General features: G+C 36.8%; 60 protein-coding genes and 1 other annotated feature (2 of these 61 cut by a window edge). Of the genes, 47 read left to right on the forward strand and 13 right to left on the reverse strand.

Annotation, left to right across the window (positions count from 1 at the left end; all coding sequences use genetic code 11):
• On the forward strand, positions 1-1,046 hold the 3' portion of the coding sequence (locus ACFX4N_RS00310; RefSeq protein ID WP_013057521.1) for a Na+/H+ antiporter. The gene continues 988 nt to the left of window position 1, outside the view; 1,046 of the gene's 2,034 nt are visible here — the last part of the coding sequence; the start codon falls outside the window, past its left edge; it ends in the stop codon at positions 1,044-1,046.
• Positions 1,047-1,106: 60 nt separating this feature from the next.
• On the opposite strand, the gene ACFX4N_RS00315 is transcribed toward ACFX4N_RS00310, so the two are convergent.
• Positions 1,107-1,643, reverse strand: coding sequence for a histidine phosphatase family protein (locus ACFX4N_RS00315; protein ID WP_013057520.1), 537 nt, complete (start codon positions 1,641-1,643; stop codon positions 1,107-1,109).
• Positions 1,644-1,909: 266 nt separating this feature from the next.
• Here ACFX4N_RS00315 and ACFX4N_RS00320 point away from each other — a divergent pair, with 266 nt between their 5' ends.
• Complete coding sequence (locus tag ACFX4N_RS00320; protein ID WP_377260611.1) at positions 1,910-2,788, forward strand: M23 family metallopeptidase; 879 nt, start codon at positions 1,910-1,912, stop codon at positions 2,786-2,788.
• A 30-nt stretch (positions 2,789-2,818) separates the two neighbouring features.
• Here the strand turns inward: ACFX4N_RS00320 and ACFX4N_RS00325 are convergent, their stop codons facing one another.
• Positions 2,819-3,277, reverse strand: a complete 459-nt coding sequence (locus tag ACFX4N_RS00325; protein ID WP_013057518.1) for a hypothetical protein — start codon at positions 3,275-3,277, stop codon at positions 2,819-2,821.
• Between the two features lie 199 nt (positions 3,278-3,476).
• Between ACFX4N_RS00325 and ACFX4N_RS00330 the strand changes: the two genes are divergently transcribed.
• From ACFX4N_RS00330 to ACFX4N_RS00345, 4 genes are all read left to right on the forward strand, one after another.
• Entirely contained in the window at positions 3,477-4,121 is a 645-nt protein-coding gene (locus tag ACFX4N_RS00330; protein ID WP_274589450.1) for a GntR family transcriptional regulator, read from the forward strand.
• Between the two features lie 78 nt (positions 4,122-4,199).
• A complete protein-coding gene (locus tag ACFX4N_RS00335; RefSeq protein WP_301264438.1) occupies positions 4,200-5,231 on the forward strand; it encodes a zinc-dependent alcohol dehydrogenase in 1,032 nt (343 codons plus the stop codon).
• The gene (locus tag ACFX4N_RS00340) at positions 5,228-5,989 is read left to right on the forward strand and encodes a glucose 1-dehydrogenase (protein ID WP_013057515.1); all 762 of its coding nucleotides are present in this window, start codon (positions 5,228-5,230) and stop codon (positions 5,987-5,989) included. The genes ACFX4N_RS00335 and ACFX4N_RS00340 overlap by 4 nt, the downstream gene beginning before the upstream one ends.
• A gap of 62 nt (positions 5,990-6,051) precedes the next feature.
• Positions 6,052-6,411 carry a hypothetical protein gene (locus tag ACFX4N_RS00345; RefSeq protein ID WP_057273390.1) on the forward strand — a complete coding sequence of 120 codons (360 nt, stop codon included), beginning with the start codon at positions 6,052-6,054 and terminating at the stop codon, positions 6,409-6,411.
• Between the two features lie 44 nt (positions 6,412-6,455).
• On the opposite strand, the gene ACFX4N_RS00350 is transcribed toward ACFX4N_RS00345, so the two are convergent.
• Positions 6,456-6,686: a hypothetical protein gene (locus tag ACFX4N_RS00350; RefSeq protein ID WP_013057513.1), complete on the reverse strand. Its 231-nt coding sequence runs from the start codon at positions 6,684-6,686 to the stop codon at positions 6,456-6,458.
• A gap of 264 nt (positions 6,687-6,950) precedes the next feature.
• On the opposite strand from ACFX4N_RS00350, the gene ACFX4N_RS00355 reads away from it, so the two are divergent.
• A complete protein-coding gene (locus ACFX4N_RS00355; RefSeq protein ID WP_029322402.1) occupies positions 6,951-7,463 on the forward strand; it encodes a P-loop NTPase family protein in 513 nt (170 codons plus the stop codon).
• A 78-nt stretch (positions 7,464-7,541) separates the two neighbouring features.
• Here ACFX4N_RS00355 and ACFX4N_RS00360 read toward each other — a convergent pair whose 3' ends face one another.
• Together ACFX4N_RS00360 and ACFX4N_RS00365 are read right to left on the reverse strand one after the other, a co-directional pair.
• Positions 7,542-8,213 (reverse strand): glyoxalase, encoded by a 672-nt coding sequence (locus tag ACFX4N_RS00360; protein WP_098196636.1) that lies wholly within the window; start codon positions 8,211-8,213, stop codon positions 7,542-7,544.
• Between the two features lie 39 nt (positions 8,214-8,252).
• On the reverse strand, positions 8,253-8,654 hold the full coding sequence (locus tag ACFX4N_RS00365; protein ID WP_057273389.1) for a hypothetical protein: 402 nt from the start codon (positions 8,652-8,654) through the stop codon (positions 8,253-8,255).
• A gap of 99 nt (positions 8,655-8,753) precedes the next feature.
• Between ACFX4N_RS00365 and ACFX4N_RS00370 the strand changes: the two genes are divergently transcribed.
• Positions 8,754-10,016, forward strand: a complete 1,263-nt coding sequence (locus tag ACFX4N_RS00370; RefSeq protein ID WP_377260615.1) for an MFS transporter — start codon at positions 8,754-8,756, stop codon at positions 10,014-10,016.
• A complete protein-coding gene (locus ACFX4N_RS00375; RefSeq protein ID WP_057273387.1) occupies positions 10,013-10,465 on the forward strand; it encodes a GNAT family N-acetyltransferase in 453 nt (150 codons plus the stop codon). Before ACFX4N_RS00370 ends, ACFX4N_RS00375 begins: the two co-directional genes overlap by 4 nt.
• 109 nt (positions 10,466-10,574) lie before the next feature.
• Here the strand turns inward: ACFX4N_RS00375 and ACFX4N_RS00380 are convergent, their stop codons facing one another.
• Together ACFX4N_RS00380 and ACFX4N_RS00385 are read right to left on the reverse strand one after the other, a co-directional pair.
• Positions 10,575-11,486, reverse strand: a complete 912-nt coding sequence (locus ACFX4N_RS00380) for a DMT family transporter (protein ID WP_377260618.1) — start codon at positions 11,484-11,486, stop codon at positions 10,575-10,577.
• A gap of 167 nt (positions 11,487-11,653) precedes the next feature.
• Complete coding sequence (locus tag ACFX4N_RS00385) at positions 11,654-11,800, reverse strand: hypothetical protein (protein ID WP_013057506.1); 147 nt, start codon at positions 11,798-11,800, stop codon at positions 11,654-11,656.
• A 220-nt stretch (positions 11,801-12,020) separates the two neighbouring features.
• On the opposite strand from ACFX4N_RS00385, the gene ACFX4N_RS00390 reads away from it, so the two are divergent.
• Positions 12,021-12,911, forward strand: coding sequence for a LysR family transcriptional regulator (locus tag ACFX4N_RS00390; RefSeq protein WP_053487387.1), 891 nt, complete (start codon positions 12,021-12,023; stop codon positions 12,909-12,911).
• Between the two features lie 84 nt (positions 12,912-12,995).
• Positions 12,996-14,168: an iron-containing alcohol dehydrogenase gene (locus ACFX4N_RS00395; RefSeq protein WP_057273386.1), complete on the forward strand. Its 1,173-nt coding sequence runs from the start codon at positions 12,996-12,998 to the stop codon at positions 14,166-14,168.
• Between the two features lie 37 nt (positions 14,169-14,205).
• Here the strand turns inward: ACFX4N_RS00395 and ACFX4N_RS00400 are convergent, their stop codons facing one another.
• The gene (locus ACFX4N_RS00400) at positions 14,206-14,538 is read right to left on the reverse strand and encodes a hypothetical protein (protein ID WP_013057503.1); all 333 of its coding nucleotides are present in this window, start codon (positions 14,536-14,538) and stop codon (positions 14,206-14,208) included.
• Positions 14,539-14,735: 197 nt separating this feature from the next.
• On the opposite strand from ACFX4N_RS00400, the gene ACFX4N_RS00405 reads away from it, so the two are divergent.
• The 8 genes from ACFX4N_RS00405 to ACFX4N_RS00440 all read left to right on the forward strand — a co-directional run bounded on the left by ACFX4N_RS00405 (position 14,736) and on the right by ACFX4N_RS00440 (position 21,266).
• On the forward strand, positions 14,736-15,014 hold the full coding sequence (locus ACFX4N_RS00405) for a hypothetical protein (RefSeq protein ID WP_241749994.1): 279 nt from the start codon (positions 14,736-14,738) through the stop codon (positions 15,012-15,014).
• 3 nt (positions 15,015-15,017) lie between these two features.
• Positions 15,018-15,773 (forward strand): EAL domain-containing protein, encoded by a 756-nt coding sequence (locus ACFX4N_RS00410; RefSeq protein WP_377260621.1) that lies wholly within the window; start codon positions 15,018-15,020, stop codon positions 15,771-15,773.
• A gap of 172 nt (positions 15,774-15,945) precedes the next feature.
• Positions 15,946-17,190 carry a YeeE/YedE family protein gene (locus ACFX4N_RS00415; protein ID WP_053487386.1) on the forward strand — a complete coding sequence of 415 codons (1,245 nt, stop codon included), beginning with the start codon at positions 15,946-15,948 and terminating at the stop codon, positions 17,188-17,190.
• A gap of 313 nt (positions 17,191-17,503) precedes the next feature.
• The gene (locus ACFX4N_RS00420; protein ID WP_057273382.1) at positions 17,504-18,607 is read left to right on the forward strand and encodes a CapA family protein; all 1,104 of its coding nucleotides are present in this window, start codon (positions 17,504-17,506) and stop codon (positions 18,605-18,607) included.
• A 93-nt stretch (positions 18,608-18,700) separates the two neighbouring features.
• Positions 18,701-18,886, forward strand: a complete 186-nt coding sequence (locus ACFX4N_RS00425) for a DUF4083 family protein (protein ID WP_013057499.1) — start codon at positions 18,701-18,703, stop codon at positions 18,884-18,886.
• A gap of 100 nt (positions 18,887-18,986) precedes the next feature.
• Positions 18,987-19,220, forward strand: a complete 234-nt coding sequence (locus ACFX4N_RS00430) for a hypothetical protein (protein WP_013057498.1) — start codon at positions 18,987-18,989, stop codon at positions 19,218-19,220.
• A gap of 103 nt (positions 19,221-19,323) precedes the next feature.
• Positions 19,324-19,809, forward strand: a complete 486-nt coding sequence (locus ACFX4N_RS00435; protein WP_013057497.1) for a GNAT family N-acetyltransferase — start codon at positions 19,324-19,326, stop codon at positions 19,807-19,809.
• 125 nt (positions 19,810-19,934) lie between these two features.
• Entirely contained in the window at positions 19,935-21,266 is a 1,332-nt protein-coding gene (locus ACFX4N_RS00440) for a TIGR00366 family protein (RefSeq protein ID WP_013057496.1), read from the forward strand.
• Between the two features lie 69 nt (positions 21,267-21,335).
• On the opposite strand, the gene ACFX4N_RS00445 is transcribed toward ACFX4N_RS00440, so the two are convergent.
• Complete coding sequence (locus ACFX4N_RS00445) at positions 21,336-22,175, reverse strand: SDR family oxidoreductase (RefSeq protein ID WP_057273381.1); 840 nt, start codon at positions 22,173-22,175, stop codon at positions 21,336-21,338.
• A 230-nt stretch (positions 22,176-22,405) separates the two neighbouring features.
• Here ACFX4N_RS00445 and ACFX4N_RS00450 point away from each other — a divergent pair, with 230 nt between their 5' ends.
• From ACFX4N_RS00450 to ACFX4N_RS00460, 3 genes are all read left to right on the forward strand, one after another.
• Entirely contained in the window at positions 22,406-23,368 is a 963-nt protein-coding gene (locus tag ACFX4N_RS00450; protein WP_013057494.1) for a carbohydrate ABC transporter permease, read from the forward strand.
• Entirely contained in the window at positions 23,368-24,195 is an 828-nt protein-coding gene (locus tag ACFX4N_RS00455; protein WP_013057493.1) for a carbohydrate ABC transporter permease, read from the forward strand. Before ACFX4N_RS00450 ends, ACFX4N_RS00455 begins: the two co-directional genes overlap by 1 nt.
• A 70-nt stretch (positions 24,196-24,265) precedes the next feature.
• Positions 24,266-25,549 (forward strand): ABC transporter substrate-binding protein, encoded by a 1,284-nt coding sequence (locus ACFX4N_RS00460; protein ID WP_057273380.1) that lies wholly within the window; start codon positions 24,266-24,268, stop codon positions 25,547-25,549.
• Between the two features lie 124 nt (positions 25,550-25,673).
• On the opposite strand, the gene ACFX4N_RS00465 is transcribed toward ACFX4N_RS00460, so the two are convergent.
• On the reverse strand, positions 25,674-25,997 hold the full coding sequence (locus ACFX4N_RS00465) for a YnfA family protein (protein ID WP_014459650.1): 324 nt from the start codon (positions 25,995-25,997) through the stop codon (positions 25,674-25,676).
• 312 nt (positions 25,998-26,309) lie between these two features.
• Between ACFX4N_RS00465 and ACFX4N_RS00470 the strand changes: the two genes are divergently transcribed.
• Positions 26,310-27,296, forward strand: coding sequence for an MBL fold metallo-hydrolase (locus ACFX4N_RS00470; protein ID WP_057273379.1), 987 nt, complete (start codon positions 26,310-26,312; stop codon positions 27,294-27,296).
• A 42-nt stretch (positions 27,297-27,338) separates the two neighbouring features.
• On the opposite strand, the gene htpX is transcribed toward ACFX4N_RS00470, so the two are convergent.
• Complete coding sequence (gene htpX, locus ACFX4N_RS00475; protein ID WP_013057489.1) at positions 27,339-28,211, reverse strand: protease HtpX; 873 nt, start codon at positions 28,209-28,211, stop codon at positions 27,339-27,341.
• Between the two features lie 320 nt (positions 28,212-28,531).
• The gene (gene plsY, locus ACFX4N_RS00480; RefSeq protein WP_116513911.1) at positions 28,532-29,119 is read right to left on the reverse strand and encodes a glycerol-3-phosphate 1-O-acyltransferase PlsY; all 588 of its coding nucleotides are present in this window, start codon (positions 29,117-29,119) and stop codon (positions 28,532-28,534) included.
• Between the two features lie 610 nt (positions 29,120-29,729).
• Here plsY and ACFX4N_RS00485 point away from each other — a divergent pair.
• The 23 genes from ACFX4N_RS00485 to ACFX4N_RS00595 all read left to right on the forward strand — a co-directional run bounded on the left by ACFX4N_RS00485 (position 29,730) and on the right by ACFX4N_RS00595 (position 55,726).
• Positions 29,730-29,918: a hypothetical protein gene (locus ACFX4N_RS00485; protein ID WP_016764545.1), complete on the forward strand. Its 189-nt coding sequence runs from the start codon at positions 29,730-29,732 to the stop codon at positions 29,916-29,918.
• Positions 29,919-30,222: 304 nt separating this feature from the next.
• Positions 30,223-30,534, forward strand: a complete 312-nt coding sequence (locus tag ACFX4N_RS00490) for a hypothetical protein (RefSeq protein WP_029322367.1) — start codon at positions 30,223-30,225, stop codon at positions 30,532-30,534.
• A gap of 129 nt (positions 30,535-30,663) precedes the next feature.
• Complete coding sequence (locus ACFX4N_RS00495) at positions 30,664-31,404, forward strand: glycoside hydrolase family 25 protein (RefSeq protein ID WP_377261246.1); 741 nt, start codon at positions 30,664-30,666, stop codon at positions 31,402-31,404.
• Between the two features lie 34 nt (positions 31,405-31,438).
• Positions 31,439-31,759, forward strand: coding sequence for a pyrophosphohydrolase domain-containing protein (locus ACFX4N_RS00500; RefSeq protein WP_377260626.1), 321 nt, complete (start codon positions 31,439-31,441; stop codon positions 31,757-31,759).
• 370 nt (positions 31,760-32,129) lie between these two features.
• Entirely contained in the window at positions 32,130-33,815 is a 1,686-nt protein-coding gene (locus ACFX4N_RS00505) for a hypothetical protein (RefSeq protein ID WP_377260629.1), read from the forward strand.
• Positions 33,816-33,827: 12 nt separating this feature from the next.
• Positions 33,828-35,405 (forward strand): hypothetical protein, encoded by a 1,578-nt coding sequence (locus ACFX4N_RS00510; RefSeq protein WP_377260632.1) that lies wholly within the window; start codon positions 33,828-33,830, stop codon positions 35,403-35,405.
• Positions 35,402-40,510, forward strand: coding sequence for an FtsK/SpoIIIE domain-containing protein (locus ACFX4N_RS00515; protein ID WP_377260635.1), 5,109 nt, complete (start codon positions 35,402-35,404; stop codon positions 40,508-40,510). The genes ACFX4N_RS00510 and ACFX4N_RS00515 overlap by 4 nt, the downstream gene beginning before the upstream one ends.
• A gap of 97 nt (positions 40,511-40,607) precedes the next feature.
• Positions 40,608-41,486, forward strand: a complete 879-nt coding sequence (locus ACFX4N_RS00520) for a DUF4007 family protein (RefSeq protein ID WP_057235774.1) — start codon at positions 40,608-40,610, stop codon at positions 41,484-41,486.
• On the forward strand, positions 41,483-44,917 hold the full coding sequence (locus ACFX4N_RS00525; RefSeq protein WP_377260638.1) for a hypothetical protein: 3,435 nt from the start codon (positions 41,483-41,485) through the stop codon (positions 44,915-44,917). The genes ACFX4N_RS00520 and ACFX4N_RS00525 overlap by 4 nt, the downstream gene beginning before the upstream one ends.
• 20 nt (positions 44,918-44,937) lie before the next feature.
• Entirely contained in the window at positions 44,938-45,738 is an 801-nt protein-coding gene (locus ACFX4N_RS00530; protein ID WP_231504516.1) for a hypothetical protein, read from the forward strand.
• Between the two features lie 121 nt (positions 45,739-45,859).
• Entirely contained in the window at positions 45,860-46,243 is a 384-nt protein-coding gene (locus ACFX4N_RS00535) for a hypothetical protein (RefSeq protein ID WP_377260642.1), read from the forward strand.
• 207 nt (positions 46,244-46,450) lie between these two features.
• A complete protein-coding gene (locus tag ACFX4N_RS00540) occupies positions 46,451-47,395 on the forward strand; it encodes a DNA-binding transcriptional repressor DeoR (protein WP_026106623.1) in 945 nt (314 codons plus the stop codon).
• A gap of 5 nt (positions 47,396-47,400) precedes the next feature.
• Entirely contained in the window at positions 47,401-47,724 is a 324-nt protein-coding gene (locus tag ACFX4N_RS00545) for a hypothetical protein (protein ID WP_063671870.1), read from the forward strand.
• 182 nt (positions 47,725-47,906) lie between these two features.
• Positions 47,907-49,208, forward strand: coding sequence for a pyrimidine-nucleoside phosphorylase (locus ACFX4N_RS00550; protein WP_013057477.1), 1,302 nt, complete (start codon positions 47,907-47,909; stop codon positions 49,206-49,208).
• Positions 49,209-49,229: 21 nt separating this feature from the next.
• Positions 49,230-49,904: a deoxyribose-phosphate aldolase gene (gene deoC / locus ACFX4N_RS00555; protein WP_377260645.1), complete on the forward strand. Its 675-nt coding sequence runs from the start codon at positions 49,230-49,232 to the stop codon at positions 49,902-49,904.
• Between the two features lie 59 nt (positions 49,905-49,963).
• Entirely contained in the window at positions 49,964-50,362 is a 399-nt protein-coding gene (locus tag ACFX4N_RS00560) for a cytidine deaminase (RefSeq protein WP_013057475.1), read from the forward strand.
• A 19-nt stretch (positions 50,363-50,381) separates the two neighbouring features.
• Positions 50,382-51,563, forward strand: a complete 1,182-nt coding sequence (locus ACFX4N_RS00565) for a NupC/NupG family nucleoside CNT transporter (RefSeq protein WP_013057474.1) — start codon at positions 50,382-50,384, stop codon at positions 51,561-51,563.
• Between the two features lie 148 nt (positions 51,564-51,711).
• Positions 51,712-52,326: an AmiS/UreI family transporter gene (locus ACFX4N_RS00570; protein WP_013057473.1), complete on the forward strand. Its 615-nt coding sequence runs from the start codon at positions 51,712-51,714 to the stop codon at positions 52,324-52,326.
• A 42-nt stretch (positions 52,327-52,368) separates the two neighbouring features.
• Positions 52,369-52,613, forward strand: a binding site (T-box leader).
• Between the two features lie 67 nt (positions 52,614-52,680).
• Positions 52,681-53,910, forward strand: a complete 1,230-nt coding sequence (locus tag ACFX4N_RS00575; RefSeq protein WP_377260648.1) for an MFS transporter — start codon at positions 52,681-52,683, stop codon at positions 53,908-53,910.
• Positions 53,911-53,994: 84 nt separating this feature from the next.
• Positions 53,995-54,411, forward strand: a complete 417-nt coding sequence (locus ACFX4N_RS00580; protein WP_199866453.1) for a DUF4275 family protein — start codon at positions 53,995-53,997, stop codon at positions 54,409-54,411.
• A gap of 272 nt (positions 54,412-54,683) precedes the next feature.
• Positions 54,684-55,031: a DUF805 domain-containing protein gene (locus tag ACFX4N_RS00585; RefSeq protein WP_192100343.1), complete on the forward strand. Its 348-nt coding sequence runs from the start codon at positions 54,684-54,686 to the stop codon at positions 55,029-55,031.
• A gap of 50 nt (positions 55,032-55,081) precedes the next feature.
• Positions 55,082-55,438 (forward strand): DUF805 domain-containing protein, encoded by a 357-nt coding sequence (locus tag ACFX4N_RS00590; RefSeq protein WP_377260651.1) that lies wholly within the window; start codon positions 55,082-55,084, stop codon positions 55,436-55,438.
• 150 nt (positions 55,439-55,588) lie between these two features.
• Complete coding sequence (locus tag ACFX4N_RS00595) at positions 55,589-55,726, forward strand: hypothetical protein (RefSeq protein WP_013057469.1); 138 nt, start codon at positions 55,589-55,591, stop codon at positions 55,724-55,726.
• 44 nt (positions 55,727-55,770) lie between these two features.
• Here ACFX4N_RS00595 and ACFX4N_RS00600 read toward each other — a convergent pair whose 3' ends face one another.
• Positions 55,771-56,835, reverse strand: a complete 1,065-nt coding sequence (locus ACFX4N_RS00600; protein ID WP_192100345.1) for an LLM class flavin-dependent oxidoreductase — start codon at positions 56,833-56,835, stop codon at positions 55,771-55,773.
• Between the two features lie 320 nt (positions 56,836-57,155).
• Here ACFX4N_RS00600 and ACFX4N_RS00605 point away from each other — a divergent pair, with 320 nt between their 5' ends.
• Positions 57,156-57,671 carry the 5' portion of an amino acid ABC transporter substrate-binding protein gene (locus ACFX4N_RS00605; protein WP_029322351.1) on the forward strand. It continues 297 nt past the right edge of the window, so 516 of the gene's 813 nt are visible here — the first part of the coding sequence; the start codon lies at positions 57,156-57,158; the stop codon falls past the right edge of the window.

Consider the following 57,671-nt stretch of genomic DNA (forward strand, 5'->3'; position numbering starts at 1 on the left):
TGATGGTGTCATGGTCAGTAGGCTGGTATTACAAAAATAACAAGCATCTAAAACCTGAGCCTCGGTCTATTGGCATCATTACGGTTTCAGGTGTACGAGGAGCTGTTACGTTAGCCGGAGCGTTTTCGATTCCATATACGCTTGATAACGGCAGTGATTTTCCGGAACGCTCTCTGATTATTTTTCTAGCAGCAGGCGTTATATTGTTAACCTTAGTTGCGGCAAGTATTCTTTTACCTGTTATTGCGAAAACAGAAAAGGCGCCGAAGAAGCCTGAGCGCAATACAAAAGAGGTTAAAGCACGCATTAAAGTGCACAAAGCTGCTATTCAACGGTTAAAAAGAGAAATGACCGAGGAAAATCGTGGAGCAGCCCTTTCGTTAATTTCAACGTATAATACAACGATTAATAACATCATCGTTAAAACTCATCCTTTAGAAGTCTCTGAAAACAAACAGTATGAAGAAGAAATTCGATTGCTGGCTCTTCAGGCCAAGGGGAAATTGGTGGAAAAGCTATTAAAAGAGGAAAAAATAGACCGTGAGACAGCGTATATTTGTTTGGAACATACACACAAGCTTGAAATGGCTGTAACCAATCGTGTAAGGTACAAATTATTGGTGAGCTGGATGAGGTTTAAAAAAGTTTTATTATTACTAGTCCGAATTTTTTCACCGAATAAGCAGGCGTTAAGAAAACAAAGCTTGCGAAGAAGAAGCAAAGTGAACAAAGTACGTATTCAAATGATTGAAGAAGCGATAAAGGTCATTAAAGAAAATATGAACGAAGAAAATCGAATGATTTCACTTGCTATTATTAGTGAATACCATAGATCCATGGCAAGACTTAGAAAAGAGAGTACGGAGTACAATTCACGCAAACGTAAAAAAGCAACGAGAGATTTATGTTATAAAGCGTTTCATACTGAGCGGGAAACGGTGCAAGAGCTTTATGAAAAAGGAGAAATTACGCGTGAAATCGCTCATAATATCCGAAAAGATATCGCTTTGCGTGAAGCATTAACAATTGAAGAAAATGGTTATTAAAAAGTCGCAGGGACTGATCTCTGCGACTTTTTTAGGAATGTTTTTCCAGTAAGCTTCATTCTATTGCTTTTCAAAAAGATAAAGCTTTCCGTTAACAGCAATATCAAACCGAGGCCCTTTAAAACCACGTTTTATAAGTTCTTTACGCATAAACTTCATAATGCCTCCGTGGCTGACAATCAGCAAATCGTCTTCTGACTCGGAAATGGCGCGATCTAGCACTGCTGCTACTTTTCTCTTAGTCTCGGCCATATCTTTACGAGCTTGTTTGTTGATAAGTCCGGATATGCGAAACAGTAAGGCCCAGAGGATAAAAGGAAGTTTAAATTTTAATGGAATAATAGGCATAGGTATTTCTCTAAGTTCCGGAAGAAGAGTGATCTCTTGTTTATAAATATGCTTTGCCGTTTTGTGTGCTCGCGGCATATCGCTTGAAAAACAGCGTTTCCATTCGATATTATTCAAATCAGTCTCTCCATACGTAATATCTGATTCATCATATTCCTGAAACCAAGCCACTAGTTCATTGGTGGATAAGCGGTGGTTTTCTGGAAGCCCTTTGTTTACTTTGTAATGACGTACTAATGCTACTTTCATTGTGAACTCTCCTTAAAATCTAAGCGCCAAAAACACTTACTCGGCGCAGCTTGATTTTCTTATTTAACGTTATTTTCATCATGCTGCACCTCCTTTCAAATATTTGTAAAATAAGTATAAAATGGATTGAGAAAATTGTAAATACGGCATAGAAGAAGATTTTGAGATAGAATAACTGGAAAATGAAACCTTTTCACAACATAAAACGTATTACTTATAGATAATTCAAACAAATTGAAATACATATAAAAGGGTGGATTACAATGATGGATACAGAGAGAAAAGTGAACATCAGAGAAGAGTTTGGAACTTTATTTGCACAAGGGGATTTTAAGAAGCTTTATGATTGTGTAAGCGAAGAATTTAAACATCAAGTTTCGCTTCAGCAATTTTTGGAGCAGAGCAAATTGTTTAATGAAGAAGAACAGTTCTACAGACTAGAAACAAATCTCTATTTAACTCCTCAAATTGAGCAGTTTATTTGGTTAAATTCTACGCAGACAAAAACCATCAGCGTTATGTTTGATGAACATAACATTATACAAGCACTTGTGATTGCTCCTATAGAATCATTTTCAGAGAGAGATCGATGGAGTACAAACAAATATACGATGCCGATTCAAAGTGAATGGTTTGTCTATTGGGGAGGAAAGCATGAGGTGTTGAACTATCACCATCCAGTCGAAAATGAAAGGTATGCGTATGATTTAGTCGTGCGAAAAGGAAAGCAAAGCTATAAAAATGATGGAATGAAAAACGAAGATTACTATGCCTATGGAAAAAAAGTTGTAGCTCCGCTAAAAGGAGTCGTCGTTTCAGCAGTTGATGGACAAGAAGATAATGAAATTGGGCACACGAATAAAAAAAGTCCTTTTGGAAATCACGTTATCATTGAGCATGAAGGAAAAGAATACAGTGTGATTGCACATTTGAAGAAAGGGTCGGTTTCTGTGAAAAAAGGAGACGTGGTTCGTAAAGGAACGCTGCTCGGAAGGTGTGGAAATTCCGGGAATTCGTCAGAGCCACACATTCATTTTCACGTCATGGATGCTTCTGACATCGAAACTTCAAAAAGTTTGCGAATTCAGTTTCATACGGCTGTTGAACCGATTCGCGGAGATACGGTTATTCCATTTTTCTATTGATTAAAAAGCCATAGCGTTTGCTGTGGCTTTTTATGCAGGGCTTTCCTCAAATATAAAGTCAAGCAGCCGTTGAAACAAGTAAAGGATAATGGCTACGGTAGTCATGACAAGGAAAAGCCCAAAATGACTGATATCATACAGATTATAAAGCCCAATTTTAGCGAGAAAAGGAACAATAACATAACCATGAATCAAATCCAAAATAATGTTAACAATTATGTACAAGATAAACCCGGGATATGTAAGGTAAAAGACAAAGATAGTAATCACAATATGAAGGCAATAAATCGTTGCTCCCATGCTAGTAAGAAAAAATACGTTTTCTTGAACCGTCCACCAGTGCATTTTTTCCGCTACTTGATAGGCGATTGTCATCATTAATGCAGCAAATAACCCTACAGTAAAAAATCGTTTAACACGCTGTTTATCAAGCAGTAGCAGTAAAAACCATGGAATAACAAGAATCCCCCATAATATAATTTGATTCATTCATCTTCCCACCTTTTATTTATCAGTAGTTCTTAGTGTAAGAAAGAATTGTAAAAATATACATTTTATAAAGAAAACGTTTACAATGAGGTTTCTTATCTATATACTAATTCTTGAATACTTGTATACAAGTTGGCTAAGGAAGTGATGACACATTAAAAAGGTAACCTACCCGGAAAGATGGCTTCGCGGAGCCTCCCTGGGAGAACAAGTTGTAAGCAAATTAAGAATTCAAATTATGAGCGGCGAGCTGAAGAAAGGAACCATACTATCGGAAAATCAGCTCTCGGCAGAGTTTGGAATGAGTCGATCTCCTATAAGAGAAGCGCTGCGGACTCTTTCAAACGAAGGACTCATTGATTTACAGCGAATGGGAGCAGTTGTTATTGGTTTAACAGCTAGGGATTTAAACGAGCTGTACGATGTTCGTCTGCTTTTAGAACATTTTGTCTTAGAACGTTTATCTGAAGTCAATCATGATTCGCTTATTAAGAAGCTGGAGCAAAGCATCGATCAAATGAACATGGCAGCTAAATACGATGACTATGTAGAGTTTGCTTATCAAGATTTGCGGTTTCATGAGCTCGTGATTATCGAAGCAGACCACAAGCGGATATTAAAATTGTGGGAAAGCATCCGTGAAATTATTTTAGCTGCTCTTTTAATTACCACTGAAAAAAGATTTCGAGATGATAAAAAAGCCGTGATGCCGCTGATTGAACAGCATCATGAAATGATTAAGGCATTAAAGTCTCAAAATATAGAACGTATTCAAGATGAAGTGAAGCGTCACTTTGAAGACACGCGAAATACGATAACAGCTTCACTTTTGAATGAAGCATAAAAAAGGGATAAAATCTCCAAATGATTTTGGAGATTTTTATCTTCAAGTTGTCGACAAGTATACAAAGGGGATGGAGAAATGAAAGCAGGTGTCTACGTTTCAGAAACAAAAGCCGTTATGCAGCAAAAAGCGAAACCGGTCATAAAAGAAGGAGAAGCGCTTGTAAAGGTATCTCATGCTGGAATTTGCGGAACGGATATGATGATTTATTTTGGAAAACACCCTAGAGCACAAGCGCCACTTATTATGGGACATGAATTCAGCGGAGTTATAGAAGAGATCCGAGGGGAAACGGAATTTTCTTTAGGTGACCGCGTAGCAGTTGAGCCTACGCTTAGCTGCAGAACTTGCGAAGCCTGTGTAAGAGGACAGTTTCACGTTTGTAAGAAGTTAAGACTAATCGGTATTGATCAAGATGGAGGCTTCGCGCAGTACGTGGCTGTTCCAGTGAACCGCCTTCACCTCTTGCCAGAGAAACTGTCCAGCGCGCATGCAGCTCTTGCAGAGCCTGTAGCGGTTGCCGTACATACAGTGCGACGCTCGCGGTTGAAAGTAGGAGACCAAGCTGTCATTTTAGGAGCAGGACCTATCGGGCTGCTGATAGCCATGATTGCGAAACGAGCAGGAGCAAAAAAAGTAATGATTTCAGATATTAGTTCTTATCGCTTAACTAAAGCGAAAGAACTTGGCTTTATACCAATTGATGCAATGAAAAAAGACGTCGTAAAAGAAGTGCGTTTGCTTACGAATGACGTCGGTGCAGACGTTGTATTTGAAGTAGCTGGAAATCAAATTACAGCAAAACAAATGGTTGAAACAAGCCGTATTCAGGGAGAGATTGTGGTGGTGAGCGTATACAAAAAAGCTCCAGAAGTAGATTTAGCAGTGATGCACTTTAAAGAAATTTCATTAACTACAACGAGATGTTATACAAAGGAAGATTTTCAGACGGCTATTGATTTACTGGCAAGCGGTGAAATAGCAGCAGATTCTTTAATTTCTCATAAGCTGCCGCTTGAAGATATTCAAGCGGGGTTTGAGTTTATGCAGCGGCCTGATGAATCACTTAAGGTTTTATTTGTACCAAACGGAGAGGAGAATGAACAATGACAGTAGATTTATTTTCTTTAGATGGTAAAGTAGCAGCGATTACGGGGGCAACAAGAGGAATTGGAAGGTCAATGGCGATTGCTTTGGCAGAAGCAGGTTCGGATATCGCTCTGCTGCAGCGATCAAAGGAGTTTCTTGGAGTAAAAGAAGAAATTGAACGTCTCGGAAGAAAATGTTTTATTGTTAATTGTGATCTAGAAAATGCTTCTGAAGTAAGCGAAGCGATCTCATCGGTTGTTGCTTATTTTGGCAAGCTCGATATTTTGGTGAACAATGCGGGCATTCAAAGACGTTCACCCGCTGTAGACTTTGCAGAAGAAGATTGGGATGCTGTTATGAATGTTAATTTAAAAACCGTATGGTTGTTATGTCAGCAGGCGGGCCGACAAATGCTTAAACAAGGAAGCGGAAAAATCATTAATATGGCATCTTTGCTTTCTTACCAAGGAGGTATTACCGTTCCGGCCTATGCTGCAGCAAAAGGAGGAGTTGCTCAGCTTACAAAGGCTTTATCTAATGAATGGGCAGCAAAAGGCGTAAATGTTAATGGAATTGTACCAGGGTATATTGCTACTGATATGAATGAAGCGCTTATTAACGATGAAACGCGCAGCAGACAAATCATTGAACGTATTCCCGCAGGCAGATGGGGGCAAGCAAATGATTTTAAAGGAGCGGTTGTCTTTTTAGCATCTGATGCATCTGCTTATATTCATGGGCACTTACTTGCTGTAGACGGAGGCTGGCTAGGAAGATAACGCATGAATGAACGAATTTTTTCATATCATGAACAAACTTAATTAAAAGGAGCGTTCGTGGTATGAAAAGGTGGATGTTAAATGTGGGTATTGTTGTCACAGTGCTTATAACTGCTTGGGCGGTGTATACAAAGCCTGAAGAGAAAGAAGTTTCGCTATTTTCTTACGATCAGCCTTCTATAGTTGTTCAAAAAGAAAGCACAGACTTTGAAAAAGCGTTAAAAGCTTTTTTGACGCAGCATGGCTTTCAAGAAGTTAGGGTGCTGAACAACTATGCGGAAGCTCAAGTTCTGGTTCTTCTGCCCCGCGAACACCTTTCTTCCCATAAGAAAAGAGAAATTCAGCAGATGGTAAATCAACTTGCCAAACAGTATCACGTTAATCCTAATGTAGTTAATGTTCAGTTATATGAAAAAAAGTAAAAAGCCTTTTAGAAAGGGGAATCCCCCTCGATAAAAGGCTTTTATTACTCTTTTTTCTTCTCTTGTTCAGCGAGCTCTTCTTGTCTTTTAAAATGTGATTTTCCTAACGCATACACAAAACTAAAAAACAAAGGAAGTAAAATAGTCAGCAGCACAAGGCGGGTAAGCATATCGCCCAAATCATTTCTCGTTAAGTAAATATTAATAGCTGCAATGACAATATAAATAAAAATACCGAGGTTTCGTAAAAATCTCTTTAGCATAGATGCATTCATTTTTTTTCACCTTACTTTTATATACTCACATTTAAGGTAAAGGAAACGATTCATAAAAGCAACCTATTTACTACAAAGCAAGAAGGAATATAGGAATTTATAATGAATATTTATAGGTTGCCTGAAAATCATGGGAATAAAAATCCTAACATGCAACCGTTTTATAAAGCTGCCCGCTCCGAGTACACTGAGTGCACTGAGTCAGCTATAAACAGCTGCCTTCTCTTCAATCAGCTTTATTTCTTAAAAAGGTAAGGTGATGAGATGAAAAGAGTACTGGTAATGGGCGTTTCTCCAGGAGTAGGAAAGTCTACATTTGCCAAGAAATTAGGGGAAAAGCTTGATCTAGAAGTATATCATTTAGACAGTCTGTATTGGCAGCCTGGCTGGACGGAAAGAGACAATGATAGCTTTAGAGAATTGCAGGAGCACATTGTAAAAAAAGACAGCTGGATTATCGACGGGAACTACAGCAATTCGTATGACCTGCGAGTGAAGCGTGCAGATACCATTATTTATTTAGAGCTGCCGCTAATCGTTTGTGTGTACCGAGTAATAAAGCGGAGAATCGTATATGCAAGAAAAACGCGTGAAGATATGGCAAAAGGATGTCCTGAAAAAGTAGATTGGTCATTTTTTACGTTTATTCTTACTACGTATCGAGAGCGGCAAAAAAAGATGAGAAACCGGTTTAAAAAGCTTAAAAATGATGAGGATTGCAAGGTTTTTATGCTGATGAACAGAAAGGACATCGAGAACTATATACAAAACCTATAGGGGGAGTATGAGGTGAATTTTGAACAAAAATAGCCACGTAAGAAGTTCGCTTGTTACGTGGCTTTATTAAAAAAACAATCATTCTTGCGTAATATTCAACATTCCTTTTTCATCGAGCGCAACTGTTAGAGAATGATTGACCTTTGCCATTAATGGATGAACTTCAGAGTCGCGGTTCGAAAAAAACCACCGCCTTTTAGGCGTACCTACAAGAAAAAACGCACTGCCGCTTCCTAAAAAATTAAAGGTCTCGTTTAATAGCCTGTTGTTGCGCACGGTGATACCGGAGTTAATAAGCTGTGTCCCTACAAAGTGGACATGAGGAGTTGTCAAGTTGATTTCTCCTATGCTTAAAAGCGACTTAGAAGAAAAGGGGTCCTTGGATGGCGGGCAGTCCGAATGTCTTGAAATGTATTCAACAATATTATGAGCAGGGTCTTCAAAATAAAACGAATGAGCATCAAATGCCTCAAAATAAATCTCATCTTTCTTCTCTTCTGTATTGAGGAAGACTCTCTGAGTAGCCCATTGCTTTGCTTCCATAAAGCGGTTTGCTGGAATATTAAAAGCAAAATGGTAAAAGGGCTTCGTATGTAGAGAACTTTCTTTAAAGGTTAGCTCACTTTCACCAACCTTGATGGAAAAAGAACGCGGTGAAGCGGCGGTTAATGGAAAATCGAGAGAATTTACATAAAAATCCTTCATTGTGTCCAATAAGTGGGTGTACAGGACAGCTTGATTAATAATCATAAACCATTCCTCCTCGTTTAAGCGTTGTCTAAAATGGTATTACACAAATCTTTCGCTCTCTTTTTGATTACTGCTTTTCCAGCGAAGCTGAAAAGAGCCTTTATGCTCGGAGCCTACAAAATTAATACGATATCTCCTCGTTTTTTCAGGTGTTAAATAAAGAGAGTTATTAGTCATTTCGAAAAATCGTGTCTGTTTTGGATCTTCTACGTACAGGGACAGGTCTCCGCTTTTGGTGTTTTTAGATAGCGTAAAAGCGTAGGTTACGCCTTTTTTGAGTTTAATGCTCCGGGAGTAGCGGCCCGTAAAGCTGTCGTATTCTCCAAAGAAAACCTCACTTCGTTCCTTTTTTATTTTGCCTCCTACAATTTGATTTTCCTGACCGTTAAAGTTAATAAGTAAAAAAGCGATAAGAACAATAAGAAAACTATATTTAAACATAAAAACCTCCATCTACTAAATTATAGATAGTTTTGGATTTCGTCAAATAGTGTTATAGTTTAAAAGGGAAAAATTAACAAAAATGAATTATCTTTTTGCATGTTACGTCTAACAGAAAGGAGAAAAGAATTGACTCAGCGTTTTTATCTTTTAGCAGCAAGTCAAGTAACCGCAAATGTAGGTTTTGTTCTTTATACAATGGCCGTCACTTCCTATATAAAGGAAAACACCGGTTCAACAGCTCTTGCGTCGATGATTACGATGACGAGCTTACTTGCACGGCTCCTTAGCGGCCTTAGCGTACCTTTACTAGCCGATACGTATAAATCCATTCACATTATGCGGTCTGTTCAAGTGATGCAGATAGGGATGCTTGTTGGATTGTATGTGCTGCTTACACAAGAATTTACAGTCACAGTACTAACGATGGGTTTTATCATTGTTGGAATCATTTCTTTTTTTAACGGCTTTTTTTTCATTTTTAAAACGTCAGTTGTACGCAGCTTAGTAAATGATAGTCAAAGAATGCAGGCGAATAGCTTGCTTTCAACAATTGATCAAACTTTTCTGTTTGCAGGGTGGTCGCTTGGTGGTTTCGTTTTGTCCTTAACGGGATCCACTCAGTCTCTATTTATAACGGCAGGTCTTCTATCGCTCTCATTTGTTTGCTTACTGTTTATAAAAGAAGCCTATATATACAAACAAATACAAAAGCGAAGAACGGCAAAACTAATGGAAGGATGGCGCTTTTTATGGATACATAAACGCATCAGAGCCCTCGTTATAATGGACATCATCGAGTCGCTTTTTGGAACCATTTGGATTGGAGCTATTACTCTTTCTTTTGTAAAAGAAGTGCTTGGAAAAGGAGAAGCATGGTGGGGATATATAAACGGTGCGTATTATTTCGGAAGCATAGTCGGAGGAATTATTGTGTACCGAATGTCTTCTAGGGTAAAAGGAAGGCTTTTGCTTTCTATGTTCTTAGGCTCACTCGGTTATGCTGTTTTAACCGGTTTTTACGGTCTAGTAACAAACCCGTATCTAGCTTTAGTACTTTTGATAATGATGGGTCCTGCCTATCAGCTTCGAGACGTAGCTCAGGAAACCATTTATCAAAATACCTGCAGCAATGGGATGCTTCCTAAAGTAATAGCGGCAAAATCAACTCTTGTCCAGGCTGTGTTTATACTTTCCATCGCATTTGTCGGGACAGTAGCCGATCTGTTTGGGGTAAGGTTTGTATATCTATTTTCAAGCTTCATTTTGCTGATGACAGCTCTAACAGGCATGGCAGCATTAATGTATAACAAGCATTCTATCGAAACAAAATCACCTGCTGAACGGAGAGGTAATATATGAAGATCATCAAGCTAACGTACCTTGCGAAGCGTGATATAAAAGAGCTGCTAACGGAAAGCCAGGAGGAAGGCTTTTTCTTTCTTACAAAACTAGTAGCGGAGTATAAAAACAGGCAAAACGTATTTAACAAAACAGGCGAAAGATTGTGGGGAGTTTACGGTGAACAAAACAAATTAATTGGCGTAGCCGGCCTTAATCAAAATTCTTACAGCCAGTATGCTAACGCTGGAAGAGTAAGGAGGTTTTATGTTTCAGCTCAATTTCGCAGAAAGGGTATAGGCAAGCGACTTTTAAAAGAAGTCATTCACTATGCGGAGAATTCTTACGACAGCCTCGTTCTCTATGCAGATACGGACGAAGCGAAGTTATTTTATGAACGAAACGGTTTTAAACGCGTATACAATCAGCATAAAATCACTCATGAATATAAACTGAAAAATGTTCATTAATCAAACTATTGGATGTTTAATTCAATTAGGGCATTAAAATAGTATACCAATAACGCTCAGAAAAAATCTGAGCGTTATTAGCATGCATCAGTCGAACCCGTTACTCTTTTTAGTTTGCTTTTTTAAGTTTAAGAGCTGTTTTAGCAGCAGGGCTTTTTTTAACAATATACAAACCGCTAAAAATAATAAGTCCTCCAAGCAGCTGCATAGCATTGATGGTCTCTCCAATAGCTACAGCAGCAAAAACAACGGCGAACAAAGGAATAACATACATGTAAACCATTACTTTTGTAGAGCCAATTTTTCCAATTCCTACATACCACATCACCAGTCCGTACACCGTCACGAACAAAACAGAGTATGCCAGAGAGCTCCAGCTGCCTATATCTGTTGGCCAGATAAGTGTTTGATAGGTGAAAAGACAGTAGACAGTAAGCGGAATAGCTCCGATTAAAGCAGACCACGCAGTCACGCGCAAAGCAGAATATTTTACGACTAAAGGTTTTGCTAAAATCGGGTACCAGCCCCAAGAAATGGCTGCCACAATCCCCATGATGTTTCCGAACCATGCAAGCTGCGACAGTGCATGACTAGAGTGACCAAACAGCAGTACAAACGCAGCCCCGAAAAAAGCAAGCACAGAGCCTAGCTGTGTTTTTAACGAAAAAGCTTCATGCTTATATAATATAGCTAAGATTCCTGTGAAAATAGGAGACATCGAAATAAGTAAAGAAGCATTTGTAGCTGTTGTATACTTAACAGATACCATAAACAGCGTTTGATAGAGCGTAACGCCTACTATGCTGACCGCTATTAAACGTCCCCAGTCTTTTTTTTCGATACGAATGCCTCGCTCTATTATTCCTGTAATAAGTAAAAGAATAGGAGCAACCATTATAAAACGCAGTGTGCTAAATTGAATGGAAGACATATGAGCAACTCCAAATTTTCCGATTGTATAATTGGCTCCCCAAATTAACGCAACGGATAATAATATCCATTCCAGCCAGCCTTTTTTCATGTAATCACCTCGAATAAGTATAGAAACTAAATAAGTGCGAATATCCTTAGTTACAAAGTATACAGGAAGAAATTATGTAAAAGGCCAGCCAATTTAGCTATTTTTATCTCATCCACTTGTTTTTAATACAAACAAAAAAGCAGCTGCATTAGCTGCGTTCATGACTGTTATCCACATTGTTCTATCTCATCTAATCGCACAAGTTCGACTTTAAAAGCATGATCAATCGGTCGGATTTCACAGTATCCTGAATCATATACGTGAATCAGTACAAAGCGTTTTCCTTTATATAATACTTCTTTGTAGGCTGTCACGAGATACACCCTTTCTTTTCATAGGTTTGTTTTTCATTCTATGAACAAAAAACGGCGTAATTGCCTAATATAAAAAGAATTTTTAAGGTGGATAAAATTGCTTGGCAAAACGAGTTCGCTTATACTGTACTGTGATTCTATTTGCGTATAAGTTCTAATTACTAGAACAGCTTTAGCATATGGACAACGAAACAAAACAGCAGTACATAAGGAGCAGCATATGGATATTAACTATTTATATACATTCAAAGAAGTAGCGAAGTGGGGGAGCTATACACGAACGGGCGAGGAGTTAGGGTATGCTCAGTCAAGCGTTACCACTCATATAAAAAAATTAGAGGATCATTACGGTCAAAAACTATTTGAACGAACTGGACAAAAAATGAAGCTGACTCAGCCTGGTGAAGAATTGCTTTATTATGTGAATCAAGTAACCGAGTTATTAAATGAAGCAAAAGAGCGCCTTACTACGAACGAAGATGCTAGAGGAACCGTTTCAATAGGAACCGTGGAGTCGCTGGCCGCCTATTTTATTACACCGTATATTCGTGAATTAAAAAAGCAGCACCCTTCTCTAAAGATTATGCTAGAAGCGGGTTTATGTCCAAATTTAACACAAGGAATTATTGACGGAAAGTATGATGTAGCCGTTTTGCTTGATCGTCTTCAAACATCTTCAAGTTTAGAAGTGATTCCTATTCGAAAAGAAAACATGGTTATGATTGCTTCGTCTTCTCATTCTTTTAGTAAAAGAACCAGCGTTCTAATGGAAGAGTTTGAGGGAGAGACCATTATTTTAACTGAGAGCGGCTGCCCTTATCGCACGCTTTTAGAAGAGATGATGCGCAGCAGCGGTATTCATATGCAATCGGTCATCTCGTTTAGCAGTCTTGAAGCGATTAAACAGTGCGTAGCGGATAATTTAGGTATTGCTCTTGTACCGGAAATAGCGGTAAAACAAGAGATGGAAAGCGGAAAATTGATTAAAATCCCGTTTGACCACGAAGAGTTTTATCTTTATTCACAGCTCATATTCAAAAAGAAAAAGTGGCTGACGGCACCCATTCAACAATTTATTTCACTTGTTCAAGAAGGTTATCAAAAATATTGATAATAGATATAGAGAATCTTCAATAATGATGAAGTTGTTTTCGTGCTACACTTTTTATAAAATATGAAACTAGAGGTGTAGAACATGAATATATTTTTGCAGCACAATCCTACAAAATTATACTTTGGAAAAAATCAAATTACGAAGCTATCGCAAGAGCTTGCTTCTTATCATAAACAAGTAAACGTTCTGTTAGTATATGGAGGAGGAAGTATCAAACGAAATGGCGTATACGACGAAGTGAAAGCTGAACTTCAGTCTATTAACGCGGTTGTTCACGAGCTGTCTGGTGTAGAACCTAATCCTCGTTTGACTACGGTAGCTAAAGGCGTTGACATATGTAAAAAAGAAAACATTGATTTTCTCTTAGCCGTTGGGGGAGGAAGTGTAATCGATTGTACAAAAGCTATTGCAGCTGGAGCCGTGTATGAAGGAAATACATGGGATTTAATTACACGTAAAAAAGAGATTACAGATGCGCTTCCTTTTGGAACGGTATTAACACTTGCAGCAACAGGATCTGAAATGAATTCAACTTCTGTTATTACAAATTGGGAAACAAAAGAAAAGCTAGGTTGGACGTCTTCTCACGTATTTCCCGTCTTTTCTATCTTAGATCCGGCGTACACATTTTCAGTGCCGCGCGATCAAACCGTCTATGGAATTGTTGACAGTATGTCGCATGCGCTTGAACACTATTTTCATCGCACGGAAAATACGCCGATGATCGACGGCTTTATTGAATCTTTACTAAGAACGGCTGTACAAGAAGGTCCTAAGCTTCTTAAAGACCTGACTTCTTATAAGTATCGTGAAACGATGATGTATATCAGCACGACGGCGTTTAACGGAAGCTTAGCAAACGGAACGGACGGGGGAGACTGGGCTACTCATCGTATTGAACATGCTCTGTCGGCCGTATATGATATTCCCCACGGAGGCGGTCTTGCTATCTTGTTCCCTAACTGGCTGGAGCACGTTTTAAAAGAAGATCCTTCTCGTGTAAAACAATTGGCTGTAAACGTATTTGGCATTGATCCAGCGGGAAAAAGCGATGAAGAAACAGCAATGGAAGGAGCAAAAGCGCTTCGCACTTTCTGGAATGACTTAGGAGCCCCGAACAGCTTGCGTGACTATGATATTGATGATTCTGAATTTGATGCGATTGTTGAAAAGACCTTTGTAAAACCAGGTGTTGGAACTTATAAAGAGCTCGATTATGCAAGCGTTCGAGATATTCTAGAAAGATCCAAATAAAAAAGACGAGCTGCCTGCTCGTCTTTTTTATATGTACTCAATAATCCATTAGAAAATAAAGAAAAAGAAAAAAGCACAGCACGATGCATCCTGCTCCTACCGTTATTTCGGAAAATCCTTGAATAAACGTACTTTTAGGACTGCCTCCTTCATTTTGCAGCTGAAATACACGTTTTCTTTTGCGCTCATGTACGATTACCAACGAACCAAAAGCAACCGATAATAAGGTAAAGAGCGGCACCGCGATTAAAAACAGCTTAATAGAATACGTCCAGTACGATATGTACAGCATATAATACATTGCGCCAGTACTCAGGGCAAAGAATGTTAAAGAAAATACAAACCACTTAGTAAAAGGGTTTTTGCTCATGAATTGTTCACTTCCTTATATCAAGTTCTTCTATGATCTAGATAATAAAAGCCGTCTACCATTTTACCAAAACTTTTTAGTACGTTCTATTTTAAAGGGAAAATAGGGTTTGTAAATTTCTTAAAAGTGGTATAGTTCCTAGAACTATCCATGTGTACATACAACAAACTGATGATAAATGAGGGAGAAGATGAACTATGGGGTGCGACGCGTGTCTGCCAATTAGGACAGGATATACGGTTTCTTTTCAGAAATCAAACGATGTAAAGAAGTTGGAAAAATACTTTAAAGATATTTCTCAAAATCAATGGAAGACTCTTGGAGAAGATATGTTCTGGATGAAGGAACATATCTTTTGGGGTTTTACGGATTATGTTCATCAGCATTTAGACCCTCGGCACGTGTGGGCTGTAGAAGCCAAGCAGCGGAGCCCGTTTGAAAACCTGCGGCGTATGGAGCCAATCACCGTTTTTTAAAAAATGAAAGATGCCTTGTGGATTGATGAGCTCATTGAAGACAAGCGAATTTGCTCATATTATCAGCCGATTGTATCGATTGATCACGAACGCGTGCATATCGTTGGCCACGAAATTTTATCAAGAGGATTAGAAGAAGACGGAAGTATTATACCGCCTTTTAAAATGTTTGAAGCTGCTCAAATAAGAAATAAAACCTTCGCTCTTGACCGAGCCTGCCGCTTAGAAGCTGTAAAAAATGCTAGTATTATTGATCGTCAGCTGATTTTTATTAACTTTATTCCTACAGCAATACATAATCCTGAGCATTGCTTGGCATCTACATTTGCGTTAATCCAAGAATTGAATATAAAACCCGAGCAAATAGTGTTTGAAGTGATTGAAACGGAGGATGTTCAAGATATTGAGCATTTAAAAAACATTTTGAATTATTATCGCTCCCACGGATTTAAATATGCTTTAGATGACGTAGGAGTTGGTTATAACACGCTGAATCGGCTTTTAGAAGTGGAGCCTGACATCGTGAAATTGGCATTTGAATTCACAAACGGAGTCAGTAAGAATGAGAAACAGAAAAAAGTGGCCCAAGAGATGTTAACTATCACCCATAGAATGGGGGCGAAGGCTCTTGCAGAAGGGGTAGAAACAGAAGAAGATTTAAAATGCCTGATAGAGATGGGCTATGATTTGTTTCAAGGGTATTATTTTGCAAAGCCTCATCCTGAACCGTTAAAAGAGATTCATTCTATTTACGTTTAGTAACAAAAAGCAGAAGAAGAGCAACTTCTGCTTTTTGTATGAATGAAAGTAAGAATACTCAAAAAATAAACAATTCACTTTCATTTTGCTAAATAGTTTACAGAGAAAGGGAAGTGGTATAAGATGATAAATATTAATTCTTAGTATTTCTATCAGAAAAGGAGTGGATGATTTGGCTCAAACGTTGCACTCATCATATAAATCGAAGTCAACCACTGTTGTAACAGAATTAAGCCCTATGCAAAAGCCATTATTTGCAGGAGGGGTTATAGCAGCAGTTATTTTGCTTCTTGCGATTGTGCTCACGACTAACTGGACGCAAGGTGTGTTATTTATTATTGGCCTAGCGTTAGGGATGACGCTTCTGTACGCACGCTTTGGCTTTACATCAGCATTTCGCCGACTGGTATCTGTCGGAAATGTTCAAGGTTTACAGGCGCATATGCTTATGCTAGCGATTGCTTCAACGCTGTTTGCTATCATTTTAAGTACAGGCTTTAGCTTTACAGGCGTAACGCCAAAAGGATATGTTTCACCTGTAGGAGTCAGCGTGATAGTTGGTTCGTTTATGTTTGGAATTGGCATGCAGTTAGGAAATGGATGTGCCTCAGGAACGCTGTATTCGTTAGGCGGCGGCTCTTCTTCCATGATTTTAACGCTTTTATCCTTTATTGTAGGTTCTATGTTCGGGGCGTATCATTTGCCATTTTGGCAAAAACAACCTTCGCTTCCCCCTATTTCATTAGCTGAATCGACAGGCCTTGGTTATTTTGGTGCTTGGATTGTACAGCTTATCGCGTTCGCAGCGATTTACTGGATTACGATTCAAATTGCGAAAAAGAAAAATCCGCCTATGATGAAGCAGCTTCCTACGACAAAAGGGTGGAAAAAGATCATTCGCGGCTCTTGGCCTCTATTTACTGCGGCGATTGTGCTGGCTGTATTAAATGCATTGACGCTGGCTGTAAGAGGAAATCCTTGGGGCATTACTTCTGCCTTTGCTTTATGGGGCGGAAAAGCGATGATGGCAGCTGGAATAGATGTATCAAGCTGGGGATTTTTCCAAGGTGCAAATGGAGAAGCGCTAACGCAAAGTGTATTAGCGGACTCTACTAGCGTGTTAAACTTTGGGATCATCCTAGGAGCTTTCATTTCAGCGACGGCGCAAGGAACGTTCAAACCAGGGAAAATTAAGCCCGGCGTCGCAGGAGCAGCTGTTGTTGGCGGCCTTTTAATGGGGTATGGTGCGCGTCTTGCTTTTGGCTGTAACATCGGCGCTTACTTTGGCGGTATTGCCTCATTTAGTCTTCACGGATGGGTATGGATGGTTATGGCGATGCTTGGCACAGGCGTAGCCCTATTTATCCGACCGTTATTTGGACTCAAAAACCCTAAATCTAATGATTCGATTTGTTAAGTTTAGATAAAACCTTCTTTGCATGAGCAAAGGAGGTTTTTATTTTAGGTGATGTTTGGAATCGCTGTGCTATTTTGTGAATCACTTGAAGTTTAGTACAGCTCATCAGTTTTCTCCGCAGCGTTTGCGCTACTTTTCTCTTAGCTAAAATCTCTTGTTCTAACCCAAAAAGAATATCGAAACTTCCTTTTTTTATGAAATTTTCACTTATTTTGCCGATATAACAGGAAGATTGTATGTATTTGGCGAAATGTACATTAAACACCATGTCCAAACACAGTTATTAAAACGTAAAAAGGGGTTTTAACGTTACATGAACAAGTATTTAAAAAAAGCTGTTATTTATGGAAGTTTGTGTTTTTTACTGGGAGCATGCGGAGGAGCAGGAGAACAAACATCTTCTGAACCACAGAAAAAAGAAGAAGCTGTAAAATCTAAAGAAGCGACAAAAAAAGAAAAAAAAGAGGGCATTAATACAACCATTAAAATTAGCGCAGCGGGAGATTTTACTTTAGGAAATGATGAAAGCTTCAGCTATGATTCTACTTTTAATGACGTAGCGGCAAGAAATGGCCTTCCGTATTTTACGCAAAATGTAAAGTCGATTTTTGAACAAGATGATTTAACAACGGTTAACTTAGAAACGACGCTGACAAATGCAACCGAAAAAGCAAGTAAAACATTTCGTTTTAAAGGTGACCCTTCTTTTGTGAATATTTTAAAACAAGGAAGTATTGAAACCGTTAACTTAGCTAATAATCATACACGTGATTATTTACAGCAAGGATATGATGATACAAGAGAGAACTTAAAGAAAAGCGGAATAGGCTATTTTGGCTATGAAGATACATACATTACAACGGTAAAAGGAGTCAAAGTAGGATTGCTTGGATATCCGGGCTGGGATGACACCAAAGAAATAAGAAGTCAGATTAAAGACGGAATTAAGTCTTTAAAAGAAAAAGGCGCTAAAATTATCATTGTGCATTTTCACTGGGGATCTGAGCGACACTATGTTCCTGATACAGCGCAGCAAGCATTGGCGAAATATACAATTGATAACGGAGCAGACTTGATTTTAGGTCATCATCCTCACGTTGTTCAAGGAATTGAAGAGTACAAAAATAAATTTATTGTCTATAGCTTAGGAAACTTTATGTTTGGCGGAAACAAAAATCCAAGTGATAAAGATACATTTGTATTTCAGCAGACGTTTACGATTAAAGATGGAAAGCTAACGACTAATAAAGACATCAACGTCATTCCATTCCGTATTTCTTCCACAACGGCGCGAAACGACTACCGACCTACGCCTTTAACAGGAGCGGAAAAGGACCGAGTGAAAAATAAACTGATTGATGTCTCCAATCAAATCAAACAGGAAAAATGGACGGTTTACGATGAAGATAGTAAATGAAGCTCTCAGCATTGAGAGCTTTTTTTTTATAAAATAAAGCGAAAATAACCAAAAAAATGATATAATGTAAAAAAATAGATTAAAGGTGGAATTATGGTTAATATAGGTGATATTATTTTTCAAATTCTTATGCTGCTTATCCTGATAGGAATAGCAGGAGTAATAATTGCATTCATTATAGGCTTAAAAAGGTTGATTCAAAAGCAGGGGGCAAATGAAAAAAGGCTTCAGCGCATGGAGCAAAAGTTAGATGATATGCTGAAAAACAAAGAGTCTTGACTATACAGAAGCACTATCAATCCATCAGTGCTTCTGCACTTGACATTTTATAAAAAAGCAGTAAGATATGTATACATCATTCATATAGGGAGGAAGTTACATGGCAAAGTCAAAAGCAAAAAAAATGCGTGATAAAATGACGCGTGAAGGAAAGCGAAATCCAGAATTAAACCGTAGCCTGTTTGTATTTGCAGACATGGACACGCGCAAAACCAAAACAAAGAAGGAAAAACTTCAGCACCAGCATACAAAACATAAAAAACGATTATCAGACGGAGCGTACAGTACCGGAGATGATCGTTTTTTTATTGCGTTTCATACATCTGCAAAATGAAAAAAGAGCTTTTTGACTATCCATCTTCACTTTGCCCAAACATTTTTACTGTAAACTTTCACAAAAAACCCTTATGATAGGAAAAGAAGGGGATGAACTAAGAATGCTTACGATTGAAAAAGTACCTAAAAACCAAGCGGGCGTTTTGCAAAATTTGTATTCTCTTTATCTCCACGATTTATCTGCGTATACACCTTCTTTAGATATTCGCGAAGATGGAGCTTTCCATTTTGAAGAGCTGCCTCTGTTTTGGAAAGTAGAAGGCCTCTCGCCATACTTTATTAAAGTAGATGATAAGCTGACGGGCTTTTTTTTACTTCTTGAACAGCCCGCACTTCAGCAAGAAGCAGATTACTGCATCAATGATTTTTTTATCTTAAACAAATACCGAGGGCAGGGCATCGCTTCCAAAACGGTAAAAGACATTTTCTCTCATCGAAAAGGAACATATATGATTATTGAGCTTGCAGGCAATAAGCGGGCTATTTCATTTTGGAAACATATTTATAAAAGCTTACATATTTCCTTTCAAGAAAAGAAAATTGAACTTGACGGAGAGCCAACTCTTATTCAAACATTTAGTGTGTAAAACCCTTCTGAAAAACGGAAGGGTTTTTATTAAACTAAATATTAACAATTTTCAACAAATTATGTATAATTAAAGATGCTTGTCGACATTTATTCACAGGAGTATTCCTATAAAGGAGGAGTAAAATGAAAGCGTTATCTAATTTCTTTACGGCGCTTGTGCAGCGTTTTTTACCTGATCCGTTTGTGTTTGCTTTAATCCTGACGCTGATTTTATTTGTATCAGGTATTGTTTTTACTCCTCACGGGCCGATTGAAATGGTTCAGTTTTGGGGAAGTGGATTTTGGAACCTTTTGGCATTTGCGATGCAAATGAGTTTAGTGCTTGTCACGGGACATGCGCTTGCCAGCTCGCCGCTTGTAAAGAAGTGGCTTGTGAACATAGCACTGTTAGCCAAAACTCCGGCGCAAGGGGTAATTCTTGTCACGCTTGGCGCAGCTATGGCCTGTATGATTAACTGGGGGTTTGGCTTAATTGTAGGTGCGCTGTTTGCGAAAGAAGTAGCGAAACGCGTGCCGGGATCTGATTACCGGTTTTTAATTGCCTGTGCCTACATAGGGTTTTTAACATGGCACGGAGGCTTGTCAGGTTCGATTCCTCTTGTCGCTGCTACACCTGGAAACCCAATGGAAAAAACGGCTGGACTTATTCCGCTGTCAGACACGATTTTTACAGGCTACAACTTATTTATTACCCTCGCATTATTAATTGTCCTTCCTATTATGACAAGACTGATGATGCCGACGGGAAAAGAAGTGGTAGAAATTGATCCAAGACTGTTGGCAGAAGATGAAATGGCTCCGGCTACAGTTGTTGAGACAACTTCTTCTAAGCCAACATTTGCTGTACGCATGGAGAACAGCAGGTTTTTAAGTCTGACGATTGCGCTGCTTGGGTATTCATATTTAATTTATTATTTTGCTACAAACGGCTTTAAAATGGATATTAACACAGTGAATTTATTATTTTTCACGACGGGTATTTTGCTTCACCGCACGCCTTTATCCTATATGAATGCCGTTTCTAATGCTGCGAAAGGAACCGCTGGGATTGTGATTCAGTTTCCATTCTACGCAGGTATTCAAGGCATGATGGAGCTATCAGGCTTAGGCGGGAAGCTAACGAACGCATTTATCTCGATTTCAAATGAAACGACATTTCCGTTTCTTGCGTTTTTAAGTTCTGGCGTTGTGAACTTTTTTGTTCCGTCGGGAGGAGGACACTGGGTTGTACAAGGACCTTTTATTATGCCGGCAGCTGAACAGCTCGGCGTAGATCCGGGAGTCGCTGCGATGGCCATTGCCTACGGAGAAGCATGGATGAATATGGCGCAGCCGTTTTGGGCACTGCCTGCACTAGCTATCGCAGGGCTCGGAGCACGCGATATAATGGGCTACTGCGTGACGACCTTAATTGTATCAGGCTTTATTTTTGCTATAGGACTAACGTTTTTCTAATACGAAAAGGTCAGCTGAAAAGCTGACCTTTTTTCATTATTTTCTTCTTTCCAAGCGTATCTATCTACTTTATAAGCCAACTTCGCGGGCACTCCAGTCCCAAAATTCTTCTGCGAGCCGCTCATCTTTTGCTCTTGAAGAAGGGGGAGTCACGCGTTTTTTATAAAAGTAAGCGCCGCTAATATGCGTTACTTCAGGGCTGTCTGCTAAATAAATAGCCGTTTCAGCACCTTGAAGAGGTGTTAAAAAGAAAGGGCGAAGCACGGCGTGAACGCTTTTTCCGAAACCCGTTTGACGGTTAACGCCGATAGCGGTAGAAACGGCTCCGGGGTGAAGGCAATTTACGGTTACCGAAGTGTCTTTTAACTTTTTACTTAAATGGACCGTAAATAAGTTATTCGCTAATTTAGACTGCGAGTATCCTCGCCATATTCCGAATCCTGTTGTTAAGTGAGGGCTGTTGAAGTCTATTTTTCCAGCTTTATGAGCACCGGACCCAACGTTTATAATGCGTCCTTGCTGAGATTTTTTCAGCGGATCTAAAAGTAAATTAGTTAACAAAAAGTGACCCAAATGATTGACACCAAGCATCATTTCAAAGCTGTCTTGGGTTGTTTCACGCTTGATTGTCACCACGCCCGCGTTATTAATCAGCACATCAAGCACGCTGTAACGAGACGTAAAGTCTTCACTGAAAGCTCGGATACTATCGAGAGAAGCTAAGTCACAGGTCATAAGAGATATGGAATCCGAGCCGCTTTGACGCTTCGCTTCTTCTAAAGCGGGATTTCCTCTTTCTTCATTTCGGCAAACCATAATGACTTCGAATCCTTTTTTGGCTAGTTCAATCGTTGCAGCCAGTCCCATTCCTGAGTTGGCACCCGTAATTAACGCTCGTTTTGCTGTCATGAGTATGTCCCTCCCAACTACATCTTTTTTCTAGTGTATAAGATAAGAAGATACGTCGTCCACTTCTAGCTTTTTCTTTTATTTCTTTCATGTTTTAAAAAAGGGCGTAAAATGTGCACAGGAGAGAAAATGTTGCACAAAGGTCAATATTTTACACCCTACTTGTCAATTAAAGCGGTTTCATAAATAGCGGATTTCGCTAAAATAAGACATAGGGAGGTGCTAGTAAGATGAATAGCCAAAGTAAATTACAGGAGACAGAATATGTTCCTTTAGAGCAAGAACTTAAAAGAGAACCATCGATTAATACGAAAAAACGTAAAAATTTGAAAAATGTAGGTTTATTTGCACTATTTGTAGGGCCCGCACTTTTAGCGTTTTGTGTGATTGTACTTATACCATTTTTTACAGGGATTTATTACTCATTTACAGACTGGAACGGAGTAAATGGTACGATTAACTGGGTGGGACTTGATAACTTTAAGTACTTGTTCACCGAAGATAAGCAGTTTCAGCAATCGTTTTGGATCACAACAAAATATACGGTCGTTGCGATTATCTTAACGAATGTGGTTGGATTCGTGTTAGCAATCCTTGTTACTCAAATGTTAAAAACACGAAACATTTTACGTACGGTTTTCTTTATGCCGAATTTAATTGGCGGACTTTTACTAGGATTTGTATGGCAGTTCATTTTCGTAAAAGGATTTGCATCTATCGGACAAATTACGGGAATCTCGCTTTTTGAACTTCCTTGGTTGGGAGACGCAAAAACAGCATTTTGGGGCATCGTGATTGTAAGTGTATGGCAAGGAGCAGGTTATATCATGCTTATTTACACAGCAGCACTGCAAAACGTACCGCAAGAGCTGATTGAAGCAGCAAAAATTGACGGAGCAAGCAGATGGCAAATTCTTCGTCATATTACAATTCCAATGGTAGCGCCGGCAGTAACGGTTTGTTTATTCTTAACGATTTCATGGTCATTCAAAGTATTTGATGTCAACTTATCATTAACAAACGGTGGTCCATTCAAATCAACAGAAATGTTAGCGCTTAACATTTATACAGAAGCATTTGTTAATAACAGATACGGTCTAGGTGAAGCAAAAGCCTTAATTTTCTTCATCGTCGTAGCAGCGATTACGATTATTCAAGTAACATACACGAAGAAGAAGGAGGTTGAATCGTAATGGGAAACAAATATACGAGCAAAACCTTTATTGTTGAAATTTTAGCAGTCCTGCTTGGGCTGGTGTTCTTGGTTCCATTTTATTACGTGCTCTCAAACTCGTTGAAGTCATTTGCAGAAATTTTGTCAAACACATCGGCACTGCCGACAACGATTCAGTTTCAAAACTTTGTTAATGCATTCAACCAAATGAATTACTTAAAAGTGCTTAGCAACTCGCTGATCATTACAGTCATCAGTAACGCAGTTCTAGTAATCTTCTGTTCAATGGCAGCTTACATGCTGGTTCGAACAAAGAAAAAAATCAGCAGCATTATCTTTATGGCATTCGTAGCGGCAATGGTTATTCCGTTTCAATCTATTATGATTCCGCTTGTAAAAGTAGCAGGAAACTTAAATCTGTTAAACAGCATTTGGGGTATTGTGATTATGTACTTAGGCTTCGGTTCTGGTATGACGATTTTCTTATACCACGGATTTATTAAAGGAATTCCAGTCGAGCTAGAAGAAGCGGCAATCATCGACGGATGCTCGCGTCTAGGCGTATTCTGGAGAATTGTATTCCCGTTATTAAAGCCAATTACAGTAACCGTAGTTATCTTAAACAGCCTATGGATTTGGAATGACTTCTTACTTCCGTCTCTTGTTCTGCAAGATCCTGAACTAAGAACGATTCCGCTTGCGACATTCTTCTTCTTTGGTCAGTATACAAAGCAGTGGGATTTAGCACTAGCAGCACTTGTGATCAGTATTATTCCGCTATTAATCTTCTTCTTTGCAATGCAAAAACACATTGTTAAAGGAATTACAAGCGGTTCAATTAAATAATAGTATCGGCAACAGGGCTGGTTTTGAGGCTGAGGCGTCAAAACCAGCAGCAAATAGGGAGGAACGGAAAATGGCATTTAAAATGAAAAAATGGCCTTTAGCAGTAGGTGTTTTATCGGCTACGCTTTTATTTTCAACCGCGTGTTCAAACGAAAGCGCATCTGGTAATAAAAAAAGCGGCGGAGATCAAGTGGTAGTAGATGTATTTCAAGGAAAAGTAGAAATTGCTGATCAGCTAAAAGCTCTAACTGATCAATACACAAAAGAACATCCAAACGTAAAATTTAATATCCAAACGGTGGGTGGAGGAGCTGACGGTGCAGCTGCTTTAAAAGCGCAGTTTGCTTCAGGCAATGCACCTGACCTTTTCACAAACGGCGGATATCAAGAGGCAAAAACGTGGAAAAATAAATTAGAAGATTTATCGGATCAGCCTTGGATTGATGACGCGTACGAAAACACACTTACACCAATGACGATGGATGGTAAAGTATATGGACAGCCGATCAGTCTTGAAGGCTATGGATTTACATATAACAAAAAACTGTTCAAAAAAGCAGGAATTAAAGAACTTCCGAAAACGTATTCAGAATTAGAAGCAACCGCTAAAAAGCTAAAAGCTGCCGGCATTACGCCATTTTCTATCGGCTACGGCGAGTGGTGGGTGCTTGGAAACCACGGCTTAAATATTCCATTTGCCAGTCAAAAAGATCCGGATGCATTTATTAAAGGATTAAATGACGGCAGTGCGAAAATCGCAGGAAACGAGCAGTTCAAACAATATGTAAAGCTGCTTGATTTAACAGTGAAATACGGAAACAAAAATCCGTTAACGACGGACTACAACACGCAAGTAACGAAATTTGCGAACGGTGAAGCGGCTATGATTCAGCAAGGAAACTGGATTCAGCCAATGCTTGACAAAATTACGCCGAACATGGATGTAGGGATTCTGCCTATGCCGTTAAGCGACGATGCGGCTGTATCTGACAAGCTTGCAATTGATGTTCCAAGCAACTGGGTTATTCACAAACAAGCACCGGCAGCAGATAAAAAAGCAGCAAAAGACTTCTTAAACTGGATGGTCACATCTAAAGAAGGCCAAAAAGCGTTAGTAGAAGACTTTAAGTACATTCCAGCCTTTAAATCAATTGAAGCAAAAGACATCGGACCTTTAGGCGAAGAACTTCTTAAATATTCTAAGGATCAAAAAACGATTCCTTGGGAATGGACAAAGTTCCCTGAAGGCGTCACGCAAAAATTCGGAGCGGATGTACAAGAATACATCGGCGGCCAAACATCTGAAGATGAGCTATTAAAATCATTAGATAAAAGATGGGCTGAATTGAAGTAATAGAAAAGACAACCTTGGGGTTGTCTTTTTTTGTGGGTACACAAACCAGAAACATAGCTGTATTTATCTAAAAAAATAAAAGGCGGCAGAATTTATGTGTTCTGCCGCCTTTCTGCGTTATCACTTAACTTCTTGGCCAAAGCATAACGGCTACGCCAATTAGACACACAAGTCCGCCAATCCAATCATATGTATCGGGCATTTTTTTATCAACCCACCACGCCCAAAACAGGCTTAAAACAATAAAAATGCCGCCGTAAGCTGCATATACACGTCCAAAGTCCGGAAACGACTGCCACGTAGCAATGACGCCGTACAGCACCAAAGCAATACCGCCCAGCAGCCCTAACCAGCTTGATGCTCCTTCGCGCAGCCACTGCCAAATCAAATAGCCTCCGCCAATTTCAGCGAGACCCGCTAGGATAAAAAGAAAAATCGCTTTAATCATAAACTATGCTCCTTATATCATCATTTCGTTTCTTTATTCTATCTTACTTTTTTCGTTTGATGAACCATTCGTTCGTTTTAAATAAGTGTACTGGAAAGCATTCCTTTATCAATTTGTCTTCAAACCTGCTAAACTATTAGTAGTATGAATTCATTATAAAACGTTTGTAAGAGTACAAAGAGTCATCCAATTATTGATGCTCAGCGCACTTTTACAAAAGGTAGAAGTTAGTAGTAAAGGGACTATTTAAAAGAATAAAACGTTTAACAGTATAAAGCAGTAAAAAGAATGCAGATATAGGGGTTTGGTAAAATGAGTTTAGATCATAAAGTGATACGCATTGAGCTGCCTACGCCATTTCCAATTGGACCAGTGAATGTGTTTTTATTAAGAGCAGACAAGTTAACGTTAATTGATGCAGGGATGAAAACCAAAGAAGCGTGGAATGTTTTTGAAGAGGCGCTTCGTAAAGAAGGATATAAAGTAACAGATATTGAACAAGTTATTCTTACTCATCAGCATCCGGATCACACTGGATTTTTAGAATGGCTGCCGAGTGATATACCGGTTTACGGTCATAAGCTTGTGGAGCCTTGGATTTACCAAGATGAAGAGTTTGTTCAGCAGCATAATGAGCTATACCGTAATTTCCTTATCGAGTTTGGAGTCAGTGATGATGTAATGGATACATGGCTTCGTAAAGCAACGGCTGCAATTCAAGTATATTCACCTAAAGGGCAGAAGCTAGCAGGGTATTTGAAAGAAGGAGATACACTTCCGTATGCGAGTGAGTGGGAAGTAATTGAAACGCCGGGACATTCCTTAAGTCAGCTGATGTTTTACAATCGCAAAGAAAAAGTCGCGTTTGGCGGAGATCATATTTTGCCAAAAGTACCGTCAAACCCATATTTAGAGCCAACCATTCAAAATCCTAAGCCAAAGCCGCTATTGGACTACTTGGCGTCTCTTGAAAAAACGTTGAACTACGACATTGATTTGATTTACAGCGGTCATGGTGAACCGCTTAATGACATTCATTCTTTAATTATGGAACGTATTCAAAAGCAGCATAAATGGGCGCTGCGCGTGTTACAAGCAATGGGGGAAGGAAAGAAAACAACGCTTGAAGTCAGCGCTGCTTTTTTCCCGGATATGTATGAAAAAGCACCGGACTTTATTTTCTCAGAAGTGTACGGCCAGCTTACGTATTTAGAGAAAGAAGGATACGTTGAATTAACAAAAAATGAAGAAGGCGTCTTGCTGTGGGAAACTACACGTGTGCTTGCTCCTCAGTCATAACATAACAAAACCAGCTTCTTTAAAGAAGCTGGTTTTGTCTGCTTATAGTGAATGCAAGCGCTCAATGCGTTTTTCAAGCGGCGGGTGAGTAGAAAATAAGCGTGAGAACTTTTCTTTACCGCTAATTTTAAAAGCGGCAATTGATTTTTGACGGTCATCTACTAATGAAGTAGTATGACGAAGCGATTCTAACGCATAAATCATTTTTTCTTTACCACCGAGTTTAGCTGCAAGCTCATCGGCTTTGAATTCACGTCTTCTTGAATGCCAGAAAATAATTGGGCTGCTTAAGATACTAAAGAGAATCTCAAATACAATCGATGTAAGGAAATAAACAACCATCGCAAACTCTTCTCGCACAAAGTTTGACACCGCTTTGGCTACTAAACGAGAGAAGAAAATAACGAATGTATTTAATACTCCTTGCAGAAGCGTAGTTGTGACCATATCACCGCTTTTAATATGCGCTATTTCGTGAGCGATAACGCCGCTGATTGCATCTCGATCCATTCGTTCAAGCATTCCGCTTGAAACGGCAACAAGTGAGCGTCTTTTACTTGGCCCTGTTGCAAAAGCGTTAACTTCCGCTGAATGATAAATTCCGACCTGAGGCATTTTTCTTAGTCCTGCAACAGATGCAAGTCGGTGCGTTTCTTCGAGAACAAATCGTTCATATTCACCTTGAGGGGAACGTTCATCAATAACTTGAACACCCATCATCCACTTTGCCATCACGCGGGACATCATAAGAGAAATAATCGCGCCGCTGAAGCCGGCAATTACGCTAAATGCCAGCAGGCCGCCGTAACCGCTGCTTCCCATATAGCTTTGAACACCTAATAAAGATGTAATCGTTGTGATTGTGATTAATACTAAAATATTAACGAAAATAAACAGTGAAATTCGTTTTAGCACAAGTCTTCCTCCTTTAACTAATACGTGCATGATAGGTATACGGTTGGAGGAGAGAAAAGGTTTCATTTATTTATTCAAAGTTATTAAAAAGGTTATTATGCTAAGTTATTAAATAGTAAATATCAAATTACAAAATGAGATACAAAAAGTAGCGGGATGTATGATTTACTTTATAATCAAGAGCATTTTTTAAAAGAAATTTTATAATTTACGTCTATCTTAGGACGAGAAGTACTAAAATAATAAAAAAAGGTGTTCAAATCATGAACACCTTTTTAGTAAAAATATTTAAAGATTAATAGTAAATAACTTTATTACGTTTAAAAATTAACCTTTGGTTCTGTACCTAATTTAATACGTTTGAAGTTTTTAATATGTTTCCATGTAATGAAAACAAAAATAACGGCTGCAAATACCATTAATACTACATCACCTACATAAATTGATGTTAAAAAGGCAACCAATGCGCCAATAGGTGAAGATAAGGATACGTATTTAGAAATTTTGAGAGAAATTAAAAAAGCAAGAATCCCTAGAATGAAAGCTAATGGTGAAAATGCAAGGAATACACCAGCCGCAGTCGCTACAGATTTTCCTCCTTTAAACTTTGCAAAAACCGGATAGCTATGTCCAAGAATAGCGATAAATCCAGGGACAAGCATATGCAAGTGACTATTCATCATAAGCGGTAAACAGACAGCTAGCGAACCTTTTGCTATATCGCCGATCAATACTATAATACCTGCTTTTTTTCCTAAAGTGCGAAAGGTATTAGTGGCTCCTAAGTTACCGCTTCCGTGCTTGCGAACATCGGTTTTGTAAAAGCCCTTTCCAATCACTAAAGCAAAAGGAATTGACCCAATTAAATAAGCTAATAAGATAATTATAGCGTTTGTTAGTACGTTCATTATTGGCACCTCAAATTGTGTTGTTATTATTCATTTTATAGCAAGATATCAAGAGTAAAGTTTATTTTGTTTCTGAACACTTCTATCAGTATGTAATGCTTCCCAGGGAGTAAATTGTGGTTTCTTAAATAGTGGAAGGTAGCTTTTATATGGATAGAGGGTGCTGGCTGTTTCGGTAGAGTATGTGTAAATTCAACTGTATTTTTAGCGGGATAACTTCATGACTTTATGCTAAGATGTTTTTGAATTTTCAAGCCTTCCTACGTATTAGGACGAATCCACATGTCCATTATAAATATGTAAAAAAAGAAAAGAGAGTAGGCGGAAAGGCAAAAATAAAAAACCTGCTACAACACCAGCGAAGTTTTTTGCGCATAAGCCGTTCTGATTTTTTCTACAAAAATAAAGAACTTGTAATACAATTTTTAAAATATAACATAAATGTTTAAGGATTAAAAGATATTTTGGGTATATTGTATTAGAAGGAATGTCTTTTAATATTTTTTTATAAAAAACAAGACAAAAAAATTAACAAATCCAAAAAAATATAATAAAATGTAAAACAGTGTTTCGAAATATTAACTTCTTAAAATTGAAAGGGGTTCTGCACTTGTTGTGGACAGATATCAAAGAACGAGAAGTAGTTATGTACAAAAACTGCCAGGCGAAAATTTTAGAAAAAAAAGGGCCGAATAAAATAGTCGTTCGAAATCTAGAATTCCCGGAAAAAGGCGATTGGATATCAGCCGAGCTTGATTTTGAAGCTGTTGAAAAATTTGAGAAGAGTCGAGAACACTAATACTAAAAACATTTTATAATCCTTTTATTTGTTATATAAGAAAAAGCCGAGCTTAAATTTTCAGTTCGGCTTTTTTGTTTATATCTAATTCGCTCTCTTTACGAAGAGCTCCTCGTTATTACATGTAAAACGACGCTTTTCCTCTCATTTATTTTCCACTATTAAACTATTTCTACATAAAAACTTATTTTCGTTTGGGACTATCAGCTTATTTTAGCACGCGTATTTTTGCCACTTTTTTCATATACAAACGTTCAGAAACAAAACTTTTGTGCATACATTGAAGACAAAGGGGGAGGATACAATGGGAAAAGCAAGTCGTATATTGAAATGGGTCAGCGGAGGTTTAGAGGCTCTTTGGGGGATTCCCCTCTTAGGCGGCACCTTGGTTATAAGTCTAGCCTACACGCCGCTCATTCTAATGCTCGCATTGCATATTGTAGGTTTAGTATTTGCCATTAAAACAAACAAAGTTCGGACAGGGCATATCATGGGAATTGTCTGTTCCGCTATTGCCTGGATTCCTGTGGTCGGTATGATCATGCACATTTTAACGGCTATTTTCTTACTGATAGAAGCAGCCAAAGATAACGAGCTATCTGAAGACGCAGCATAAAAGAAAAGCCGCCTGATTTTTAGGTGGTTTTTTGTATTTACTACCACAGACTTGGAGGCTATATTGTTTTGGAAAATCCTTTTTATGTTAGAATATTAGAAGTATTTTCTAAAAAAGGGGGTAAACATAATAGACAAAGTAAATCAAAAAAACAAAAGACTTTTTACAGCAGGACTCATATTAGTTGCTCTTGTAAGCTTTATATTTTTACTATGGAGTAAAGGATGGGTAATTCCTAATGCGATAAGTGCCAACCGCTATGATGTAAAAGGCGTAGACGTATCTTCTTATCAAGGGGAGATTGATTGGAGCGTGCTGAGTAAACAAGATATTCAGTTTGCTTTTATCAAAGCAACGGAAGGAAGTTCATTTCAAGATCCTTTATTTAAACAAAACTGGGAACAAGCAAATCGGAAAAACATGCGGATCGGAGCTTATCACTTTTTTAGCTACGATAGCAAAGGTTCTACACAAGCGGCTAATTTTATCAAAGCGGTCTCTCTTAAAAATAACGATTTGCCTCCAGTGATTGATGTAGAATTTTACGGAGATAAAAAACAAAACCTTCCGTCTCAGAAACATGTATACAAGGAGCTTTCTAGCATGATTAAACGTCTTGAATCTCATTATGACAAGCGCGTCATTCTTTATACGACGCCTAAAGCGTATGACTTGTATATTAAAAACAGATATCCTGAGTGTGATATTTGGATTCGCTATGTTGTGAAAAAGCCTACTCTTGAAGAACAGAAGAAATGGACGTTTTGGCAGTATACGGACAAAGGGCGGTTAAGCGGCTATAAAGGTAAAGAAACGTTTATTGATTTAAATGTGTTTAACGGAAACAAAGCAGAATTTGAAAAATACTAGTTTACTAGAAAGGTAAGAGATGGAGGGAAAAATAATGCCTACTTACAACAAGCTAGTGCGAGATAAAATTCCCACGATTATTGAACAAAGCGGAAAAACCTTCAAATCACGCGTGCTCCAGCGAGAGGAATATCAACATGAGCTGACGAAAAAGGCAAAAGAAGAGCTTCAAGAGTACATAGAAGCCCAAACGCATCAAGAGGCTATTGAAGAGCTTGCAGATTTACTGGAAGTTATGCACGCGCTAGCAGCTGTGCACGGGGCCACGCCAGAACAACTTGAGAAAGTGCGTGAGGAGAAGGCGAAGGAGCGCGGGAAGTTTAATGATCGGGTTTATTTAGTGGAGGTAGAATAAGAATAAATTATTTTAGTAAAAGGAAAAATGAAGATAATTTTGTCATTTGTTCAAGAACCTACTACATTTCAGCCCTGATTTTCATTATTTGATACTTCATTACAGAGATTACAGGTAATTTAAGTTAAAATAAAACAATTTTATTCCAGATATTATTATATCTATGCTATAATCAATAAGAGAATAATGAGGTATAATTACCTAAAAAAGGAAATTTAAAGATTACTTTTTACCTATTTTGTCTTTTGATGGATAGCTTTTTATTGTCGATTAGAAGCAATTTGGGCTGTTTTTATGCCATCAATTAATTATTGGAGTTATGAAATTAGATAGTACTAAAATAATAAAATGACAAAAGGAGAGAATGACTTTGAATAAAAATACATTTGTTGACTATTTAGATCAATTTAATGTTTTATCTCCTAATCACTCTAAAATATATGATGAATACACATACGATAAAGGTAAAGACTCGTATGTTTTTAAAATTGAAACGAAGGCAGAAACGTATCTTTGTAATTTATTTTTAAATAACCCTCAAAGCATTATATTAACAGGGAATGCAGGGGATGGAAAGACTAGGTTATGTCGTTCCGTTTATAATTATTTTCACCAAGATGGTTTAGTAGATTGGCCTGAATCAGGAATACTTGAAGTAGATTTTCCGCACGGCAAAATTAGAATGGTTAAAGATTTATCAGAACTGAAAGACGAAATTATACTAAAGGAACTTAGTAGATTACAAGCAAGTGTAAACGATAACCATGCAGATAAAATATACTATCTTATTGCTGCAAATGAAGGTAAGTTGACTAAGTTTTTATCTCAACATGAAGATCTATCCTCGTTAAAAGTGGAAGTTAAAAGACGTTTTAAGACCCACTTAGCCAATAATTCCACTTTTAGTATTATCAATTTATTAGATGTAACCTCATCATTATACGTTGAAAAAGTCTTAGATGAATGGAATAAAGAAAGTAACTGGTCGGTATGTGAAAGTTGTTCTAAGCAAAAAGCGTGCATTATAAATTTAAATCATAAAAGGTCTTCCAAAGACTTTGTGAAAAATAGATTGGTAGAACAATATAGGTTTCTTGACTATTTGGGCACCCACATAACTATGCGTGAAATGCTTATACATATTAGTTATATCCTTACCGGTGGTTTAACTTGTACAGATGTGTTGGATGCAGATTATGCAGCCTTAAAATACCAAATTGACAAACCATATTATGAAAATTTCTATGGAAATAATGCTGCCAATGAAGCTCTTTCGGATATGAGAGCAATAAAACTTTTTAAAGAATTAGATCCAGGAAGATATTCTGATTCTAATATAGATGACTTTATTTTAAATGGCGATATTAGTGGCAATGTCCAATTGGAAGCTTTACATGAGGGTTTATTTAATTCGGATTTAGATTTATATCTAGGATACTTTAAGAAAAGATTAGATATTTATCGTAATCATAACAAAGAGAGTAATGATAACCTCATTGAAGAATGGATAGAAAAGTTAAGAAGAAAGTTTTATTTCGAATTCCCTTCAGAAGAATTTTTTAATAGAACCAATTTAGTTCCCTTTAAATTTGTAAATATATTTGACGAGCTCTTTGGTGACCAAAGGAAGCAGGCAATAAGCAAAAGGGATTTAACTAGAGGTCTTAATAGGGCTTTTTCTAAGAAATTAGTAGATAGTAATAGAGAATTATTCTCTACTTCAGAAAACCTAATGATTCATTCAAGTATACCTATAAGTCAGATGAAAATAAGTGAAGAAAAACAAAGAGAGGACATTGATCACAGATCCTCTAGCTTTGAAATTACTGTAGGTAATACTAAATTATCTTTAAATTTATATGTATTTGAGTATCTCATGCGCTTAAGTAACGGCGATACTCATAATATTTTAAAGGAAGATGTGGAAATCCTTCTTGATACATTTCGTAACGAATTAATAAAAGAAACTGAAACAGACCCTTTTGTATTAAACATTCTAAGGCTAGATAAAGAAAACGGTTTGTATGTGCAAGATTGTATAGAAATTTTAGAATAAGGGTGAATAGACATGCAGAATTCAGATAAAAATGTAGAAGAATTTTCATCTCAGCTATCTGCAAAAATTTGGGGGCACCGTTTTAAAGATGGTCAACGTGGGCCGGAGTATGTTTTAGAGTTCTTAAATGTTTTATATGGAACAAATTATCAACTAAATGCAGATTGCTATTTTAGAAATAAATCACAAAATTTACGTAAATTTATCTTTGAAGGCGTCAAAGAAGGTAGTAAGCGTGGCAGCGCACAACTTGATCAAGAAAAAAAGAAATTTCTTTATGAAAAACTTCAAGATGATAACAAAATCGAAGTTATCAGAGAGTTTTTTAGAAATCTAGAAATACCTCTTGTGGACGGAAAAGGAAAAGAAGCTGATCGCTCCTGGTATGCGCGATCGTTATACCCTTTACACGAGAGCCTACTTTTTTTCGAGTTACGTGTTAAAGGTGAAAATACTTCTTACGAACGAAACTTCTTTGCACGTGGTGGAGAATTATATTATTTAATGGTTTCTTATGGAGCTGAAAAATTTCCAGGTGTTAAATATAGAATAGAGCAGAGGTTTCAACAATTATTACAAAAAAACAATTCTGTTGGTCAAATAGTAGACTCTATCCAAAGTGTTTTAGGTGATGAAGATGAAAATAAATCTCAGGACAAGTACCCATTAAAAAAGATGGAAAAACTGTCTAAGGAATACCCTCATTTGCCAATTGAAGAACATGAACTTTTTGATCAGTTTGCTGAAGAAATGTCAAACTTATTGAATTTAGATATTGATGTTTACGATATGTTTAAGCTTTTAACAAGTTTAACTTGCTTTCATATTTTATTGTATATGTATGAGCGATCTACAGTAGAGGCCACCGATCGAATAGAGTTTTTCTTTGATTGTTTAGATGGAAAAAATAAAGAAGTGCAAAAAATATCAACTAGCACGTTTAAAAACAACGAAATTTTAATTAAAGAAAAATTTGAAGACTATTTCTCAAAGCAATTTTTCAGCATTATCGGTCATGAAGAAGAAGTCAATAGAGAGTTAAGTAAGTGGAAAGAAGATCCGATGATCTTTATTGAGAAGATGGGTTTGCAAAAACTTCAATCTCGCAAAAAGCGAGTAATAAACTCATTGCAAAAGTGTAAAAATTATAAGGATGTAAAAGACAAACTTCATAGTGTAGTAAAGGAAGTCATTTCTGACACATTAAAAAGGCACCAAATTTCTATTAATAGAACTTTAGCTAGAGATGGCGGAGTAGGTAACTTTAAAGCGGGCTCTAGTTACAGATATTTAATGACAGATACGTTCTTACAAACACTAGTTTTTATAAACGTGAAACCAAAAGAATCGATAGAATTTAGTGAGTTTTTAAATATGCTATATAAAAAATATGGGTTCATAGTAGGGGAAATGCAAGCACGAGAAAGTGCATTGTATGATAGGTCAAAAGTCAACATTCGTCATTATCAAAAAAATGAGTTGGCTCTTAGGGAGAAGTTAAGAAAAAATGGATTGCTAGTAGAATATTCGGATGCTACAGCAATGATTAGAAATCCGTATGAGATGGCAGAAGGTGTGATGACAATATGAGCAATATAACCGAAGACAAATTGTTGGCACAATGGATTAATAGGCTGTTAGTAGATCATTTCAAGAAGCAAAAAGATGAACATACAGAAAAGTTATTTGTTAAAATAACCGGATTAACTTCAAATAATATTCAGCTTTTATTAAGTGAATTAAACTTGAATATAGGTTCACTGAGGAATTTTTACGAACCTGTTATTCGAACAATAACCCCAGTAGAAGGTTTTAGTAATTTTGCATATAAAGACTTTGAAACAAGTACATGGCTTAGAAATAATACTAAATCTAATCAGGCTCTAATTTTAGTTATTAACGAAATGACACCTGAAGCACAAAGTTTAGAAAACCTATTCACTGTTGATGAATCCTATTTATTAACTTCAAGAGGATTAATGTCTATTTATAATATTTTAGCAGAATCTGGACAGATTGCTACGGATGAGATAAAGCATATTGAAGATTTTATTAAAACTTATCAAAGTATTTGTGAGCCGCAACTCCGAAATGTTGTGAAGTTTTTGGTTCATGTATTAAACGATAATAGTTCCTCAGTTATAGATAGTATTCAAAAGAATTTACCTCACCTTAATTTGTTTGTTGATATGAAGCTAAAAATAGGTGGAGCAGGTAAAAGTCGTTTACAAAAAAACTATCTACTAGCTAACTTGCAAATTAAAGAGTCACAACATGAAAAAATACAAAATAACCTATACTTATTTTTAGAACAAGAAGAAAAAAATAATTGGCCTGACGAGATTTGGGAAAGTAAAAATATAGACGAGTTAACTAAAGAAGTAATTGAGTTTTTAAACCAAACATCAGATGCTTTTTTATTTAATGATTTTGACTTTGTCCAAAAAGTCACAGACTTTAAAGTAGGGCCTCCGACTATCAAAGAGCAAATTTGTGAAGTATTAGAAGAGAACAAAGACCGTTTCGATCAAGAAGAATTAAAAAGCTTTGAAAACGGACTAGATGAAGTAATATCTAATGATAGTCCTGAAGCGATTAAAGAATTTGTCGAAGAGTTTGAGGAAGAATTAGCTTCTAAGAACGGGCTTGTGAAGAAGTTAAATCGTTCCGTAGAAAAACTAATGAATCCATCTATATACAGTGATATAACACTAGCTCTTTTAAAAGAGACATTTTCTCTAATTGAAGATGAGAGAGAGAATAGTAACATTATAAACTCAAGATTCAATTTACAAGTTATTACATCTAAAACTAGTGAAAATGTTTTAACAACTTTGAAGCTTTATTTAGAAGGGCTAGAAAAATTAGTACCGAAAATTACCTTTGATAAACTAAAGTTACCTACAGTAGACGAAACTTCTAAGGATACAGATATTACATTTGAATTAAAACACTACATTGATAATGAAGTTATAGGAAATCGTAAATTTAAAATTACCTCATTTAATAATCTCGAGTTATGCACTCTTAAGCAATATGCTGAAAAAAATATTTTACCTTACATCAAAAATTATGCAGAGAGTGACCTAGAAATATTAGATGTTAATAATTACATGAAGTCAAGTGTGAAAAATTATCTCTCGATGAATGATCAAAACATGCAACAACACTTTGATTATTTTTCAGCTTATTTAGAGCAGTATTTAGTTCATATAAACAAAGCATTTAAAGAAGGTTTTTTTGTACTAGATCCTCAAAGATTAGAACAAGAATTAGAAGAAGTTCTTTCTAGTGTTTCCACTTCTTCGTCCATTGCTAAACATATTTATCAAAATATTAATATTATAGGTGCCGTAGATTATTTTGATACAAAAAAGGGAGAATCCAGAATACCTGACTCTAGAAAGCTAACTATTGTAAATCCTATCCGCTTAATAGCATATCTTAAGCGTTTTAAAACTCTTAATCAATTTGTTCAAAAATGGTGTGAATATGCTACTCAAGGTAACTTAGAAGTAGAAAAGCTAGAAGAGTACTTAGAATTTGCATACAGTAAAGTTAGTCATTTAGCACCAAGGTATTTTTCAGTATTAGAAGACGATACTTATTTAATCGAAAATGACGAATATTTTGGAGAAGGATCCTTTGTTATAAATACAAAGCAGGCACAAAATACTGACTACTTATCTCAGGAGCTATCTGAAGAATTAATAAAAGTAGTTAAAAACTATTTAGAAGTATACCCATATGCAAAAGATGGGCTAGATATGCTTTTACTACACTGTCAGAGTAGTGAAGTAGTTATGAAATGTATCGATGCTTTATTTTCAAAAACGAAAGTGAAGAAAATGCGTTTAACTATTCACAGCGAATCTGCTGCTAAAATTCATCATCAATTAAATAAATGGCTACAGCAAAAAGAGGAATATACAAAGTCTGAATTGAATAGTAAATTCCCTAAAATTGAAATAAACGTAATTTCAGGAAGAAACCTTAACGAAATATCAAATCAAGTTGAAAAACAGATGGTAGATGCTGATTTAGTAGTATTAGCGGACTACTTTGGTCAAGGAGAACAAGTAAAGTACAGATATGAACGTGTCACTCCTATAAATTCAACAAGCTGGTTTGAAACTATATATAAAGAGCCACTCAATAATGATGAAGCTGTTAAACGTATAAGTTATGTTAGTGAGCATTTACCTAAAACATTACAATATTTTTATCAGTTGCAATATATAGTTCAAACAAATTTAATGCCTGAAAAAAACGAGGTACAACTCCTAAAAAATATGATATCAATTACAAGTGAAAAACAAAGTGCATTAATTGACTTTATGCATCAACGCTTTAATTGGTCAGTGATTTTAGATAGGTATTTAGACAAAACTCTTTTAACTAAAACGTCTAGTGAAGCAAATATTATTCAATATAAACCTAAAGTAGGAAAGAGCAGTCGTTTCAAGCTTATTGTTTCATCATCTAAATATATTCGTAAACTTACTGAAGAAACAAATGATTTTGCATATTATGACCGATTGCATCGTAAGCTCGTATCTATAATGAAGAACGAAAATATATCTCGAGATGCGATCATTGAAGCTGTTAATAAAGTTAAAGATATTTCAGGAGCTCTTGTCTTGAAGGTAATTGGTCGAGGAAAATATGCTCATGAAATGCTAGCAACCTATTTATCTACTGAAAGAAGGCTTACTCACAGTGAACGTAAGCTGCAGGTATGGTCAGTTTGTGATGACTTACCTTGGTTTTCTAGTAACAAAAGAAGACCAGATTTAGTCTTAACTACTATTGAAAGAGAAAACGAAGGTTTAAAAATCACATTTGAGTTGCTAGAGCTTAAATTTATTAATCATAATATCTTTGATAAGGAGCGTTTTGATGCTCTTAAGCAGGTTAAGCCTGGTATAAGCTTATACAATAACCTGTTTAGGTTTGGTAACGAACAGCTAGACACGAATCATTGGAGGAGTGAGCTGGTTCAGTATTTTATCGAAAAGAATTCTTATGGTCCGGAACATGCGAAACTTTTAAAAGACTTACAACACATTTCTTTAGATAAAATAAATGTTTCTATTAGTGGAAGCGTAGATGTATATTGTTATACGTCTAATTTAACGGAATATAATTTTGAACAATTAGAAAATGGTGTATATGTAGATTCATTAGATTCTAACATAAAAAATTATATATATACTCGTGCTTATATTTTAAACACGTTGCAAGCAGACGAATCAAATATGCCAGAATATGAAGAGCTTGCGAAACTGGAATCTTTGAATGAGACATTACAAAAGACCTTTGAAAACAAAGATATTGAAGGAAATAATGAGGAAATAGCAAATTTAGTAAAAACAGGGAACTTAGAAGTGCAAAATATTGAGGTTAATAAAGCAGATAATGAAGAGGTTTTGAGAACAATAGATAACTTAGACGAGCATACTACTAACATGGTCAGTCAAGAACAAGACCTCAAAAATGAAGTTATTAACACTCAGATAGCAACAATAGAACCCGATAATCATAGTGACTATAGCTACCCTGAAATTAAAGCTCTTAACGGTCTAGAGCTAAAATATGAAGTGGAAGATAATAATAGTGAAGAGCTAAAAAATACGTATATTCGAAAATTAAAATATAACTTTAACCATAATAACATTCATATTAACGTGAAAGAGTCAATTATTGGTTCAAGCGTAATACGTCTAATTTTAACATTGCCCCCGGATCTTTCAGCAAATAAAATTATTTCACGTACAAAAGATATACAGCTATGGCTAGGATTAAATAGCGAACCACATGTCTTTATTAACAACCGGGGGATGAATATAGATATTGTAAGAGAAGAACCTGAAACAATTTATTTTGAGCAATTTATGAAGCTTACAAGAGAGCAGATCCAGCAGGATGTTAAAAAAACAAATTTAATTGCTCCATTGGGACTTAATCCACTGAATGAAGTTATTTATATGGATTTCTCTAGTTCGCTGTCCCCTCATCTTTTAACTGGAGGAACAACGGGGAGCGGAAAGAGTGTCACACTAAATTCTATTATTTTAGGAATAATGTGCTTGTATGAGCCTGAGCAAGTTCAATTTATGTTTATTGACCCTAAAAAAGTAGAGTTTACAATTTATGAGAATAAAAAGCATACAATGAATGTTATTACTGAAATTAGTGAAGCAGTCTTAGTTCTTCAACACATGGTAGAAGAAATGGAGCGCAGATATACTACTTTTGCTCAAGAAGGTGTAACCAACCTAGAGGAGTATATTGAAGAAGTAGAAATTGTTCTTCCTAGAATAATAGTAGTGTTTGACGAATTTGCTGATTTTATGACACAAGATGCAGATATGAAAAAACAAGTAGAAAATGCCATCATGAGGTTAGGGCAAAAAGCAAGAGCAGCAGGAATTCATTTGATTATTTGTACCCAAAACCCAAAATCTGACATAATAAATACTAATATCAGAAATAATTTGGGTGCCCGCTTAGCTTTACGCGCGGCCGATGCAACTGCATCGAATATCATTTTAGATGATTCAGGAGCAGAAAAGCTTGCAGGAAAAGGCGATTTCTTAGCTAAAGTTCATGGAAATGTTGAGAGAGGGAAAAGTCCTTTCTTAACTCCTAAAGTTCGTAGAATGCTACTCAAATATTTTAATAAAACGGAATAATAAGTTGTGCATCTAGACGATGTCTAGATGCCTATCTTTTCATTAATTTCATTACTGGTAAGATTGTTCCAGTAATAATATAGAAAGGCGAGAAAGAATGGGATACGGACAACATCAAAGTTTTTATTTAAGGGATAGATGGTTAAATAAGGCAATTAGACATTTAGAAATAGATGAACGCTTCTTTTATGATAAAGAAGCGTTTGAGAAAATTGGTTTAGGTAAAAATATGGTTCAATCACTGCGCTATTGGGTAGTAGCCACCGGCGTTGTTGAAGAGGTTTTTAATGAAGATAGAAAAAAGGTTCATAAAATTACAGAATTGGGACGTTTAATTTTTGAATATGATAGATTTGTTAAACTTCAAGATACTGCAGCGATCCTACACTATCAGATGGTAAAGGAAAAAGAGCCTAGCACAGCCTGGTATTGGTACTTTAACTACTTCAATGAGACTATCATTACAAAAGATAATCTGTTAAGCGAACTAATTTTATGGGTAGAAAAGAATGAAAGTAAGCCTGTTTCAGAGAGATCTCTAAAGAGAGATATTGATTGTTTGGTAAAACTATATACTGCTGGGCAAAATACTAGTGATCCTGAAGAAGTCATTCAAAGTCCTCTCAACAAAACAAAGTTAGTAGAGGAAAAGAAGGGGATTGTATATAAACGGACTACCTCAGTAAGTGATATAGGTTTATCGGCGCTAATGTATGTACTCTTAGATTATAAAACCCTTCACGGAGTAAGTAATATAAGTGTAGATGACTTAGTTAATCAACCCGCATTATGGGGAAAAGTATTTAACATGAAAAGAAGTACTATTGTAAATGCTTTGAATGAATTAACGCAAAATCCTATTTATAATTTAACGTTTATTCGAACGAATAATCTAGATTTAATTAGAATTCCTGAAATTACTCCATATGAATTTTTACAACAAGAATATCGTCGTAAGGTAGGTGTAACCAAATGATTAGAACTAATGATACTTTTAAAACAAGTGTTAATATAAAATTTGATTTAGGTAAAAAAGAATTTATTAACAGATATCTACCTACACCTTCTCATGCTGAATCACTTATTGGGTTATTAAAAGGATTTACTAATTCTACAAATTCGAAAGCTCATATGATTGTGGGTCCCTATGGTACAGGCAAATCTCTAATTGCTACAATTGTTGGCGGAATTGTTTCCAAACAAGTTGATAGAGAAACGTTCAAAAGTCTACAATCGAAATTTAACAAGGTGCATGATGAAATATATGAAGAATTAAACAATGTAACGGATAATCCAACTACATATTTAACAGTAGCATTAAATGGAAATGAAGGACGTTTCCGACATGCTATTCTCAATGCTATTATACGTACTTTGAATGAAAATGAAATCGATATTGTTTTACCTGGACAAAACGGTAAAATAATACAAGTTGTGGAACTATGGGAAGAAAAATTTAATAAGACATTTAAAGCATTTAAACGTTTGCTAGCAGAGAATGATAAAGATTTTAAATTATGGCGATTAGCAATTTTGAATCAGGAAAAAGAAGAAATCGATTGGTTTATTTCTATTTACCCGGAATTGACAGCCGGTGCAGAATTTTTCGTAGATTACCAAACAGATTTTATTAGTCAAATTAAATTTGTGCTAGATGAACTAAAAAAGAAGAATCTAGGACTATTTATTGCATACGATGAATTTGGAAGAATGCTACAAACTTTAGAGTTAATCCAAGTTCATGAAACGATGCAGGATTTACAAGACCTAGCTGAACTAACGGATCATTATGAAGATAATTTACACCTTTTATTAATTACTCATCGAAATTTAAGTCAGTATTTCCGTGTGTTTCAAGAAGAATTCCGGAATGAGTTTCAACGTATTGAGAAAAGGTTTAAATCTTATTATGTAGAAAGCGATAGTTTTACATTTATTCGTATAGCAGATGCGTATTTAAAGGGAGCATCTCCGGAGAATATACATCTAAATGATGTAGTTAATCAACTGCGTAAATATCCTCTTTTTCCAGAGCTTAATCAACAAGAATTAGAAAAGCTAGTGATTGAAGGTGTATACCCTATACATCCAGTCACTCTATTTTTATTACCTCAATTGTCTAGTGCATTTGGACAAAATGAGCGTACTTTATTTACTTTCTTAGAAAGTAATGAAACAGGTGGGTTAAAGAATCATCTAAAGAAAACTGAAGACTACTATTTGCCCTCTGATTTATTTTCGTATTTCTTTCCATCTATTCATGATATAGATGTTAGTGGTGACGGATTAGAGTCTTTAAAAATATATAAGAAACTAATCAGTAAAACACCAGAGCTAGACAAAGATAAAATTAAATCTTCAATCCTGAAAATGATTACACTATGGGAATTATCTAGTTTGCATGCAAGATTCAAGTTAGATACAGATTTCTTAATGTTTGCTTTAAATATCAAAAAAGAAATACTAATAGATAGTTTAAACCAATTAGTAGCCTTAAAAGCAGTAAGATATAATCGTGTTCTAGGATATTGGGAATTACAAGAGGGAAGTTCGTTCTTTATTGATGAATTAATCTTAAGTAGGATGCCGAACTTAAATAATTCAAAAAATAAACAGGTAAAAGCTTTGGAAAATTGTTTGACGAAGCGATTTTATCTTGCTAATGAATATAATGATGTAAAAAGTATGACTAGGTATGCTGAAGTCCAATTTGTATTTGAACAAGATATCCTAGATGAAAACATTGATTTTATCGGAAACCGAAATTCTAATAAAGCAGATGCAACTTTATATTATGTAATTTTAGAATCAAGTCATCATTATAATGAACTAGTAAGTAAAATTAAAGAAATTAAAGATGACATGAGTATTTTTTGTATAAGTAAGTATTCATTTGACATTGTAAAAGAGGCAGTAATCGAACTGCAAGTAATTGACGATTTATTAAAAGATGCTGAACTCCTAAACCAGGATAAAAATTTAAAAGGTGAATTGACTTTAAAAAGAGAAGATGTAGTTTATATAATTCAAGAGTTCATTAGTAAATATACAGCCTATAATAATGATTGCGATTGGATATATAATCAGAAAGAGATTGATGTAGCAAATGAAATTAATTTAGAAAAGTTATTAAGTGACATCATGTTTTCGAAATATCCATTGACTCTTGAAGTTCGTAATGATTCATTTAATAGAAAAACAGTTAATAACATGCAAAGAAAAGCAGGTTATAAAGTATTAGATCATATCTTGAACAGCTATGATCAAAATAATTTAGGTATTGAAGGGCAAGGTCCAGATTATTTGATCTATGCTACTATTTTCAAAAATAACTACTTTGACCTTAACAATTTAGATAATTTGCAAAGTGTGGAGCTAGCAAGTTTAAGAGAAGATCTTTTGAATTATTTGGAAAATAATATTCAAGGAAATCTACAACAATTTATTGAAGTGATGACTAATGACCCTTACGGATTAAGAGAACCTTTAATTCCTATCATATTAGTAGCGCTTTTAAGAGACAAATGGGATCAATTAATGTTTTATAGAAATGATATGTATGTGGCTGGAATTGATGGTGAAACCCTTTATAAAATGTTCGAAGAAGCAACCGAATATCAATATGTTTACTATCGATTTAGTGAAGAATATGATAACTTCTTTATGCATTTAGAATCACAATTTAGTAGCTATCAAAATGAGCTAGTGAGTAAAAAACCAAGGGTTATTCGCCTAAGTAGTGGTATGTTGACGTGGCTTAGAAGCTTACCTCGTATTACACAGATTTCAAATAATATGAGTGAAGAACAACGTACCTTTAAAGAATTGATTAGAAAAAGCGAGATTAACCCGCAGGATACATTAAAGAAACTTTTTGCTCTATATAAAGAGGATATTGAGTTTGTTACAAGAAATAAAAAATCTTTAGAAATTCACTTCCCAATGTATCTAAATTCAATAGAGAAAGAAGTAAATAAAGTAATTAAAGTTGAAAGTTTTGAGGATGCAAGAAACTGGGCAATGCAGCAAGAACCAGCCATTCAAAAAAGAAATTCCTTAGTGAAAAGTTTGTTAAAGACTAGTGGAGCTAAAAAACCTATTGAAGAATTCATATCAACTTTTTCAGGTGTAGAAATTGAGAATTGGTCCGACAGAACTAGTGAGGTATTTAATCAACAATTAGCAAACGAATATAAATCTGTAAGCAACTCAAGCGGAATTGATGAAAAGTCAATAGAAATTAAGTACAATAATAAAGTGAAATCTATTACAAATGTGGAATTGTCTACTAAGTCTCAAACTATATACAATAATATAAATCGTATGATTAGAAATGCAGGAAGAAATGTACCAAGAGAAGAAGTGGAATATTTAGTTTATAAATTATTAGAAGAAATTATAGAGTAGAAAATTAGGTGGTGCTAGTTATGGAAAGAAAACCTGTCCATGTTGCAATGTTTAGTGGTGGAGCTGCTAGTGCATATGTAGCTTACCAAATGGTACAAACTTATGGAAAAGAAAATTGTATTTTATTCTTTACTAATACGTTATGGGAAGATGAAGATAATTACCGTTTTATGGATGAAGTGTCTGACTATATAGGTCTTGAGATTACTGAAAGAATAGATGGAAGAACGCCAGAAGAAGTCTTCTACGATTACCGCTTTTTAGGGAATTCTCGTTTGGCGAAGTGTTCGGAGGAGTTGAAGGTATATCAAACGATAGTCTTCTTAGAAGAGCTTCGCGATAAACATAATCTAGAGCCAATTCTGTATTTTGGGATTGGTCCTCATGAAACTCATCGTTCCGATAATTTAACAGAGTTTTATAAGCATTATCCTTTAGAGCCTATCGAAACACGTTTTCCAATGGTTGATACTTTTCGTGAAGATATTGATGCTAAATCAATTATTGAGAATGAATGGGGTATTAAATTACCTCGTATGTATGAGCTAGGCTTCTCTCACGCTAACTGTGGAGGAAGATGTGTTCGAGGAGGCTTTCAACATTATGCACAATTGTATAAAATTTGGCCCGAACGTTACGCGGAGCAAGAAGAAATGGAAGAGAATTTCCGTAAACATTTTGACAAAGATGTTTCCATTCTGAAAAAGAACGGTGGACCTTATACATTAAAACAATATAGACAACAGATGGATTGCGAAGGAATAGACAAATTCTTGAAAACTTCAGATGAAACGGTACCATGCGTGTGTTCATTTTCTTAAACATAAATTGCACAAAAGCTTGCTTTTGTGCAATTTATGTTTTTTTATATAGATATATATATATTTTCTCTACATATGGACAAGCTACTTTATAAAGAACTTAGTAGTGGTAGGTGAATATATGATACATCTTAGAGAAGAGCAAACTATCGAAATAGGTCAGAAAATAAGAGTGTATAGAAACTTGCATAAAAATATGTTTTCTATTCAGGATGCTACTACCAAAAAGGTTATTGGATATGGAGAGGGAATACTGTTGGAAAATGTAAAGTTTCGTGTTCAAAAAAAGGGTCAAGATAAAGTCCGTAAGACTAAGCAAAAAAGCGTTCATGCCTTTGTGGTAGGTGAATTTGCAGGAATTAAAACTGAAGTTTCAAATGACTATGAGTATATATATTATAATCCATATACTACAGAAAAGTTTGTAATATCAGTAACTCATGAAGAAATAGACGAATGTCAGTCTTGCTTTTTGATTCATAATAAATGTTATGCTAAAAGTTAAAAAATTAACGCACTCCAATATTAGAATGATTAAAATGCATATAAAATCAGAAAGAACTTTTTATCTTGTGTTATAAGGTGAAGTTCTTTTTTCTTTTTATAAAATCCCCTCTTGAAATTTTGTTCACCAAACAAGTAAACTAAAGACATAAGTTTGGTAAAATAGGGATAAGAAATTCATGAGGTAAGGGAGAACAAATCGATGGAGATGGATCAAGAGAAATTTAATAAAGTGATTGAAGCGGCAAGGATGTATTATATTCTTGATTATAATCAAAGTGAAATTGCAAAAAAGCTTGGTGTATCAAGGCCTACGGTTTCTCGATTGCTGCAGACAGCAAAAGAAGAAGGCATTGTTCAAATTAAAATTGTGGATTCATCTATCAATAGTGAAAAATTGTCTTCTCAGCTTGAACAAAAATTCAATTTAAAAAAAGCAATCGTCACACCGGTGCCTCAATATGAAAATCACATTATTAAAAGTCATCTAGGCGTGGCAGCAGCTGACTATCTCTATGACATCGTAAAAGATGGAGACATTATTGGGGTGACGTGGGGAACAACTCTTTATCAAGTGGCCATCGATTTAAAACAAAAGTATGTGAATGACGTGCAGGTTGTGCAGTTAAAAGGCGGAGTAAGCCATTCGGAAACGAGCACGTATGCTTCTGAAATTATGTACTTATTTGGAAAGGCATACAATACGCCTCCTATGCATCTTCCTCTGCCTGTAATTGTCGATCACGTAGTAGTCAAAAAAGCAATGGAAACGGATCGTCATATTAAGCGCATTTTAGATTTAGGCAAACAAGCCAATATTGCCGTCTTTACTACGGGACCCATTAAAACCGATTCGCTGCTTTTTCAGCTTGGCTACTTTTCCGAACAAGATGTAGAGATGATTTCCTCGCGAGCAGTAGGAGACATTTGTTCACGCTTTTTTGATAAAGATGGACAAATTTGCAATGAAAGCCTGGATGAACGGACGCTTGGACTTGATTTGGAAGAACTAAAGAAGAAAGAGTACGCTATTTTAGTAGCCGGCGGCGATCAGAAAATTGACAGCATTTACGGAGCGCTGCAAGGAAAATTTGCAAATGTGCTCGTTACTGATCAGTTCACGGCGCGCTTTTTGTTAGATAAACAAGAGTAAGGGAGATGAAGACGCTGTTTTTTCAAGAGCAAAAGCTTCATCGGATTGAAATAGTAGAAGATATTGTATCTTATTCTGCAGCATCTCTGCAGGCACAGCGAAATCGGTATCCTTTTCAAGCAGACGTTTCAAAAGACGGAGTGATTGCCAAAGGAACCACGGGCTATATCATTAAACGGTGGGGAAGAATGTATTTTTCTCCTTATGCTAATCAAAAAGGAATTGAACGGTTTACGCCGCCTGATCAGCCATACGTATTAATTCCTTATAAAAAGGTAAAGAATAAGTACCGAATCATGTTGTCGTTTGTGATAAAAGCTGAAAAATAAGGGAAGACTTCTGAGTGCGGAAGTCTTTTTTTATTCACTAAAACAGCGGCTATAAATATTTTTGAACAAATGTAAATATATATGTTTACAATTGTTCAAAGCTATTATATAGTAAGGGTGTAAGTTGTTGAAAACGTTTTAGTGGATGCACAATATGCAGATACTTTTAGGGGGAAAACGTCATGAGAATGGTTGACTTAATTGAAAAAAAACGTAATGGACATGAATTAAATAAAGCTGAAATTGATTTTATTATTGAAGGTTATACAAAAGGGGATTTACCTGATTATCAGCTATCGGCATTTGCGATGGCAATTTACTTTCAAGGAATGACACAGGAAGAACGCGTGAATTTAACGCAAGCAATGGTTGAATCAGGCGATCAAATCGACTTATCAAAAATTGAAGGTATTAAAGTAGACAAACACAGCACAGGCGGCGTAGGTGATACAACAACACTTGTATTAGGACCTTTAGTAGCTGCGGTTGATGTACCGGTTGCCAAAATGTCTGGCCGCGGCTTAGGACACACTGGCGGTACGATTGATAAACTTGAAGCAGTGCCTGGCTTCCACGTTGAAATTACAAACGAAGAATTCATTCGTTTAGTAAATACAAATAAAATTGCCGTTATCGGTCAAAGCGGAGACTTAACGCCAGCGGATAAAAAACTTTATGCGCTTCGTGATGTAACAGCAACAGTTGATTCGATTCCATTAATTGCAAGCTCAATTATGAGTAAGAAAATTGCAGCTGGAGCAGATGCAATTTGCCTGGATGTAAAGACTGGGAACGGCGCGTTTATGAAGAAGCTTGAAGACGCTGAAGAATTAGCAAAAGCAATGGTTGAAATCGGAAAAGGCGTAGGCCGAAACACAAAAGCAATCATTTCCGATATGAGCCAGCCTCTAGGTTTTGCGGTTGGTAATGCGCTTGAAGTGAAAGAAGCTATCGACACGTTAAAAGGCGAAGGACCTGAAGATTTAACAGAGCTTTGCTTAACGTTAGGAAGTCACATGGTTGTACTTGCTGAAAAAGCAAGCAGCTTAGATGAAGCGCGTGCAATGCTTCAAGAGGTAATTAAAAACGGAAAAGCACTAGAATCATTCAAAACATTCTTAAGCGCACAAGGCGGAGACGCTTCTGTTGCAGACGATCCGTCTAAATTACCGGATGCAGCGCACAAAATTGAAGTGCCAGCAAAAGAAGATGGATACATTTCAGAAATCGTTGCAGAAAAAATCGGCGTAGCAGCAATGAAGCTAGGTGCAGGACGCGCAACAAAAGAATCTGAAATCGACTTAGCAGTTGGTATCATGCTTAATAAAAAAGTTGGAGATTCAGTGAAAAAAGGCGACTCTCTTGTTACCATCCACAGCAACAGCGAAGATGTACAGGAAGTAATGGATATCGTTTATGATTCTTACAGCACGGTTGCTGAAAAAGTGGAAGCTCCAACGTTAATTTATAAAGAAATTCATTAAGAAGTAGAGAGGAAGAACAAAATGAGTCAAAACATTACGGGTATTATTGATCATACATTATTAAAAGCAGACGCAACAGAAGAGCAAATTACGGTTTTAGCACAAGAAGCAAAAGAATATTCATTCGCTTCAGTTTGCGTAAATCCAACGTGGGTAAAAAAAGCAGCTGAGTTATTAAAAGATGCTCCAGAAGTGAAGGTATGTACGGTAATCGGTTTCCCTCTTGGAGCTACTACTTCAGCAGTAAAAGCATTCGAAACAACAAATGCAATCGAAAACGGTGCAGATGAAGTAGATATGGTAATTAACATCGGCGCGTTAAAAGATAAAAACTATGACTTAGTGCAAAGCGACATTCAATCAGTAGTAGATGCTGCAAAAGGCAAAGCGCTAGTAAAAGTAATTATTGAAACAGCTCTTTTAACAGACGAAGAAAAAGCAAAAGTTTCTGAGCTAGCTGTAAAAGCTGGAGCTGATTTTGTTAAAACGTCAACAGGCTTCTCAACAGGAGGCGCAACGGTAGAAGACGTAGCGCTTATGAGAAAAACAGTTGGACCGGATGTAGGTGTAAAAGCTTCTGGAGGCGTTCGAGGCTTAGAAGATGCAAAAGCAATGATTGAAGCAGGTGCAACACGTATTGGTGCAAGCTCTGGCGTATCAATTGCAAAAGGTCAATTAAGCAACTCTGATTATTAATAAATGACAGCAGGTTAGTACTAGCTAACCTGCTGTAAACTAGGCAAAGGATGATGACTGTGGAGCCAAAACAATTAATAGATGAAGCAATCGCAGCAAGCAAACAAGCACATGTACCATATTCTCATTTCCATGTTGGTGCAGCTCTTTTAACAACCGATGGGAAGATCTATCGTGGATGCAATATTGAAAACGCTTCCTATGGATTGACGAACTGTGCTGAGCGAACGGCTATTTTTAAAGCTGTTTCAGAAGGGGACAAGCAGTTTTCAGCTATTGCAGTTGTAGGAGATACGGACGGCCCAATTTCTCCTTGCGGTGCATGCAGACAAGTATTAGCTGAGTTCTGTGATGATCACACACAAATTATCTTAGCAAACCTAAAAGGAGATTTTGTGATTACCAACATCAACGAAATCTTACCGGGCTATTTTTCATCAAAAGACTTACAAAAATAAGTAAGCAGTGGAGGATACTATGAAATATTTAATTGGCATCTTAGGGTTACTCGTTGTCTTTGGATTAGCGTATCTTGCAAGTAATAACCGCAAAGAAATCAAATATAGACCAATCATTATTATGGTTGTGATTCAAGTTCTTTTATCAGCTTTACTTCTAAATACAAAGTTTGGCTTGATTATTATCAATGCGATTGCCAGCGTTTTTGGAAAGCTGCTTTCATACGCAAACCAAGGAGTAGAGTTCGTATTTGGAGGCATTGCGAACAAAGGATCAATGCCGTTTTTCTTAAACGTCCTGCTTCCAATCGTTTTTATCTCTGTCTTGATTGGGATTTTACAGCACTTTAAAATTCTTCCTTTCATTATGAAATGGATTGGTTTAGTTCTCAGCAAGATTAACGGAATGGGAAAATTAGAGTCTTATAACGCAGTAGCTTCTGCGATTGTAGGTCAGTCAGAAGTATTTATTACTGTTAAAAAGCAACTAGACAAACTGCCGCCAAACCGTTTATATACGCTTTGTGCATCAGCTATGTCGACTGTTTCTATGTCAATTGTCGGTGCTTATATGACAATGATTGAACCAAAATACGTAGTAACAGCGATCGTTATTAACTTATTTGGCGGATTTATTATTTCTTCTATCATTAACCCTTACACAGTAACGGATCAAGAAGATATTTTAGAGGTACAAACAGGTCATAAGCAAACGTTCTTCGAAATGCTTGGCGAATATATTATGGATGGATTTAAAGTAGCGATTATCGTAGGCGCGATGCTGATTGGTTTCGTTGCGCTGATGGCTGCGATTGATAACGTGTTTGAAATGTTATTTGGTCTGTCGTTCCAGCATCTGCTTGGCTATGTGTTTGCACCGTTTGCATTCATTATGGGTGTTCCTGCTTCAGAAGTAGTAGCAGCCGGTGGAATTATGGCAACAAAACTTGTAACAAATGAATTTGTGGCAATGATGAGTCTTTCGGATATGGCTTCAACATTCAGTGCTAAAACACTTGGAATTGTATCTGTATTCTTAGTATCATTTGCTAACTTCTCATCAATCGGAATCGTGTCAGGAGCTGTTAAAGGCTTAAGCGAAAAGCAAGGAAATACAGTAGCGCGCTTTGGTCTTCGTTTACTGTACGGAGCTACGCTTGTAAGCGTATTGTCAGCGATTGTTGTCAGCTTTATTTTATAAGTGTAATAGAAACAGAAAGAAAAGCAGTTTCCTTTTCAAAAGGAATTGCTTTTTCTTTTTTACATGTAAACCGTAACTCCGCACAATCTAAAGAAAAACATCCACACAGAGGAGGACAAGAAAAGCTGGGGGCTTTTCTTACTGAAAAATGGATCAAATTGGACTATTGCTGTCAGGTGCAGCTTTATTTTTAAACGGACTGATGCTGCTTGGAAAAGCAGATGAGAAAAATGTAGGCGTATTTAACTTATTTGTTGGAGCTTTTCAAGTTATTGTTCCGTTTTATTTAATTATTACGTCAGACCAAAGCAACTGGATTTTATATGAAAGAACGGCAATCTTTTTATTTGGCCTCACGTATTTGTATGTAGGGGTGACGGTATTAAAAGGAATGCAGGGAACAGGACTTGGCTATTACTCGCTTTGGGTATCGATTATCGCTTTGGTGTACGTGACCGTTTCTCTTGTTCATTATCATGACGTAGTTAACGCTATTACATGGATTCTTTGGTCATTTTTATGGTTTTTATTTTATGTGCTTAATACGAGCAAAAAAGATGTATCTGCATATGTGGGGAAAGTGGCGATTGTACAGTCTTGGGTGACCTTAACAATTCCAGCGCTGTTTTCGCTAACGGGCGTATGGGGAAATAAAGATATGTACAATATGTGGGGAATCGTGCTGGTAGCTTCCATCATTTATTTTGTATACGTAGGATATCGACTATTCTTTTCTCAGCCGAAAAAAATGATTTTGAAATAAAGTATTTACAAAAAATAGATAATAATGGTAAGATGTTAGAAATTAAATGCCGTGAAGAGAAAAGTAGACAGCGCGTATTCTTAGCAGAGAGCTCCGGAAGCTGAAAAGGAGCAAGAGAAACGCTGTTGAAGCAAGCCTCTGAGCAGCGCATTGGATCTAACGTGATAGTGCGACGGCTGCTTCCGTTACAAAGCTAGAGTATAAGCGAAAGCCGTACTCGATAAGGTTTATATGGCGACATATGAACAAACTAGGGTGGCACCGCGATTAATAATCTCGCCCCTAAGACACATGTCTTGGGGGTGGGATTTTTTTATTGACTGTAATCAATAATGAAGCGGAGGCCTTTCTTTTATGAAAAATAAGCTGTTGTCTTGGAAATACCCGTTTTTATTGCTGTTTGGAATTGGCACTAGCAATATCGGCGACTGGATTTATTTAATTGCTTTAAATGTCATGATGCTTGATATGACGAATTCGCCGCTTGCGGTTTCAGGGCTATACATGATAAAGCCGCTTGCTGCGCTATGTACAAATATATGGTCTGGAAGCTTAATTGACCGCATGAATAAACGGAAGCTTATGATGTTTTTAGATTGGATGCGCGCGGGGATTATTGCTTGCTTTCCGTTTTTCTCATCCATACTGATCATTTATGTGCTGGTATTTATCATCAGTATGGCAAGTTCAATGTTTCGGCCGGCATCGATGGTTTATATCACAAAGCTTATTCCAAGTGAAAAACGAAAAAGATTTAATTCGCTGCGCAGTTTGATTGACTCAGGAGGCTTTCTTCTTGGTCCGGCCGCAGCCGGTGCGTTATTTATGATTGGAACGCCTGCGTTTGCTATCTATGCCAATGCTGCAGCGCTCGTGTTGTCAGGGATGGTTACTTTATTAATGCCGAACTTAGATATAAAAACAGAAGCTAAAGAAAGTAAACTCTCTGTAAACACCATTAGAGAAGACTGGAAAGCGGTGTTTCGTTTTAGTAAAACAAACAAATATACTATGACGATTTATGTGTTATTCAGTTTTTTAATGGTCATGGCTACAGCAATTGATTCACTTGAAGTTTCGTTTGCAACAAAAGTCATTCATTTGTCCGAAAGCGAGTACGGGTTTTTAGTGAGCGTAGCAGGTGCAGGCATTATGATTGGCGCAGTTATTAATACACTGTTTGCTAAGAAGCTGTCCACGAACTTTCTAATAGGTACCGGCAGTGTAGGAGTATCGCTTGGCTATTTGCTGTATGCGTGTTCGTCTTCTCTTCAAACCACTGGAACAGGATTTTTTAGCTTATCTTTTGCGTTAGCTTTTGCAAGTGCTGGTTTTCAAACCTTTTATCAAAACAGCATTCCCGTTGACATGATGGGCAGAGTAGGAAGTATCTATGGACTGCTTGAGTCACTGCTGATCATTATCATGACTTTTTTATGCGGCATGGCTGCGCACATCTTTTCGATTCAAGGAGCTGTAGTTGGTGGAAGCCTGATTATGTTTTTAAGTACGATTATATTGTTTTTGTGCACGTTAAAGCCTACGTTTTATAAAGTGAATTTGGTCAAAAAGCAAGGAATCTAACGCACCGGTACTATTGGACAAATAAGTTAAGAAGCCGATAAAAAGAAATGAATACAGAATAAAGGATGAGAAAGCACAGTGAAAATGAAAGATGCGTTAAAGAAAAAAGGAATGTTTGTTAAAAAATTACCGAATCAAGGTGAGTTCTTCCGAAAGCGGTGGGAAAATGAATTTGCAAGTGCTTTAAGCGCATCGCAAAAAAAGAAAATTTATATGGACCAGTTTCTGTGGCATGCATTTAGCTATGAAAAGCTCCCTTGCTTACAAGGAGAACAAGCGATTCAAGCGTTCGAACAGCAAATAAAGAACGACTGTTATTTGTTGTTTGAGCATGATGAACGGGTGCTGCAGCTATCTAAATGTAAGCATCTAACAAGCGCTGATTTAAGTAAAAATACAAACATGTATTTAGAAGATTTATATGTGGTTGATGAAGATTTCACATGGAATTACGTGATTACCCATGAAAGCTCATGTGGACCTTACTTTTACCGAACATAATAAAGATAGAGCCTGCCGTGTTTATTAATATGGCAGATTTTTTCTATAAAAGAACATTTTATTAATTAAAAGTAATTATAGTAATAAAATGGTTTTTGATCTAAAAGTTTTGGGTATTTATTACTAAATATTATCCATCTATCTCCTATATCTATATTGCCATTTGGGATTTTTTCAAAAAATAGGATGTGAAATTAATTTTTTGTATGCTAAGGCAATTACTGCTAGTAAGCTTGTCTTACAAAATTCGTTTTGAAAAAGGAGGTTTTTGTATGAAATGGTATTTACATGTACTAAAAAATTATAGAACGTTTCAAGGAAGAGCAACGCGTAAAGAGTATTGGATGTTTGTCTTATTTAATTTTATTATGTGGTGTGTGCTTTCAGCTATTGAACTTATAACAGATATGCCTCCGTTTTTGCGTATAGTTTATCTTGTTGCAGTCTTCATTCCATCTCTTGCTGTGACGGCACGCCGACTGCATGACATAGGAAGAAGCGGCTGGTGGCAGCTCATTAGTATTATTCCGATTGCCGGAGCTATTTGTCTATTAATTCTTCTTTGTCTAAGAAGTGAGTCGCAGCTAAATCGGTTTGATGTACCTAATAAAGTTGCGTAGGCTTTTAACCGTTAGCTAGTTTAATTTAATGAACAAAGAGAGGGTTTAAAATGCACTGGTATATAAAAGCGTTAAAAAATTACGCGACGTTTCGAGGAAGAGCAACGCGTACGGAGTATTGGGAGTTTACATTATTTGGTTATATCTTTGCGTTCGTTTCATATATCTTTATTGCTATTGACTCACTTGCTTTATTTGGAGCTATTTTAGCATTCGCCTATGCAGTAGCAATGATTCTGCCTTCGCTTGCAGTTACTGTTCGCCGACTGCATGTCATAGGAAGAAGCGGCTGGTGGTATTTAATTAACTTTGTTCCAGTTATCGGAGGCATTTGGCTGCTCATCTTATTTTGTCAAAGAAGCGAAGTAACAGCCAATATTTACGACACAGACACGCAGGCATCTTAACCAGAGTAGTTTATTAGTTTAAAAAGTTAGTAAACTAAACGTGCGAATTGTTTCTAATTAAAAAGAGGTTGGGACAAAAGTAGTTTAGTTCGGATTTTTTCATAGTGTGATGGTGAACGTAAATTTTATGTATGTAGGTTCTTCTAGCAGTTGATTGGAGGGCAAGGCGAAGACTCCTGCGGGAAAAGCGGGACAGATGAGACCCCGCAGGAGCGCAAGCGACGAGGAGGTTCAGCGCCCGCCCGCGGAAAGCGAAGCCTTGCACGGAAATCAACGGCGGTGTCATAAGCGGTTCAGCTCATGTATCTGATTTGTTCGTCTTTAGGTTAGATTCATTTCGTTATGTCCCGGCCTCTTTTTTCATTTTCCCACACGCTGCTGGGAATTTCTTTTCGAAGAACAGGTGCAATATCACTTGCAAAGCGCTCTAGCTGTTCGCGCTGTTCTGCTTCGCTTATACCGTCTACGCTGATGCTCAGCACTTCGTTTCCATAAGCATGGTAATAGTCTATTATTTTTTCAATGATTTGCTCCGGGCTTCCTACTAAAGCAGGACCGTGTTGAACGATGTCTTCGAGTGACGTGAACGGCGATTGATTATGTTTGGCTGCTTCCGTATTGCTAAAGGCGTTATAGTACGGGCGATAGCGGCGAATCGCTTCTTCCCCTGTATTAGAAATATATAGGCTGCTCGCCCCCGAACCGACGATGGCCTTGCGTGGGTCATGGCCATAATAAGCCAAACGTTCCCGGTAATGGTCAATCAGCGCTTTATATTTAGCCTGAGGATGGAAGGAATTAGATGAAAATAGCGGCTCTCCGTATTTAGCCGCAAGTTCTGTAGACAGCGGGCTTGACGCGCTTCCATGCCAAACGGGAATAGAAGGCTGAAACGGGCGAGGCTGAGTCGTAACGTTAGTTAAAGGCGGACGATAACGGCCGCTCCACGTGACATTTTCTTCTGTCCAAAGCTGTTTCAAAAGAGCGTATCTTTCAGCAAGAGACTCCCATTGTTCTTCTTCTGTAATGCCAAAAAGCGGATAATGACGCGGGTCGTTGCCTTTTCCAATAATCAGTTCAAGGCGTCCACCCGACAGGTGATCAAGCGTTGCATAATCTTCAGCTACTCGTACAGGATCTAAAATGCTTAGAACCGTAACAGTAGTAAGAAGACGAATGTGTGACGTTTTAGCAGCGATTGCACTTAAAACAACGGGAGGAGAAGAAGACAAAAAAGGAGCTCCGTGTCTTTCGCCGACTCCGTAAGCATCAAAACCTAATTTTTCTGCCAGCACTGCTTGATTTAACACATGCTGAAATTTTTCTTGAGCAGTTAATGTTTCTCCAGTAACCGGGTTCGGGATGTTTTGAATAAGACTAAATAAAGCAAATTTCATACGTTTTACCTCCAAAAGATAAATTGGTGGATGACAATAAAAAAAGCAAACGTACACTCATTATCGTGTCCATTTGCCTCCAGTTGACTGGTAGATATGTAGTTTCATTGTTTTATTAGTTGTATCTTAAGCGGTAGACACCAAGCTGTCAAGATAATCTTTTTCTCAAAGCCCACTTGATTTATCGGTTAACTAGTATTATGATGTGAATAATCTTACACGAAGTAAGCCCACTGGTTAACCAGAGGCTCTTGATGAAGCAGATGCTTTATCAAGAGCCTCTTTTTATTACATAATATAGGGATTTAGGGGAGGAACGCATGAAAAAATATTGGCTGTTTTTACTTTCAATTGTAGTAGCTGTTAGCGTGGCAGGCTGCGGAACAAACGTATCTTCAAGTGCAGGAAAAAAGAAAGAAAAAGATGTTCAAACGATTGTTGTTGGAACAGGCACTCAGTTTCCTAATATTTGCTTTATTGATGATAAAGGCAAACTGACCGGCTATGATGTAGAAGTAGTAAGAGCAATCGACAAAGAGTTAAAGGATTATAAATTTGAATTTAAAACGATGGAATTTTCAAATCTGCTTCTCAGCTTAGAAAGTAATAAAATTGATATGATTGCTCATAATATGGCTCAAAACGCTGAGCGAAAGAAAAAGTTTTTATTTAATGATGAAACATATAATTATTCTCCGCTTTATGTAACGGTTCCTAAAAATCGAAATGATATTCATTCCTTAAAAGATTTAGAAGGTAAAAAAATGATTGTAGGAGCTACAAGCAATGCGGCCGTTTATCTAGACAAATACAATCAAAAACACGGCAATAAAATC

The sequence above is a fragment of the Priestia sp. YIM B13551 genome (assembly GCF_042787905.1).
Taxonomy (GTDB): Bacteria; Bacillota; Bacilli; order Bacillales; family Bacillaceae_H; genus Priestia.

What these genes read in the sequence shown, in the direction of transcription:
- ACFX4N_RS00490 (WP_029322367.1), top strand. Translation starts at nt 30,223, where the DNA reads ATGGGAAAAGCAAGTCGTATATTGAAATGGGTCAGCGGAGGTTTAGAG.
- ACFX4N_RS00365 (WP_057273389.1), bottom strand. Translation starts at nt 8,654, where the DNA reads ATGTTTAAATATAGTTTTCTTATTGTTCTTATCGCTTTTTTACTTATT.
- ACFX4N_RS00370 (WP_377260615.1), top strand. Translation starts at nt 8,754, where the DNA reads ATGTTACGTCTAACAGAAAGGAGAAAAGAATTGACTCAGCGTTTTTAT.
- ACFX4N_RS00450 (WP_013057494.1), top strand. Translation starts at nt 22,406, where the DNA reads ATGAATAGCCAAAGTAAATTACAGGAGACAGAATATGTTCCTTTAGAG.
- ACFX4N_RS00340 (WP_013057515.1), top strand. Translation starts at nt 5,228, where the DNA reads ATGACAGTAGATTTATTTTCTTTAGATGGTAAAGTAGCAGCGATTACG.
- ACFX4N_RS00360 (WP_098196636.1), bottom strand. Translation starts at nt 8,213, where the DNA reads ATGATTATTAATCAAGCTGTCCTGTACACCCACTTATTGGACACAATG.
- ACFX4N_RS00460 (WP_057273380.1), top strand. Translation starts at nt 24,266, where the DNA reads ATGGCATTTAAAATGAAAAAATGGCCTTTAGCAGTAGGTGTTTTATCG.
- ACFX4N_RS00335 (WP_301264438.1), top strand. Translation starts at nt 4,200, where the DNA reads ATGAAAGCAGGTGTCTACGTTTCAGAAACAAAAGCCGTTATGCAGCAA.
- ACFX4N_RS00440 (WP_013057496.1), top strand. Translation starts at nt 19,935, where the DNA reads ATGAAAGCGTTATCTAATTTCTTTACGGCGCTTGTGCAGCGTTTTTTA.
- ACFX4N_RS00530 (WP_231504516.1), top strand. Translation starts at nt 44,938, where the DNA reads ATGGAAAGAAAACCTGTCCATGTTGCAATGTTTAGTGGTGGAGCTGCT.
- ACFX4N_RS00500 (WP_377260626.1), top strand. Translation starts at nt 31,439, where the DNA reads ATGCCTACTTACAACAAGCTAGTGCGAGATAAAATTCCCACGATTATT.
- ACFX4N_RS00540 (WP_026106623.1), top strand. Translation starts at nt 46,451, where the DNA reads ATGGATCAAGAGAAATTTAATAAAGTGATTGAAGCGGCAAGGATGTAT.
- ACFX4N_RS00575 (WP_377260648.1), top strand. Translation starts at nt 52,681, where the DNA reads ATGAAAAATAAGCTGTTGTCTTGGAAATACCCGTTTTTATTGCTGTTT.
- ACFX4N_RS00315 (WP_013057520.1), bottom strand. Translation starts at nt 1,643, where the DNA reads ATGAAAGTAGCATTAGTACGTCATTACAAAGTAAACAAAGGGCTTCCA.
- ACFX4N_RS00380 (WP_377260618.1), bottom strand. Translation starts at nt 11,486, where the DNA reads ATGAAAAAAGGCTGGCTGGAATGGATATTATTATCCGTTGCGTTAATT.
- ACFX4N_RS00515 (WP_377260635.1), top strand. Translation starts at nt 35,402, where the DNA reads ATGAGCAATATAACCGAAGACAAATTGTTGGCACAATGGATTAATAGG.
- ACFX4N_RS00550 (WP_013057477.1), top strand. Translation starts at nt 47,907, where the DNA reads ATGAGAATGGTTGACTTAATTGAAAAAAAACGTAATGGACATGAATTA.
- ACFX4N_RS00400 (WP_013057503.1), bottom strand. Translation starts at nt 14,538, where the DNA reads ATGAGCAAAAACCCTTTTACTAAGTGGTTTGTATTTTCTTTAACATTC.
- ACFX4N_RS00355 (WP_029322402.1), top strand. Translation starts at nt 6,951, where the DNA reads ATGAAAAGAGTACTGGTAATGGGCGTTTCTCCAGGAGTAGGAAAGTCT.
- ACFX4N_RS00590 (WP_377260651.1), top strand. Translation starts at nt 55,082, where the DNA reads ATGCACTGGTATATAAAAGCGTTAAAAAATTACGCGACGTTTCGAGGA.
- plsY (WP_116513911.1), bottom strand. Translation starts at nt 29,119, where the DNA reads ATGAACGTACTAACAAACGCTATAATTATCTTATTAGCTTATTTAATT.
- ACFX4N_RS00465 (WP_014459650.1), bottom strand. Translation starts at nt 25,997, where the DNA reads ATGATTAAAGCGATTTTTCTTTTTATCCTAGCGGGTCTCGCTGAAATT.
- ACFX4N_RS00375 (WP_057273387.1), top strand. Translation starts at nt 10,013, where the DNA reads ATGAAGATCATCAAGCTAACGTACCTTGCGAAGCGTGATATAAAAGAG.
- ACFX4N_RS00545 (WP_063671870.1), top strand. Translation starts at nt 47,401, where the DNA reads ATGAAGACGCTGTTTTTTCAAGAGCAAAAGCTTCATCGGATTGAAATA.
- ACFX4N_RS00325 (WP_013057518.1), bottom strand. Translation starts at nt 3,277, where the DNA reads ATGAATCAAATTATATTATGGGGGATTCTTGTTATTCCATGGTTTTTA.
- ACFX4N_RS00435 (WP_013057497.1), top strand. Translation starts at nt 19,324, where the DNA reads ATGCTTACGATTGAAAAAGTACCTAAAAACCAAGCGGGCGTTTTGCAA.
- ACFX4N_RS00585 (WP_192100343.1), top strand. Translation starts at nt 54,684, where the DNA reads ATGAAATGGTATTTACATGTACTAAAAAATTATAGAACGTTTCAAGGA.
- ACFX4N_RS00535 (WP_377260642.1), top strand. Translation starts at nt 45,860, where the DNA reads ATGATACATCTTAGAGAAGAGCAAACTATCGAAATAGGTCAGAAAATA.
- ACFX4N_RS00425 (WP_013057499.1), top strand. Translation starts at nt 18,701, where the DNA reads ATGGTTAATATAGGTGATATTATTTTTCAAATTCTTATGCTGCTTATC.
- ACFX4N_RS00390 (WP_053487387.1), top strand. Translation starts at nt 12,021, where the DNA reads ATGGATATTAACTATTTATATACATTCAAAGAAGTAGCGAAGTGGGGG.
- ACFX4N_RS00430 (WP_013057498.1), top strand. Translation starts at nt 18,987, where the DNA reads ATGGCAAAGTCAAAAGCAAAAAAAATGCGTGATAAAATGACGCGTGAA.
- ACFX4N_RS00320 (WP_377260611.1), top strand. Translation starts at nt 1,910, where the DNA reads ATGGATACAGAGAGAAAAGTGAACATCAGAGAAGAGTTTGGAACTTTA.
- ACFX4N_RS00395 (WP_057273386.1), top strand. Translation starts at nt 12,996, where the DNA reads ATGAATATATTTTTGCAGCACAATCCTACAAAATTATACTTTGGAAAA.
- ACFX4N_RS00455 (WP_013057493.1), top strand. Translation starts at nt 23,368, where the DNA reads ATGGGAAACAAATATACGAGCAAAACCTTTATTGTTGAAATTTTAGCA.
- ACFX4N_RS00565 (WP_013057474.1), top strand. Translation starts at nt 50,382, where the DNA reads ATGAAATATTTAATTGGCATCTTAGGGTTACTCGTTGTCTTTGGATTA.
- ACFX4N_RS00525 (WP_377260638.1), top strand. Translation starts at nt 41,483, where the DNA reads ATGATTAGAACTAATGATACTTTTAAAACAAGTGTTAATATAAAATTT.
- deoC (WP_377260645.1), top strand. Translation starts at nt 49,230, where the DNA reads ATGAGTCAAAACATTACGGGTATTATTGATCATACATTATTAAAAGCA.
- ACFX4N_RS00580 (WP_199866453.1), top strand. Translation starts at nt 53,995, where the DNA reads ATGAAAGATGCGTTAAAGAAAAAAGGAATGTTTGTTAAAAAATTACCG.
- ACFX4N_RS00445 (WP_057273381.1), bottom strand. Translation starts at nt 22,175, where the DNA reads ATGACAGCAAAACGAGCGTTAATTACGGGTGCCAACTCAGGAATGGGA.
- ACFX4N_RS00345 (WP_057273390.1), top strand. Translation starts at nt 6,052, where the DNA reads ATGAAAAGGTGGATGTTAAATGTGGGTATTGTTGTCACAGTGCTTATA.
- ACFX4N_RS00405 (WP_241749994.1), top strand. Translation starts at nt 14,736, where the DNA reads ATGGGGTGCGACGCGTGTCTGCCAATTAGGACAGGATATACGGTTTCT.
- ACFX4N_RS00600 (WP_192100345.1), bottom strand. Translation starts at nt 56,835, where the DNA reads ATGAAATTTGCTTTATTTAGTCTTATTCAAAACATCCCGAACCCGGTT.
- ACFX4N_RS00520 (WP_057235774.1), top strand. Translation starts at nt 40,608, where the DNA reads ATGGGATACGGACAACATCAAAGTTTTTATTTAAGGGATAGATGGTTA.
- ACFX4N_RS00350 (WP_013057513.1), bottom strand. Translation starts at nt 6,686, where the DNA reads ATGAATGCATCTATGCTAAAGAGATTTTTACGAAACCTCGGTATTTTT.
- ACFX4N_RS00510 (WP_377260632.1), top strand. Translation starts at nt 33,828, where the DNA reads ATGCAGAATTCAGATAAAAATGTAGAAGAATTTTCATCTCAGCTATCT.
- ACFX4N_RS00470 (WP_057273379.1), top strand. Translation starts at nt 26,310, where the DNA reads ATGAGTTTAGATCATAAAGTGATACGCATTGAGCTGCCTACGCCATTT.
- ACFX4N_RS00570 (WP_013057473.1), top strand. Translation starts at nt 51,712, where the DNA reads ATGGATCAAATTGGACTATTGCTGTCAGGTGCAGCTTTATTTTTAAAC.
- ACFX4N_RS00410 (WP_377260621.1), top strand. Translation starts at nt 15,018, where the DNA reads ATGAAAGATGCCTTGTGGATTGATGAGCTCATTGAAGACAAGCGAATT.
- ACFX4N_RS00420 (WP_057273382.1), top strand. Translation starts at nt 17,504, where the DNA reads ATGAACAAGTATTTAAAAAAAGCTGTTATTTATGGAAGTTTGTGTTTT.